This is a genomic window from Paenibacillus sp. MY03 (assembly GCF_002165585.1).
In the GTDB taxonomy this organism is placed as follows: domain Bacteria; phylum Bacillota; class Bacilli; order Paenibacillales; family Paenibacillaceae; genus Pristimantibacillus; species Pristimantibacillus agaridevorans.
This window is the reverse complement of the sequence record NZ_MXQD01000052.1, coordinates 1-57,671: the sequence shown is the minus strand read 5'-3', so window position 1 is coordinate 57,671 and position 57,671 is coordinate 1. Positions and strand designations below refer to the sequence as shown.

The 57,671-nt window shown below is 56.3% G+C and carries 47 protein-coding genes (1 of these 47 running past the window's edge); 2 read left to right on the top strand and 45 right to left on the bottom strand.

Annotated elements, in window-relative coordinates:
- The 45 genes from B1748_RS29890 to B1748_RS29665 form a co-directional block, all read right to left on the bottom strand.
- Nucleotides 1-258, bottom strand: the start of a protein-coding gene (locus tag B1748_RS29890; RefSeq protein ID WP_087571623.1) for a hypothetical protein. It extends 369 nt beyond the left edge of the window; only the first 258 of its 627 coding nucleotides appear in the window; it begins with the start codon at nt 256-258; its stop codon lies beyond the left edge, outside the window.
- A complete protein-coding gene (locus B1748_RS29885; RefSeq protein WP_087571622.1) occupies nt 259-2,130 on the bottom strand; it encodes a polysaccharide biosynthesis protein in 1,872 nt (623 codons plus the stop codon).
- 34 nt (nt 2,131-2,164) lie between these two features.
- Nucleotides 2,165-2,854, bottom strand: a complete 690-nt coding sequence (locus B1748_RS29880) for a CpsD/CapB family tyrosine-protein kinase (RefSeq protein WP_087571621.1) — start codon at nt 2,852-2,854, stop codon at nt 2,165-2,167.
- Nucleotides 2,835-3,605: a YveK family protein gene (locus B1748_RS29875; protein ID WP_087571620.1), complete on the bottom strand. Its 771-nt coding sequence runs from the start codon at nt 3,603-3,605 to the stop codon at nt 2,835-2,837. The genes B1748_RS29880 and B1748_RS29875 overlap by 20 nt, the downstream gene beginning before the upstream one ends.
- Before the next feature lie 211 nt (nt 3,606-3,816).
- Nucleotides 3,817-5,898 carry an S-layer homology domain-containing protein gene (locus B1748_RS29870; RefSeq protein ID WP_087571619.1) on the bottom strand — a complete coding sequence of 694 codons (2,082 nt, stop codon included), beginning with the start codon at nt 5,896-5,898 and terminating at the stop codon, nt 3,817-3,819.
- A gap of 91 nt (nt 5,899-5,989) precedes the next feature.
- Nucleotides 5,990-6,778 carry a tyrosine-protein phosphatase gene (locus tag B1748_RS29865; protein ID WP_087571618.1) on the bottom strand — a complete coding sequence of 263 codons (789 nt, stop codon included), beginning with the start codon at nt 6,776-6,778 and terminating at the stop codon, nt 5,990-5,992.
- A gap of 412 nt (nt 6,779-7,190) precedes the next feature.
- Entirely contained in the window at nt 7,191-8,705 is a 1,515-nt protein-coding gene (gene lysS, locus B1748_RS29860) for a lysine--tRNA ligase (protein ID WP_373271311.1), read from the bottom strand.
- Nucleotides 8,706-8,789: 84 nt separating this feature from the next.
- Nucleotides 8,790-9,266, bottom strand: a complete 477-nt coding sequence (gene greA, locus B1748_RS29855; RefSeq protein WP_087571617.1) for a transcription elongation factor GreA — start codon at nt 9,264-9,266, stop codon at nt 8,790-8,792.
- Between the two features lie 294 nt (nt 9,267-9,560).
- Entirely contained in the window at nt 9,561-10,601 is a 1,041-nt protein-coding gene (gene dusB, locus B1748_RS29850) for a tRNA dihydrouridine synthase DusB (protein WP_087571616.1), read from the bottom strand.
- Between the two features lie 8 nt (nt 10,602-10,609).
- Nucleotides 10,610-10,822 carry a helix-turn-helix domain-containing protein gene (locus B1748_RS29845; RefSeq protein ID WP_087571615.1) on the bottom strand — a complete coding sequence of 71 codons (213 nt, stop codon included), beginning with the start codon at nt 10,820-10,822 and terminating at the stop codon, nt 10,610-10,612.
- Nucleotides 10,774-11,484 (bottom strand): 2-amino-4-hydroxy-6-hydroxymethyldihydropteridine diphosphokinase, encoded by a 711-nt coding sequence (folK, locus tag B1748_RS29840; RefSeq protein ID WP_087571614.1) that lies wholly within the window; start codon nt 11,482-11,484, stop codon nt 10,774-10,776. The genes B1748_RS29845 and folK overlap by 49 nt, the downstream gene beginning before the upstream one ends.
- The gene (gene folB, locus B1748_RS29835; protein WP_373271312.1) at nt 11,462-11,839 is read right to left on the bottom strand and encodes a dihydroneopterin aldolase; all 378 of its coding nucleotides are present in this window, start codon (nt 11,837-11,839) and stop codon (nt 11,462-11,464) included. The genes folK and folB overlap by 23 nt, the downstream gene beginning before the upstream one ends.
- A gap of 981 nt (nt 11,840-12,820) precedes the next feature.
- A complete protein-coding gene (gene folP / locus B1748_RS29830; RefSeq protein ID WP_087571612.1) occupies nt 12,821-13,765 on the bottom strand; it encodes a dihydropteroate synthase in 945 nt (314 codons plus the stop codon).
- Between the two features lie 170 nt (nt 13,766-13,935).
- The gene (locus B1748_RS29825; protein WP_087571611.1) at nt 13,936-14,877 is read right to left on the bottom strand and encodes an aminotransferase class IV; all 942 of its coding nucleotides are present in this window, start codon (nt 14,875-14,877) and stop codon (nt 13,936-13,938) included.
- Entirely contained in the window at nt 14,874-15,458 is a 585-nt protein-coding gene (gene pabA / locus B1748_RS29820; protein ID WP_087571610.1) for an aminodeoxychorismate/anthranilate synthase component II, read from the bottom strand. Before pabA ends, B1748_RS29825 begins: the two co-directional genes overlap by 4 nt.
- Nucleotides 15,459-15,523: 65 nt before the next feature.
- On the bottom strand, nt 15,524-17,095 hold the full coding sequence (locus tag B1748_RS29815; protein ID WP_087571609.1) for an anthranilate synthase component I family protein: 1,572 nt from the start codon (nt 17,093-17,095) through the stop codon (nt 15,524-15,526).
- Between the two features lie 213 nt (nt 17,096-17,308).
- The gene (gene cysK, locus B1748_RS29810) at nt 17,309-18,247 is read right to left on the bottom strand and encodes a cysteine synthase A (protein ID WP_087571608.1); all 939 of its coding nucleotides are present in this window, start codon (nt 18,245-18,247) and stop codon (nt 17,309-17,311) included.
- A gap of 1,051 nt (nt 18,248-19,298) precedes the next feature.
- Nucleotides 19,299-20,255: a peptidylprolyl isomerase gene (locus B1748_RS29805; RefSeq protein ID WP_087571607.1), complete on the bottom strand. Its 957-nt coding sequence runs from the start codon at nt 20,253-20,255 to the stop codon at nt 19,299-19,301.
- 17 nt (nt 20,256-20,272) lie between these two features.
- The gene (gene hslO, locus B1748_RS29800; protein WP_087571606.1) at nt 20,273-21,178 is read right to left on the bottom strand and encodes an Hsp33 family molecular chaperone HslO; all 906 of its coding nucleotides are present in this window, start codon (nt 21,176-21,178) and stop codon (nt 20,273-20,275) included.
- Nucleotides 21,178-21,954 (bottom strand): type III pantothenate kinase, encoded by a 777-nt coding sequence (locus B1748_RS29795; protein ID WP_087571605.1) that lies wholly within the window; start codon nt 21,952-21,954, stop codon nt 21,178-21,180. The genes hslO and B1748_RS29795 overlap by 1 nt, the downstream gene beginning before the upstream one ends.
- Nucleotides 21,951-22,835, bottom strand: a complete 885-nt coding sequence (gene nadC / locus B1748_RS29790) for a carboxylating nicotinate-nucleotide diphosphorylase (protein WP_087571604.1) — start codon at nt 22,833-22,835, stop codon at nt 21,951-21,953. Before nadC ends, B1748_RS29795 begins: the two co-directional genes overlap by 4 nt.
- Nucleotides 22,828-24,441: an L-aspartate oxidase gene (gene nadB / locus B1748_RS29785; RefSeq protein WP_087571603.1), complete on the bottom strand. Its 1,614-nt coding sequence runs from the start codon at nt 24,439-24,441 to the stop codon at nt 22,828-22,830. The genes nadC and nadB overlap by 8 nt, the downstream gene beginning before the upstream one ends.
- A gap of 120 nt (nt 24,442-24,561) precedes the next feature.
- Complete coding sequence (nadA, locus tag B1748_RS29780; RefSeq protein ID WP_087571602.1) at nt 24,562-25,500, bottom strand: quinolinate synthase NadA; 939 nt, start codon at nt 25,498-25,500, stop codon at nt 24,562-24,564.
- Nucleotides 25,501-26,144: 644 nt separating this feature from the next.
- Nucleotides 26,145-26,537, bottom strand: a complete 393-nt coding sequence (locus B1748_RS29775) for a VOC family protein (RefSeq protein ID WP_087571601.1) — start codon at nt 26,535-26,537, stop codon at nt 26,145-26,147.
- A gap of 60 nt (nt 26,538-26,597) precedes the next feature.
- Nucleotides 26,598-27,104, bottom strand: a complete 507-nt coding sequence (locus tag B1748_RS29770; protein ID WP_087571600.1) for an SRPBCC family protein — start codon at nt 27,102-27,104, stop codon at nt 26,598-26,600.
- A gap of 35 nt (nt 27,105-27,139) precedes the next feature.
- Complete coding sequence (locus B1748_RS29765) at nt 27,140-27,487, bottom strand: ArsR/SmtB family transcription factor (protein ID WP_087571599.1); 348 nt, start codon at nt 27,485-27,487, stop codon at nt 27,140-27,142.
- A gap of 175 nt (nt 27,488-27,662) precedes the next feature.
- Nucleotides 27,663-28,616, bottom strand: coding sequence for an ABC transporter permease (locus B1748_RS29760; protein WP_087571598.1), 954 nt, complete (start codon nt 28,614-28,616; stop codon nt 27,663-27,665).
- 1 nt (nt 28,617) lies between these two features.
- On the bottom strand, nt 28,618-29,703 hold the full coding sequence (locus B1748_RS29755; RefSeq protein ID WP_087571597.1) for an ABC transporter permease: 1,086 nt from the start codon (nt 29,701-29,703) through the stop codon (nt 28,618-28,620).
- Between the two features lie 6 nt (nt 29,704-29,709).
- Entirely contained in the window at nt 29,710-31,257 is a 1,548-nt protein-coding gene (locus tag B1748_RS29750) for an ABC transporter ATP-binding protein (RefSeq protein WP_087571596.1), read from the bottom strand.
- 496 nt (nt 31,258-31,753) lie between these two features.
- Entirely contained in the window at nt 31,754-32,806 is a 1,053-nt protein-coding gene (locus B1748_RS29745) for a BMP family lipoprotein (protein WP_087571595.1), read from the bottom strand.
- A gap of 1,093 nt (nt 32,807-33,899) precedes the next feature.
- On the bottom strand, nt 33,900-35,903 hold the full coding sequence (gene ftsH, locus B1748_RS29735) for an ATP-dependent zinc metalloprotease FtsH (protein ID WP_087571593.1): 2,004 nt from the start codon (nt 35,901-35,903) through the stop codon (nt 33,900-33,902).
- Between the two features lie 99 nt (nt 35,904-36,002).
- On the bottom strand, nt 36,003-36,542 hold the full coding sequence (gene hpt / locus B1748_RS29730; RefSeq protein WP_087571592.1) for a hypoxanthine phosphoribosyltransferase: 540 nt from the start codon (nt 36,540-36,542) through the stop codon (nt 36,003-36,005).
- Nucleotides 36,543-36,593: 51 nt separating this feature from the next.
- On the bottom strand, nt 36,594-38,024 hold the full coding sequence (gene tilS, locus B1748_RS29725; RefSeq protein ID WP_087571591.1) for a tRNA lysidine(34) synthetase TilS: 1,431 nt from the start codon (nt 38,022-38,024) through the stop codon (nt 36,594-36,596).
- A gap of 82 nt (nt 38,025-38,106) precedes the next feature.
- Entirely contained in the window at nt 38,107-39,030 is a 924-nt protein-coding gene (locus B1748_RS29720; protein ID WP_087571590.1) for a serine/threonine protein kinase, read from the bottom strand.
- Nucleotides 39,014-39,748, bottom strand: coding sequence for a vWA domain-containing protein (locus B1748_RS29715; RefSeq protein ID WP_087571589.1), 735 nt, complete (start codon nt 39,746-39,748; stop codon nt 39,014-39,016). Before B1748_RS29715 ends, B1748_RS29720 begins: the two co-directional genes overlap by 17 nt.
- A gap of 406 nt (nt 39,749-40,154) precedes the next feature.
- The gene (locus B1748_RS29710) at nt 40,155-41,063 is read right to left on the bottom strand and encodes a family 43 glycosylhydrolase (RefSeq protein WP_256976027.1); all 909 of its coding nucleotides are present in this window, start codon (nt 41,061-41,063) and stop codon (nt 40,155-40,157) included.
- A gap of 24 nt (nt 41,064-41,087) precedes the next feature.
- Nucleotides 41,088-42,719: an extracellular solute-binding protein gene (locus B1748_RS29705; RefSeq protein ID WP_087571588.1), complete on the bottom strand. Its 1,632-nt coding sequence runs from the start codon at nt 42,717-42,719 to the stop codon at nt 41,088-41,090.
- A gap of 29 nt (nt 42,720-42,748) precedes the next feature.
- Complete coding sequence (locus B1748_RS29700) at nt 42,749-43,624, bottom strand: carbohydrate ABC transporter permease (RefSeq protein WP_087571587.1); 876 nt, start codon at nt 43,622-43,624, stop codon at nt 42,749-42,751.
- Nucleotides 43,625-43,636: 12 nt separating this feature from the next.
- A complete protein-coding gene (locus B1748_RS29695) occupies nt 43,637-44,494 on the bottom strand; it encodes an ABC transporter permease (RefSeq protein ID WP_256976032.1) in 858 nt (285 codons plus the stop codon).
- A gap of 306 nt (nt 44,495-44,800) precedes the next feature.
- Nucleotides 44,801-47,032, bottom strand: coding sequence for a helix-turn-helix domain-containing protein (locus B1748_RS29690; protein ID WP_087571586.1), 2,232 nt, complete (start codon nt 47,030-47,032; stop codon nt 44,801-44,803).
- Between the two features lie 206 nt (nt 47,033-47,238).
- Entirely contained in the window at nt 47,239-48,465 is a 1,227-nt protein-coding gene (locus tag B1748_RS29685) for a VWA domain-containing protein (protein WP_087571585.1), read from the bottom strand.
- Between the two features lie 2 nt (nt 48,466-48,467).
- A complete protein-coding gene (locus tag B1748_RS29680) occupies nt 48,468-50,930 on the bottom strand; it encodes a DUF5682 family protein (RefSeq protein ID WP_087571584.1) in 2,463 nt (820 codons plus the stop codon).
- Nucleotides 50,927-52,018 carry an AAA family ATPase gene (locus B1748_RS29675; protein ID WP_087571583.1) on the bottom strand — a complete coding sequence of 364 codons (1,092 nt, stop codon included), beginning with the start codon at nt 52,016-52,018 and terminating at the stop codon, nt 50,927-50,929. The genes B1748_RS29680 and B1748_RS29675 overlap by 4 nt, the downstream gene beginning before the upstream one ends.
- Nucleotides 52,018-53,814 carry a hypothetical protein gene (locus tag B1748_RS29670; protein WP_087571582.1) on the bottom strand — a complete coding sequence of 599 codons (1,797 nt, stop codon included), beginning with the start codon at nt 53,812-53,814 and terminating at the stop codon, nt 52,018-52,020. The genes B1748_RS29675 and B1748_RS29670 overlap by 1 nt, the downstream gene beginning before the upstream one ends.
- Nucleotides 53,815-53,828: 14 nt before the next feature.
- Nucleotides 53,829-55,277 (bottom strand): SWIM zinc finger family protein, encoded by a 1,449-nt coding sequence (locus B1748_RS29665; RefSeq protein WP_087571581.1) that lies wholly within the window; start codon nt 55,275-55,277, stop codon nt 53,829-53,831.
- Nucleotides 55,278-55,537: 260 nt separating this feature from the next.
- On the opposite strand from B1748_RS29665, the gene B1748_RS29660 reads away from it, so the two are divergent.
- Nucleotides 55,538-56,446 carry an ATP-binding protein gene (locus B1748_RS29660; RefSeq protein ID WP_087571643.1) on the top strand — a complete coding sequence of 303 codons (909 nt, stop codon included), beginning with the start codon at nt 55,538-55,540 and terminating at the stop codon, nt 56,444-56,446.
- 75 nt (nt 56,447-56,521) lie between these two features.
- Nucleotides 56,522-57,394 carry a tetratricopeptide repeat protein gene (locus B1748_RS29655; RefSeq protein WP_256976031.1) on the top strand — a complete coding sequence of 291 codons (873 nt, stop codon included), beginning with the start codon at nt 56,522-56,524 and terminating at the stop codon, nt 57,392-57,394.
- The last annotated feature ends 277 nt before the right edge of the window (nt 57,395-57,671 follow it).

Sequence of the window (57,671 nt, the reverse complement as noted above, 5' to 3'; positions counted from 1 at the left end):
CTCTGAACCCTCGCCATCCGGCTCGCTAGTCGCGGGCTGATCTACAGTCCCGTCCCCGCCACCGCTTGGAGCGTCAGTAGGTGTAGTAATGACTTCTTCCAGCAGCTCGTCTTCCAAACTAGCGGAAAGCTGTGCAATCATTTTGTCCATAACATAGTTGGCGGCGAATAGACCACCTATTCCAAGCACCACAATAATGGAGCCTGCCCATATCAGAACCTTTTTCCAAGTTTTCATTTTTGGTTTGCGTTGTCTCATCTAGATCGCCCTCCGATCATGTTGTAACTCAGGCTCAAGGGTAAATGCAACATGTTCCTGTATAAAGAATGGTACTAATTGTTCAATGGCAGCCTTCACAACTTGCGGCTCGGAGCCGATAATGTTCTTAAGATGCAAAAGCTTGAGCTCCAGCTCTTGGCGATCGAGAGATTGAGCCTTGCCTACGAAGATGCGCTCATGCTGGGTTGCCGTAGTCGCTTCGGCTTCGGTCAGCAGCTCCTCGTACAGCTTCTCGCCTTCGCGCAAGCCGCTAAAGCGGATCGGTATGTCGACATCCGGCTCCAGCCCGGACAAACGAATCAGATCCTTGGCCAAATCCAGAATACGGACCGGCTTGCCCATGTCCAGGATAAAGATTTCGCCGCCGCGTGCGAATGCGCCAGCCTGAATGACAAGCTGAACGGCCTCCGGAATCGTCATGAAGTAACGAACCATCTCCGGATGGGTTACCGTCACGGGACCGCCGGCTTCGATCTGCTCCTTAAAGCGAGGGATGACGCTGCCCCTGCTGCCTAGCACGTTGCCGAATCGAACAGCTACGAATTGGGTGCGGCTAGTATTATTGATACTCTGTATGTACATCTCGGCGATTCGTTTCGTCGCGCCCATAATGCTAGTGGGGTTGACTGCCTTGTCGGAGGAGATCATAACGAAACGTGACGCGCCGTGCTTGTCCGCCGCATCTGCGACGTTGCGAGTACCGAACACATTATTTTTGATCGCTTCGGACGGGTTGCGTTCCATGAGAGGAACATGCTTATGCGCAGCCGCGTGGAAGACCACTTGCGGCATGAATTGTCCGAATACTTGATCCATACGCTCTCGATCCTGTATGTCAGCAATAACGGTCTCTATGGCAACCTGGGCGAACCTCGTTCTAAGCTCCATCTCGATGGTGTAGATACTGTTCTCGCCATGCCCCAGAAGCAATAGCTTGCTTGGAGAGAAGGAGGCGATCTGACGGGAAAGCTCCGAACCGATGGAACCGCCCGCGCCCGTAACCAGGACAATCTTGCCCGTTACATAATCCATGACGCCATTTAAATCAATATTGACGGGTTCTCTGCCCAACAAGTCTTCGACCTCGACATTACGCAACGTCTGGATCGCCAGCTTGCCGGTAATAATATCGTCGATTGCCGGTATGATCTTGACCTTGGCGCCTGTCGTCATACATATATTAATAAGGTCGCTAATCTCCGCTCGCTTGGAAGACGGCATGGCAATGACGATGTCATGAACATGATGCATCTTCACAACATCTACAATGTCGCTACGACCGCCGAACACGGGATAACCCATGACCTGCATATAGCGCTTGTAAGGATCGTCATCGATAAAGCCAACAAGCTTGCTTTGGATAAAGCTGCGATTCGTCATTATTTCCTTGGCAATAAGCGCCCCGCAATCGCCTGCTCCCACGACCAATATATTCGTTTTCATCTCATTCTTGGCTGATCGGTTAACCCGGATAAGCCGCCATATAAAGCGCGAGCCTCCCATAAACAACAGCATCGTCTCTAACGTTCTAGTCGTGATCGACAACGGCACTCGATTGCCTGTAATCAAGTAAGTCCATAGATAGGCTAGCACAATACCCGTTATTACTGCTTTCACTAACCCAATTATTTCGCCAATACTGGCATACTGCCACATCCGCCTATACATATCGAAGTAAGCGAACGTTAAGCTGACGGCCAAGGTCGAGGCTGCTGCAAATACAAATAATTGCGAGACATAGCCGGGAGGGATGTCTGCATTGAATCGGAACAAATAAGCAATGACTATTGACGCCCATATGATTAGAAAGTCAACCACCAAAATGATAAAATTCCTTCTCCGTACACTCATCCCATTTCACCTCCGGCTCTCGTATAAATCCCGCTTATTCCTGTGTTCCGTAATAGTAGTAGTAAGCTTCTTCATTGGCCTTGCGCTTCACGTTGTTCAGTACGACACCCAGTATACGCGCATTTACAGCCTGCAGGTTTTGGATCGCCTTTTTGGCGATGTCGCGCTTTACCTTGCCCTGGTCGACGACCAAGATAGCTCCGTCGCACTTGCTTGCTACGATCTGAGCATCCGTAACGGCTAGCAATGGCGGGGTATCGATCAGGATGACGTCGTATTGCGACTTGAGATGTTCAATAATCGCGGACATCCGGTTAGAGCCTAACATCTCCGCCGGATTTGGCGGGATTGTCCCCGACGTCATGACATTCAGATTCGGGATATCCGTCATCTGGACAACCTCTTCGATGGTGCATTGCTTCGAGATAACGGACGATAGTCCCCATCTGTTGGAAACGGAGAAGGTATGATGGGCAGTAGGCTTCCGCAGATCGGCGTCAATCAACAGCGTATTGCGCTCTGACTGTGCGTAAGCGACCGCGAGATTCGCGATCGTCGTCGACTTACCTTCGCCCGGTCCCGCAGAAGAAACCATAATGACCTGCAGCTTCTCGTCGATAGAGGAGAAGTCTATGTTCGTACGCAGGGCCCGGTAGGACTCCGATATCGGAGAACGGGAATTCGTAAGGGTAATCAACTGACGTTTATTTTTCGACCGTGACACGCTCTAATTCCCCCCTGACGTAAGGTTTATTGGCTTTCTTGCGCGATTGATCCTGTCCCGAATCCTCCGCACCCATCTTGGATATCATGGCTAGTGTTGGTTGATCCAGATATTCCAACACATCCGCTTCCGTCTTAATCGTGTCATCGAGGTATTCCAGCAGGAAGACGATACCGACGCCAACCATTAATGAGACGACGAATGCAATGGCGATATTAAGCGGCACGTTTGGCGATACGGGCCCAGGCTCGCGCGTCGGATCCGCCTCATTTAGAATGGACACGTTCTCCACCTTGAAAATATGCTGAATCTCCTCGCGGAACACATTCGACACGGCATTTACGGTCTCCGCCGCTTTACGATATTCCGTATCCTCCACGACCAGCGTCATCACTTGCGTGTTATTAACGGAGCTGACCTTGATCTTTTGCGCCAACTGCTCAGCCGTTAACCCAAGCTCAGGGTAACCTTCTTCGACCTTATCCAGGATAGCCGGCGTCTTGATGATTTCCTTGTATGTATCAATCATGCGAATATTCGTATTTATTTGGTTCAAGTCCAGCTGTCCTGTCGTTAGCTGCGATTGGGTCTGATTAACGATGATCTTCGTCGAGGCTTCATATAGAGGATCCTTAAAGAACAGGCTGAATACGGCCGCAGCCGCGGAGCTGAGAAGAACGAGTATGAGTATGAATGGGAGTCTCTTGCGAATAATAGTCATGTACTGTCGCAAATCTAGTTCGTTTGACACTTAATACTCCTCCATTAGGCACAACACAAATCTCTTTTTCATGCCTTTTGAACTATGAATATCCTAATATTAACCTATGATCCGATATATTACTACAACAATGGCGGTAATCGCGAAAAAATCTTCCTCCCATCCACATGGGAGGAAGATTATTCCATTGAAAACTTCTTGCTGAGTTTATGACTCAGGGCAATGTACGATCAACTTTTAATTAAACCTCAAAGTTGAATGCACGGTAGATGATAACTGCAGCTTGAGCGCGTGTTGCGCTTGCGTTAGGAGCGAACTTGCCTCCGTTGCCTACTACAATGCTATGTTCGGCAGCAAACGCCACGCCTTGCTTCAGCGTTTCGTTAATTTGCTCCGCGTCGGCGAAAGCTTGCAGCGCTTTTTCGACATCTTCAATGTCTGCTGCACCGCTCGTTGCTTTTAGACCGCGTGCAACCATCGTAGCCATCTCCGCGCGTGTAACTTCGGCATGCGGATCGAATCTCGTTGCGGAGCGGCCATAGATAATGCCGTTCTCGGAAGCAGCAGCAATGTAAGGAGCGTACCATGCGTCATCTTCCACGTCCGCGAATTTTTCTTTTGCAGCCTGGTTGTTCAGGTCAAGCGCGCGAACGAGCATTTTCGCGAATTGTGCGCGAGTTACTTTGGCCGATGGGTCGAATTGACCTTCCAGCTTGCCATGAATAACGCCCTTGGATGCAATAACCTCGATTGCGCGGCCAGCCCATGCGTCTACGCTTGCCGTGTCGTCGAAGGAAACCGAGTTCTCTACGACTACATAGGACGAGAAGGAATCGCGGTTCTCGATGATTGTTTTGCCTTTGACGCGGCCGCCGTGGAATTCAAGACCTTCCTCAACAATCTTGGCTAATGTCAGGAGCTCCGTATCCAGGCCTGTTGTATCGCCAAGCGGGAATATAATTTGAACCGGCTTGCTGAAGGTTGTCGTCGGCTTGCCGCCCACAGAGAGATTGAACTCGAATACATCGGATGCCGCTGGCAAACCGCCGGTTACTTCTTCAGTAGCCTCGGATTTGTTGATCTTGAAGTCTACAACATTGGAGAACGTACCGCCAACCGGTAGTTTAACCTCCAAGCCGCTAACTTTCAAAATAATGCCTGTGAGTCCAACCTCAACAGCTTTCTTCATGACAGCGTCGGATAGAGCAACCACAAGGTTATCTTGGGCAACGTTGCCGAAATCGACCGTTACATCCAGGTTTTCGATTGTTTCGCCAGTCGCTTCTTCAAGAGCGGCAACAACTGCGCCAATACCGGCAATGGCAGCCAGCGCCTTGTTCTCGTCCAGTTTCAGCGTTGCAACGTCGCCACTAACTGTTACCAAGTTGGCCAGGTCGGACAGTTTGTCGATCAAAGCTTGCGCCTCTGCAATCGCTTCTGCGATAAGCTCAGCCTTCTCCTCGTCGCTAGCGTTTTCCAGCTTCTCGGCGAGCTCCTCGAATTTCTCTTCCAGCTCTTTGACTTCGGCTGGAATATCGATAGTTGCAGGAGGTACGTAGATGCCGCCGCTCCATGGAGGAGTCGATGGGAATGCGGCCTTGTAGGCTTTGTTAAGGGCGTTATAGGCAGCGATAACTGTTGTATTGCTAACACTGCTGTTTTGCAAGCCAACATAGATATCAGCTAGATCCTCGCCTGTAATATCGGCCTTCGTTGGACCCGCTAATGTTGCAACATTCGTGTTCGAAGCGATAGCATTAGTAGCCGCCGCTTTTAATTGATCTTTAATTGTAAGGATATTATCCAGGTTGATGTCAACCAACAGCGTAGAGAAATTCAGCTGAAGCTGCAAAATAACGGAAGCCAAGTCCTCAACGGACAAAGCTGTCAAACCGTGCGTCGTCCTAATATGCCCTAGCAAACCAGCATACTCACCCGCGTAGTATTCGAATGTATCCTCGGCATCGATAGGAATCAAATTAGAAAGAAGTTCATTAAGCAGACCCTGGAGATCATTCGAAATATCAGAATTCCCTTTTGCGATCTTCGCCACTAGCCCGGACACGATAGTACCATCTGCCAATGCTGTTTGAAGCTGGCCTTTCAGTTGATTCACAGCATTCAGACCTTCTGTGTCTTTGACCAATTCGGCATACAGCTTGTCAGACTTTGTAATCAAGTCAGACAGATTAGTAGCGTAAGCTACATTGTTAAAACCAAGCTTCTCAGACAGCCCCTTGCTGCTGAGAGGAATTCCCGCGAATGCGGACATCGCTACGCTTGCCGCGATTGTCGTTACCGCTAGTTTTCTTTTAAAAGTCACTTTCAATCACCTCTATATTAGAATTAATGCACCCGCCTGTTAGGGCAAGACGCAAATGGAACCTCGTAAAACGGTGTCTTGCGTTTCTTCTCTAGCGCGCAAAGATGGTCGACAACAGCTTCTTGACCTTGCCGCCGGATCTGGTGTGCTCGATGTACGGTTGCTCGCCAAAAGGTCTGTCATGCAGGATGCCGGCCGCGTTGGTCTTGAGGTAGACGACCCACTGTTCTCCCATTGTTCTCTCAATGAACGAATAGGCTTCGCTCATACGAAATCCTCTTCGCTGCACATGATGTGCATCCGAGGATAACAGATGAATGCAGCCCCTTCTCATTAATTCCATGGAAGTTTGTTCGATTCGTCTTCCGAAGCCCCCAAGCAGCGAATGAGTCGTGACCTGCGCGCAAGCGCCGATCTCGATCAGCTCCTCCAGCCGCTCCGGATGTTTGACCACCTCGGCATTGCGTTCCGGATGGGCAATCACCGGTGTCAGTCCCAATAAAACCAGCTCGTGCACAAGCTCCGACATTCCCTTGGGAATACGGGACGAAGGCATCTCCAGCAGGATAAATCTGGAGCCCGCCAGCGTAAGCAGCTCACCGCGATGCCACGCATCCAGCAAATCATCGTGCACGCGAATCTCCTGGCCGGGATACACCCTTAGAGGTATACCCGATTCTTGCCATTGCTCATTGCATTCTTCTACTAGTGTAAGTATTTCTGCAGCTGGGTTGAGATAAGTGCCGTTTGCATGATGAGGCGTTGCAATCAATAATGTAATCCCGTCCTCGCATGCGGCAAGAGCCAGGTCCGCGACATCTTCCGCGTTTGCGGCTCCATCGTCGATTCCGGGCAGAATATGCGTATGTATGTCGATCATGATGGCAACCTCCTTACTACTACTTTATCGGTCGCTGGCTGCTATTTTGAAAGGATATGCGGAAATCGACACTTTTGAATCATCAAATTAGTCAATTCGGCATAAGTAGACAGACTACGACTGGAGGTTCTATCATTAATTACTAGTATATAGCACCTCTTCCGTGCGGGTAAAGGAAGAATCTGTCTATGAAAACGCTTAACAAGCGTTTATGACAACTTTGATGATTAAAATGACTCTTTACTCCTACTTTCGACATGAGTCGACAGGTATAATTTCAGTGCAAAAGATGCATTTTCAGGTGTTTATTTTGATAAACTTTTCCATAATAAAGAAGGATTCAGCCCAACACAACAAAACCGCCCAGCCATACTGGGCGGTCGAATAAATATGTTAGTTGTCGCTGCCGGAATTATTCTCCCGAACGCAGCTCCCGCATATGAGGGAAGAGCAGCACGTCGCGGATGGACGGCGCATCGGTTAGCAGCATGACCAAACGGTCGATGCCGATGCCGAGTCCGCCCGTAGGCGGCATGCCGTACTCCAGCGCGCGGATGAAGTCGTCATCCATCTCATGCGCCTCGTCGTTGCCTTGATCCTTCTCGACGAGCTGCGACTCGAAGCGTTCGCGCTGGTCGATCGGGTCGTTAAGCTCGGTGAACGCGTTGGCATGCTCGCGAGCCACGATAAACAACTCGAAACGATCCGTGAAGCGCGGGTCGGTCTCGCTCTTTTTCGCCAGCGGCGAGATCGCGACGGGATGGCCCATGACGAACGTCGGCTGGATCAGCGTGGACTCGCAGCGTTCTTCAAAGAACGCGTTAAGAATGTGGCCGAACGTCATATGCGGCTCGACCGGAATCTTATGCTCCTTGGCCAGCGCATGCGCTTGTTCGTCGGACATTTCGACTCCGAAGTCGACGCCTGTCACTTCTTTGACGAGATCGACCATGGTTACGCGGCGCCAAGGCGGCGTCAGATCCACTTCCTGGCCCTGATAGTTGATCTTGGTCGTGCCCAGCACCTCTTGCGCGATATGGGCGATCAGGTTCTCTGTCAGCGCCATGATGTCCTTGTAGTCGGCATACGCCTCGTACAATTCGATCATCGTAAACTCCGGATTATGACGCGTGGAGATGCCTTCGTTGCGATAGACGCGGCCGATCTCGTAGACCTTCTCGAGGCCGCCGACGATCAGGCGTTTTAGATGCAGCTCGATGGCGATCCGCATGTACAACTGCATGTCCAGCGCATTGTGATGCGTGATAAACGGACGCGCAGCGGCGCCACCCGCGATGCTGTGCAGCGTCGGCGTCTCGACCTCGAGGTAGCCGAGCGAGTCGAGGTATCTGCGCATCGACTGGATAATGCGGGAACGCGTGATAAACGATTGCTGCACGTCGGGGTTGACGATCAGATCGACGTAACGTTGGCGATAGCGCAGCTCGACGTCCTTAAGACCGTGATGTTTGTCCGGCAGCGGCAGCAGCGACTTGGTCAGTACGTCGACGTCCAGCGCTTTGACGGATACTTCGCCTGTGTTTGTTTTGAACACGGTGCCCTGTACGCCTACAATATCGCCGATGTCGAGCAGATCGAACGCCGCGAACTTGTGCTCGGCTACCGAATCTTTGCGCACATAGATCTGGATCCGTCCGGAGAGGTCCTGGATGTGGGCGAAGCCCGCCTTGCCCATGCCCCGCTTCTGCATGATGCGGCCGGCGATGCTGACTTTAACCGACTTCTCCTCCAGCTCTTCTTTGCTGAGGCCTTCGTACTCGGTCAGAATGTCCTTGGCATGATGCGTGCGCTCGAACTTCCGTCCGAACGGATCTACGCCGAGTCCCCTCAATTCATCCAGCTTGTCTCTGCGAATCTGCAAAAGCTCGCTCAGCTCCTGCTCGTTGTTCAACTCTTGTTCCGACAATGCTTCCATCTCCTTTTGACCACAAGATGCATAAACGTTCAAAAAGCTTCCTGTGAGGAAGCTTTCGAAATCGGCGTTCACGCCTTATTTCTTGATATCGATGATTTTATATTGAATAACTCCCGCTGGCACGTTCACTTCTACGACCGTCCCCTTCTTCTTCCCAAGGATGGCCTTGCCGACAGGGCTTTCATTCGAGATCTTGTTCTGGAGCGGATCGGACTCCGCCGTGCCGACGATCGCGTATTCCATCGTGTCACGGAACTCCAGGTCTTCTACGGTCACGATCGAACCGATGCTTACGGTATCGATGTCGATGTCGTCATTATTAATGATCCGCGCGTTGCGAAGCATCTTCTCAAGGGTAATGATGCGGCCTTCGATAAAGGCTTGCTCATTTTTCGCGTCCTCGTATTCGGAGTTCTCGCTAATGTCACCGTAACCGATGGCAATCTTGATCCGTTCGGCAACTTCACGACGCTTAACCGACTTCAGATTCTCAAGCTCTTCTTCAAGCTTCTTGAGCCCATCTTGAGTCAGAATGATTTGCTTATCGTTCATCTTCCCGATTCTCCTGTCGCGTGACTAATTTTCATACCGTGTATGAATTCACTGTTACTTAATATATTACGTATTGGGTTGTACAGACCAACGCTCTGATAAAGCGCATTCTATATGAAAACTTTGATTATATTGGACGATTATATTGCAACGTACCACGAATGTCAATCGAAGTCAGACTATTCGGTGTAAGCTGCTCCCGCCGGTCTCGCAGCCCATGACGACACAAAGCGGTTACTGTCGACTGATGTCGAATAACCGCTTGTACGACATATGAATGGGAGGCCGCTTCCCTTAGTGAACAATCTCCTCTGCGATAGCGTGGTTCTCGCTTGCGGAAGGCGTTGGAGCTCCTTCGGCTTCATTCTCCAGTGAAGAAATGTAGGTCTCCAGGATGGTCACCATACGGTCGCGGCCCGTCTCTTCCATGATGGCGTCCTTGACGCGAGCGCCGCCCGGCAGTCCCTTGAGGTACCAAGCCAGATGCTTGCGCATCTCGCGTACGGCGACCGCTTCGTTCTTGAGCGCGATCAGGCGGTCCAAGTGGAGTATCGCGACCTCCATCTTCTCGCGTGGCGCGGGATCGCCGAGCAGCTCGCCATTTTGCAAATACTGGATCGTGCGATACAGCATCCACGGGTTGCCCAGCGCGCCGCGCCCGATCATGACGCCGTCGACGCCCGTCGTGTCCAGCATCCGCTGCGCATCCTCGGGCGAGAAGACGTCGCCGTTGCCGATGACTGGAATGTTTACGTTATTTTTGACATCTCTTATGATGTCCCAGTTGGCTTTGCCCGTATACTGCTGCTCCCGAGTCCGTCCGTGCACGCTAACCGCCTTGCCTCCCGCGCGTTCGACCGCCTGGGCATTCTCGACCGCATATACGTGCTCGTCATCCCAGCCGATGCGCATCTTTACGGTAACCGGCTTGTCGACGGCGTCTACGACGGAGGATACCATCTCGTAGATCTTGTTCGGATCCAGCAGCCAGCGTGCGCCCGCGTCGCACTTCGTTACCTTCGGCACCGGACAGCCCATGTTAATATCTATAATATCCGCGTTCGTCTGCTTGTCGACGACCTTGGCGGCTTCCACGAGCGATTCGCGGTCCCCTCCGACGATCTGCAAACTAAGCGGCTTCTCGCGCTCGTCGACGAACAACATTTCCATCGTACGCTTGTTGCCGTGCAGAATGGCCTTGTCGCTCACCATCTCGGCGCACACGAGCCCGGTTCCGAACTCCTTGGCAATTAAGCGAAAAGCAGGGTTGCACACGCCGGCCATCGGCGCCAGTACCACTCTGTTCTTCATCTGGATGTCCCCGATTCTCAGCATGCCGCTCCTTACTCCCCCCTAATTGTCATCAGTTCTTCGTAGCTGATGCCAAGCGTCTTCGCAATATGATGCAGCAGCTTCGGGTCGTTTCTGCGCGTCCCGCGCTCCAGCGATCCAAGCACCGCAACCGACACGCCCAGCTCCTTGGCCAGCTCCTGCTGTGTGTAGCCTTTCAGCTTCCTGAAGGCTCTGACGCGCTGCGCCAATTGATTGTTTTCCATAACGTAATGCCATCCTTTCCTGCCTGAAGCGCACGGGCGGTCGTCGTGGACACCTGCTCATGCAGCGGATGCGAACTCGAGATCACATCATGCAGCGGAACAAGGACGAATGCGCGTTCCATCATGCGCGGATGCGGCAGCGTCAGCTCCTCTTGATCCATTCTGACATTATCGTACAGGAGAAGATCAAGGTCAATGGTTCTCGGTCCCCAACGTTCTTGTCGAATTCGCCCGAGGGCGCTCTCCAGCCGCAGCTGCGTCCGCAGCAGCTCAAGCGGCGCCAGCTCGGTCTTGACGGCAACCGCCATGTTTAGAAAGGCCGGCTGGTCGGTGTAGCCGACAGGATCCGTCTCGTAGATGCCCGACACGGCCGTCACTTCGATGCCGGGCTGGTTGTTAAGCTCTCCAATCGCTCGCATGAGATGCGCCTCGCGGTCGCCCATGTTGGAGCCGAGGGCGATGTAGGCGGCGACAGGCGGCGACAACGGCGAGACAGTTGCCGGCCTAGCGGCCGATTCCGTAGGCGATTGCGATGCGGGTGGCTGCGGGGCCGTGGTCTGGGTGGCTGCCTCAGCGGCTGGCGATGCGTCGGTATGTCCCGCGTTGCCGACTTCCTTGGCGGGGGCCTGTGAGGCCGCCTTATGCTCGGATGATGCCGCCATGGCCGTCCCGCTTTCTCCGCAGCTCGATCGTCACGCCGTCGAAGTGAATGTCGAACGGCGGATGCGGCTTCGTCACGCGCACCGTGACTTCGTTGATCCTAGTATAAGTCTCCAGCAGACGCGATGCAATGCAGCCCGCCAACGCCTCGATCAGCTTGAAGGGCGGCCCCTCCACGATGCTTTTCGTCAATGCATGCAGTTCGGCATAATTGACTGTTGCCTCCAAATCATCCTCTCGCGCCGCTTGATCCAGATCCAGGCTCAGCTCGAGATCCACATAGTATTGCTGCCCCAGCTTGTTCTCCTCCGGGAATACGCCATGATAGCCATAGAAGCGCATACCGATTACCTTCATCAAATCCACTATAGTTGCTCCTTCCTCCTGCATGTGCTTTTCCCTAATGCGAGCCGCTCCCCATACGTGCCGCTTCCGACAAAGTAACCAGAGTTAAAGGTCCTCGGTTGGCGGCATAGACAAGCTGAAGGCGTCACATGTGTACGTTAGTGCGCTTGCCGGGCGGGCAGCTGCGGCCGTGCGCAGTTGCCGGCTCCGCTGCGTGCAGTTGCGGCTTCGCTGCGTGTCGTCGACTCGCTCTAACGTTCGCTTGGCGAAGAATGTCGGCTTCGCGCCCCCGTCCAACCGCACGGATGACCGAAGAATGTCGACTTCACGCCCCCGCTCAACCGCACGAATGATCGAAGAATATCGACTTCACGCCCCCGCTCAACCGCACGCTTGACCGAAGAATGTCGACTTCACACCCCCACTCAACCGCACGCTTGACGAATAAAGGGAATTTGTCCCTCTAAATTCTCCATACCCACCTATCTATCGACATTAACAGGAAATTCGCCCTTTAATATGCCCTCTACAGCCATGCGCTGGGCAAATCGCCTCAATTAGTGGGAGGTTTTCCTTCTGTTTGTGCTGAAATGCGCATACGTTCGCGATTAGTGGGAGGTTTTCCCGCTAAGGGAGCCGACAAACGACGCGGGGCAGGGGAAAGGGAATCTCACGGCTAAATAAGTCGGCCGACGTTTCAAACCGCTAAGTAAGCCGTTCGACGGAAGAGTAAGGTTCCCACCGCTAAGTAAGTCGCCCGACGGAAGAGCGAGGTTTCCAAGGCTAAGTAAGCCGTTCGACGGAAGAGCGAGGTTCCCACCGAGAAGTAAGAACGCCCGACTGACGAGCGAGGTTTCAAACCGCTAACTGAGTCGCGCCTGACTGGACCAGCGAGTTCCCACCGCTATGTAAGTCCCCCGACTGTCGAGCGAGGCTTCTCCGCTAACTGAGTCGCCTGACTGGACGAGCCGGGGGAGAAATGCCCCCTAGTATTTAGTCGCGCAAATAATGGATGGCGTCCGCCATCAGCGCCGTGAGCTTCATCTCGCGCACATCGTGCACGCGCATGATCTGAGCGCCATGAGCGATGCCCAGCGCAACGGTCGCCGCCGTGCCCCAGGCGACCTGATCGACCGGCAGATCCAGCGCCTGCCGGATAAACCGCTTGCGCGAGGTGCCCAGCAATATGGGGCAGCCGAGCGCCGTCAGTTCCCGCAGGCGACCGAGCAGGGCGAGGTTGTCCTCGTAGGTTTTGGCGAAGCCGATGCCTGGGTCTACCCAGATGGCATCCTCGGCGACGCCAGCCGCCAGGGCGAGGCCGATGCTGCCGCGCAGATCGGCGAGCACGTCCGGGACGAAGTCGGTGTAGTCCCGGGCGTGTCTGTTATGGCTGACGATGACGGGGCAGCCGTATTCCGCCGCTACGGCGGCCATGTCGGGTTCGCTCTTGAGACCCCAGATGTCGTTGATGATATGCGCGCCGGCTTCCAGCGCGGCGCGGGCGGTCGATGCCTTATAAGTGTCGATCGACAACGGAATATGCGGCAGCGCAGCGCGCACTGCGGCAATAACCGGCACGACGCGACGAATTTCTTCTTCGGCGCTGACGGTGTCGAAGCCCGGTCTGGTCGATTCGCCGCCGATGTCGAGAATGTCGGCGCCTTGCTCTACCATGCTGCGGGCGTGGGCCACGGCTGCTTCCACGTCCATATAACGTCCGCCGTCCGAAAAGGAGTCCGGCGTCGCATTCAAGATGCCCATGATCAACGTCCGATCTCCCAGCGACAACTGTATGCCGCCGCCCAGGTCGTAGCTCCGTTTACGAAAGTTCGGAGCAAAAGCAACTTCGCTCGCGCCCGTCAATTGGACATCGCGTCGATCCTCTGTATCTTCCCCCCGCAACTCTCGCGTTCCACCAGTCTGATTCCTGCTGTCCATCACTTATCGTCCTCCCTGCTGCTACAGTTACTCTCCGTACTTCTATCGGCCGAATACACCAGTTATCCATTCATGTCCATTAGCCATTGGGCGAGCGCCAGGATCCGATGTGCTAGCGCTGGGGGTAGGCACTCGCATGATCGGCTTGCCGCGTCTGCCGCCACGTATTCTTACAGTGTTGCCGCTTCCGTGTCGGATCGATACATGTCCAGCAGTTCCAGCGTCAGGGCTCCCGCTTCGCCGATGCCGACCTTGCGCTCCAGACCGTCCCAGTCGCTGAGCCTCGTTACCGGCACCAGCTCCTGAATGGAGTTCGTCAGCCACACTTCCTCAGCCTCAAGCAGTTGCTCCCATGTGTACAAGCCTTCCTCGACCTCATAGCCCGTATCACGCGCCAGCTCTATCACACGCGCTCGAGTCACGCCAGGCAAAATCCCCGTCTCAATGCAAGGCGTATAGATCACGCCCTGACGAAGGAAGAACAGATTGCTCACGATACCTTCCGTCAACCAACCGTCCCGGCTCAGCATCAGCCCCTCCGCGCCAGGGGACGGCAACGAAGCTATCTGCACGACCTGTTGCTGTAAATGGAATGACTGCTGCTCCCGCTCCTGCATCAATCCCAGCATCTCCCGCTTGGCAATGATGTTGTTCATATAATGTAGCGACTTGAACCGCACCGTACCTTCGGGGCTGTTCCTCCGCGTGCGAAGCAGTCGCAGCTCCCGGCCGCGGCGCAGCGCGTCCGCTCCGGCAGGCGGCAGCGACTTCGCAAGGATCAGCACCGTTGGGGCATTGTAGTCGCCTGCAGGCAAGCCCAGCTCGCCAACACCGGCACTGACGGTCAGCCGAATGTAACCGTCGGCCAGTTCGTTTGCAGCCAGCAACGATGCAATCTCCCTACGCAGCTCATCCGCCTTCATCGCGAACGGAATACCCAGCTCCCTGCATCCGCCGCACAGCCTGTCCAGGTGCCGTTCCAGCAAGTACGGCTTCCCGCCATAGGTGCGGAACGTCTCGAACAACCCAAGCCCGTACAAAAAGCCGTGATCATATACCGAGATCACGGCTTCTCCCCCATCTACGATGCTACCGTTCAGCCAGATCTTCATCGTTGCAGCGTTCCGGCCGTATGACGCAGGAAGTTGCGAAGCATCGCGTGGCCGTGATCCGTAATGATGGATTCCGGATGGAACTGCACGCCCTCGATCGCATACTCCTTGTGACGAAGCGCCATAATCTCGCCTTCGGCCGTCTCCGCGCTAATCTCGAGGCAATCCGGCAACGTCTCCCGCTTCACGATGAGCGAGTGGTACCGCGTCGCGGTAAATGGAGACTCCATGCCCTCAAAGAGCGTTCGGCCATCATGATGGATCAAGGACGTCTTGCCGTGCATCAGCTTCTCCGCCCGCACCACTTCGCCGCCGAATGCTTGTCCGATGGATTGATGCCCGAGACAGACGCCGAAAATCGGGATAACCCCCTTAAAGCGTTCGATCAGCGCCAGACTAATGCCCGCCTCGTTCGGAGAGCACGGCCCCGGCGAGATCAGGATATGATCCGGACGAAGCGCCTCGATGCCCGCCAGATCAATCTCGTCATTCCGTTTGACCACAATCTCCTCGCCCAGCTCTCCCAGATACTGCACCAGATTGTACGTAAACGAATCATAGTTGTCGATGACCAAAATCATGTTTCGTCTCCCCCTCGTCCTCTTCTCTTCTCATCGTGAATACGACTACTTTGCTTTGCTCTGCTCTACTCCGCCGCGAAACGGCCGCTGTATTCGATTGCCTTCCACAGCGCCTTGGCCTTGCTCAGAGACTCGTAATATTCGCGTTCCGGATCGGAATCGATCACGATGCCCGCTCCGGCTTGAATGTGCACAATCCCGTCCTGCACCGCCATCGTTCTAATAATAATATTAAATTCCATATCTCCGTTATAGTCAATCCATCCCATCGATCCTGTATAAGGACCGCGGCGAACGGGCTCCAGCTCCTCGATGATCTCCATCGTTCGAATTTTCGGCGCTCCCGTGATCGTGCCGCCAGGAAATGTCGCGGCAATGACATCATAAGCATCCTTACCCTCGGCAAGCTCACCATCGACCTGCGAAACGAGATGCATCACGTGAGAATAACGTTCGATGACCATAAGCTCCTTTACCTTTACCGTGCCGTACCTGGAAATACGTCCAAGATCGTTGCGCTCCAGATCGACGAGCATAATATGCTCGGCGATCTCCTTCTCGTTCGTGCGCAGCTCCTCTTCGAAACGCAAATCCTCTTCTTCCGTACGCCCTCGGCGCCTGGTGCCCGCGATGGGACGCGTACCGAGCCGGCCGTCCACGAGCTCGACCAGCAGCTCCGGCGAAGCGGATACCAGCTGAAAATCGGGACAACGCAGAAAGCCCATATAAGGCGATGGATTAAACAATCGCAGCCATTCGTACAGCTCCTCGGGCGCTGCCTCTACCTTGCGGCTCTGCCGCTGGGACAGATTTACCTGGAACACATCCCCTTGCCCGATGTAATCCTGTATCCGGCGAACGGCATCCTGAAACGCATCCTTCGTAAACGGCGAGCTCAGCCCTTGCAGCTCTTCGATATTAATGTGGAGCGAATCATTTTCCAGCAGCGCCTTCCGGCGTTCACGCAAAGCCTGCGCGCGACCTGTCGCCTTCTCTTCCTCGAACCAAGTCAGCCAATAATCGGCCATCCCTTCCGTCCGGGACACGGACCGATCATATACCTCGCGAAGCGCCTCCTCCGAGGTATCGATCTCGACCGGACTATGGACGACGCAATAAACAACGGAACGCTCATGGTCGACAACCCAGATCTCATTCATCCGCATGAACAAGTAGTCCGGAATATTCGTGTCGTCTGCAGCGACCTCAGGCAGCTTCTCGATGGTGCGAACGATGTCGTAACTCCAGAAGCCCGCGCAGCCGCCCAACCACTTCGGCCCCCGATCCAGACGCGGACCCCGGCTGTCGCCCATCCACTGACGAACGATGTCCAGCGGCTTGCCCTTCCAGCGCTTGCGCTGGGCGGCCTGCTCATCGAGCGACAGAAAGGTCATCGACTCGGCTTCCAGCCCTTTGCCCCTAATAACGCCATCGGGATGCGCTCCCAAATAAGTGAAGCTGCCGACCTTGCCGCTCTCCAGTACGAACGCATACGGCGATGCGTCCTGCCACACTTCCTCCCAGGAAGCGATTATATCTCCGCCATGCGGTTGATAAGGCAGCTCCAGTACGCAGGGCAACGTCGTATACTTCCCTTCGGCACGCCACCGAAGCCATTCTTCCCAAGCGGTGACCATCACCTTCGCCCCCCGTCCTTCTTTCTTGTTAGCGCCTAGTATACCGAATCGGCCCGCAAAAGAAAAGCGCCTTCCACTCCGCAGAATGAAAGGCACTTCGGTATATTTCGTTGCGCTGTGTCATGCAAATTCGCCACTCGCCGTCATCGGTCCTTCTCCCTATACCGCCAGGATGCCTCATGATGGGATGCGTGCAGCATGAATCGCGTAGTCTTAGTTCTCGAAGTTGAACAGCGGCGTGCTGAGGTAACGTTCGCCGTTGCTCGGAACGATAGCGACAACGCGCTTGCCTTTACCCAACTCTTTTGCCACTTTCAGCGCCGCGCTGATAGCCGCTCCGGAGGAGATGCCGCAAAGGATGCCTTCTTCTTTCGCCGCGCGACGAGCGTATTCGAACGCTTCTTCGTTCTCGACAGTAAGAACGCCGTCATAGATCTCGCGGTTCAGAATGTCCGGCACGAAGTTGGCGCCGATGCCTTGAATTTTATGCGGACCGGGGGTGCCGCCGGATAAGATCGGGGAAGCCGCAGGCTCTACCGCATAGATCTTGATGCCTTCGAAGTTCTGCTTAAGCACTTCGCCTGCGCCAGAGATCGTGCCGCCCGTGCCAATACCCGCGATAAACGCGTCAAGCTTGCCGTCGAGGGAGTTGATCGCTTCTACGATCTCAGGTCCCGTCGTCTCGCGGTGAATCTTCACGTTCGCCTGGTTCTTGAATTGTTGCGGCAAGAAGTATGTCGCATTCTCCTTCACCAGTTCTTCTGCCTTGCGAACTGCGCCGTTCATGCCTTCCGATCCTGGCGTCAGCACGAGTTCCGCGCCGTATGCGCGAAGCAGGTTGCGACGCTCAAGGCTCATCGTCTCAGGCATAACCAAAATAGCCTTGTAGCCCTTAGCTGCCGCTACCATAGCAAGACCGATACCCGTGTTGCCGGATGTCGGCTCGACGATCGTGTCTCCCGGCTTCAATAAGCCTTCTTGCTCCGCTACTTCGATCATGCTGATCGCGATGCGGTCCTTTACGCTTGCTCCCGGGTTCTGGTACTCCAGCTTCACGTATATTTCTGCGCTATCTTCAGGTACGAGGCGGTTCAGACGAACCAGTGGTGTATCGCCGATAAGTTCTGTAATGCTTTGCACAATTCTTGCCATGAGTGAAAAGCCTCCTTAATCCGACTAAAATAGTTGGTATTATACTTATTCCATCTTAACAATCTCATGCTTCCGTTGTCAATAGCTACTTTGCAGGCGAATTTCCGGTTTGAAACCGCACGAGAATACGGATGACCCTTCATGCTCCGGACTGATGCATACTTCATAGTTACTCTAACTTCCCCAAACCCGCATTCGCCGAATCACACACATGGGAGACAGTGCTGCCAATCCTGCCAGAAGCTGCTTCAACACCAATACTACCGCGTCGCCACCAACTCTCAAACCGCCACCGCACTTGTGCATGAAATTTCTAACTCGACGCATCCAAACTGATGTAGGCTGTGGAAGCCAATTGTAGCGGAGTATTCCGCTATAATGCCTCGATGTTGGCTGCGGCAGCCAATTGTAGCGGAGAAGTCCGCTATAATGCCTCGATGTTGGCTCTGGAAGCCAATTGTAGCGGAGTAATCCGCTATAATACGTCGAAGTTCGCTGTGGCAGCCAATTTTAGCGGAGAAGTCCGCTATAATGCCTCGTTGTTCGCTGTGGAAACCAATTGTAGCGGAGAAGTCCGCTATAATACGTCGATGTTGGCTGTGGCACCCAATTGTAGCGGAGTAATCCGCTATAATGCCTCGATATTTGCTGTGGCAGCCAATTTTAGCGGAGAAGTCCGCTATAATACGTCGATGTTGGCTGTGGCACCCAATTGTAGCGGAGTAATCCGCTATAATACGTCGATGTTGGCTGTGGCACCCAATTATAGCGGAGTAATCCGCTATAATACGTCGATGTTGGCTGTGGCACCCAATTATAGCGGAGAAGTCCGCTATAATGCCTCGATGTTGGCTCTGGAAGCCAATTGTAGCGGAATAATCCGCTATAATACGTCGATGTTCGCTGTGGCAGCCAATTGTAGCGGTGGTTTAAGCAGCAACGAACAACCGGCAGGCATCAGCGAGCTCAACTGCCAAACTGGACCGCCCAACACAGCACGCCTGAAACGACAAAAAGACGCAACCGTCCAGCGGCCGCGCCCTTCGCTACTTCACTTCATCACAACCGCCTCATGCCGGGCGAGCAGCTCCTGCTCCATCTCGGCCATCGGCTTCGCCCGCTCCAGCGCAAGCTGTTTGCGCACCGAGGCGAGCAAGAGCCCGCCTGTGAGCACCTCCGTCGACTTCGCTCCCATGAGCTGAATGACGGCGAAGCCAGACTCCAGCGCGATGGGGCCGGCCGTCTCCCCGATAGAGAGCAGACCGGCTTCGGCGAGCATCGCGCCGTCGTAGAACGGGTCCTCCGCCTCGATAAAGCCGAGATCGCCGCCCGTATCGCGCGTAAACTCGTCCATGGAGTACGCCTTCGCCAGCTCTTCGAACGAATCGCCGTCCGTCAGCTTGTCGACAATATCATTGCTCTGCCGCCGCGTCTCCGTAAGAATCCATCGCAGATGGTACTCCGTCCTGGGTGCAAATCGCTCCGGATGCTCGTCAATAAATTGCCGCGCCTCCTCGTCCGTCACCGTCACCGTAGCCGCAGTAATAGCCTCGAGCAGCAGCCTGTAGCGGATATCCTCCATGACCTGCTCCCTGCGAAGTCCCAGCTGCTCCTCCATAACGGTAAAAAACCGCTCCTCGCTCTCGTACCCTTCGGCCGACAATGCCAGTTCGCGGTCTATCTCCTCTTGCGTTACCTTGATGCCCTTCTTGGCCGCTTCCAACCCCATCGCCTCGCGAAGCATCAGCGTCCGAAGCACGGCATCGCCGTATTGCTTGTACAGCTCCTCGGTCAATTGGCGCCTTGTAATCGGCTTGCCGCCTACCGAGGCGATCGCCTCGTCTCCCGGCAGGACCTCCGGGCCCTCGCCGTCCTCCACGGGGGGAGCAACGTCCGTCCCTCGGCCGAAAGCATTCGGCAACATCTTTACCAGCACGGCCCCCGTCAGCGCAATCAAGCAGATCGCTTGCAGAATGACGACTGCCTTCAGCACTTCTCCTCTTTTCATAGTTTCCTGGCCTCCGGTTATTGAACTGGCTTAGGTTTGGCCTGCTCCAACAACTGCTCCAGCTGCGCTTGTCCAAAAGTAAATGCCTCGTTGCAGAAGTGGCAGACGACTTCCGCTTGGCCGTCTTCGTCGATAATGTTCTGAATTTCCTGCTGCCCCAAACTGATCAACGTCTGCTCCACGCGCTCGGCGGTGCATTGGCACTTAAAGGCAAGATCCATCGTGCTATGAATAACGACATCCTCGCCCACAACCCGCTTAAGCAGCCCTTCGGGCGTCTCGCCTTGCGACAGCAGCGTCGTGACCGGCGGCATAACCCCGATCGCTTGTTCCAGACGCGTAATCTCCGCATCGCTTAGACCCGGCAGCAGTTGTACGATGTAGCCGCCCGCATGAAGCACCGAATTGTCGGTATCCACCAGCACGCCCACGCCAACCGCCGAAGGCGTCTGCTCCGATACCGCAAAATAATAGGTGAAGTCCTCCGCGAGCTCGCCCGAAATAATCGGAACACTGCCGCGATACGGCTCCTTAAGCCCCAGATCCTTCGTAATGTGCACATAACCGCTCGTGCCGACCGCGCCTGCCACGTCGAGCTTGCCATGTTCGTTACTGCCATGATGCGCCTGAGGATTCTCCACATAGCCGCGCACTTCGCCATCCGCATTCGCGTCAACGACGACTTGTCCGATCGGTCCGTCGCCCTTTACTTGAATCGTCAGCTTCTCCTTGCCCTTGAGCATCGCGCCCATCATCGCGCCGACGGATAAAGTCCGGCCCAGCGCGGCCGTAGCCGTCGGGAACGTATCATGTCTGCGGCGAAGCTCTTCCACCAGATTGGTCGTCCGGCAGGCGAACACGCGAATTTTGCCGCCCCAGGCCGTTCCGCGCACCAGAATGTCGTTCAATTGCCCTTGCTCCATTATGATTGCCCCTCCTGATTCCGTTCGTAGATAATGCGAAGACCTTCCAACGTCAGTAGAGGATCCACTTCTTCTATTGTATCCGATTCTGCGGCGATCAGCTCAGCCAATCCGCCCGTCGCGACGACTCTGGGCTTTACGCCGAATTCGGCCTTGATTCTGCCCACAATCCCGTCAACCTGCCCCGCATAGCCAAAAATAATGCCCGCCTGCATCGACGTCACCGGATTGCGTCCAATGACGCTCTTCGGCTTCGCCAGCTCGATGCGCGGCAGCTTCGCGGCGCGCTGATACAGCGCCTCCGTCGAGATCCCGATGCCCGGCACGATCGCGCCGCCGAGGTAATTGCCACCCTCGTCGATGTAGTCGAACGTCGTCGCCGTGCCGAAATCCACCACGATAAGCGGCGTGCCGTACTTCTCGATGCCGGCCACGGAGTTGACGATTCGGTCCGCCCCCACCTCGCGCGGGTTTTCGTACCGAATATTAAGCCCCGTCTTTACGCCGGGACCCACGATAAGCGGCGCCTTGCGCATGTATTTGAGACACAGCTGCTCCAGCATGCGCATAAGCGGCGGAACGACGGAGGAGATAATGACGCCCTCGATCTGATCCGTCTTGATGCCCGCGTAGCCGAACAAATTGTGTATGTTGATGCCATACTCGTCCACGGTGGCAGAGCGGTTGGTGCTGAGACGCCAATGATGAAGCAGCTCCATACCCTTATAGACGCCAATAACGATGTTAGTGTTGCCAACGTCGATGACCAAAATCATTGCGAAGAACCGCCCTTCTTCTCGCCCAGGTCCAGACTGATGTCCAGCGCATTGAACGAGTAGGTGAGTCCGCCGACGGAGATGACGTCAACGCCGCATGCGGCGATGCCATGAATCGTATCCAGATTCACGCCGCCGGAAGCTTCGACGATAACATGCGGGGAGCGGCTTTTGATCAGCTTGACCGCCTCTGTCATTCGTTCGTTGTCCATGTTGTCCAGCATGATGATGTCCGCGCCGCAAGCCAGAGCCTCCTCGACCTGCGCGATCGACTCCGTCTCCACTTCGATCTTCATCGTATGCGGAATGCGGCTCCGCGAAGCCTGTACGGCTGCCGTGATGCCGCCCGCGCCCTTGATATGGTTGTCCTTAATCATGACGGCGTCGTATAGGCCGAACCGATGGTTGGCTCCGCCTCCTACCCGTACCGCGTATTTCTCCAGCAGACGGTGGCCGGGAGTTGTTTTGCGAGTGTCCACGAGACGTGCGGGAAGCCCTTGCAGCTTCTGCACGAAAGCATTCGTCTTGGTGGCGATGCCGGACAGCCGCTGCATCAGGTTAAGCGCCAGACGCTCCCCCGTCAGCAGGCTATGCGTGCTGCCTTCCACCTCTATAATAACCGTACCCTTTGTCACCGAGTCCCCATCCCGGACAAGCGCGGTAAAGACAAGGGAAGGATCGACGACCTCAAATACAAGCTTCGCCACCGGAATGCCCGCGATGATGCCGCTCTCCTTTACGTGGATCACGGCCTTGGACTGCGAATCGGCCGGTATCGTCGTCTCGGTCGTAATATCGCCGTTGCCGATGTCTTCGGCCAGCCAGCTTCTAATCTGGGTCCGCAGCGCTTCGTCGTACCCGCCCGTCGTCCATTCAAACATGTTCTATTCGCTCCTCGGTTATGCCTTGAGTATGATGTAGGATCGTATGCTTGCGCCATACAAGATCGTCCTTCGCCGGGAAGTCCTCCCTGTAATGCGCGCCGCGGCTCTCCTCACGCTGCAGCGCCGCTTCCGTCGTGAGAAGCGCGCAGGTCAGCAAGTTGGCGAACTCGTATTGCTCGCGTTCCGTCAACGTAGCCTGGAAGATCGGCAATTGCCGCTTCAGCTCCTCCAGACCTTTGCGCAGACCGTTTTCATTGCGCCGCAAACCCGCATACCGGACCATGACCTTCTGCAGCTTCAGTCGGCGCTCTACCACGGCTTGCATGGAGACGGAGCTGCGGACAACCTTATTGACGACCTTTGGCTGGACGTCGTTCGGTCCCAGCTCCTCGATACGCTTAATGATGCGGCGCCCGTAGACGATCGCCTCGGAGAGCGAGTTGCTCGCCAGCCGGTTCGCGCCGTGAACGCCCGTCGACGACACTTCGCCGCAGGCGAAGAGCCGCTTGATATTCGTCTCGCCGTTAAGATCCGTCTTTACTCCGCCCATCATATAGTGCATCGCAGGAGCGACGGGAATCCAGTCGGACGTCAGATCGAGGCCGTATGTCAAACAGGTTTGGTAGATCGTAGGGAAGCGATGTTTCACCATCTCCGCCGATTCATGCGTGATATCGATATAGACGAAGGTGGAACGCGTCTCCTCCATCTCGCTGACGATCGCCCGGGCGACGACGTCGCGCGGCGCAAGTTCCAGCTGCTCGTGATATTTGTGCATAAAACGCTCGCCCCTGATATTCCGCAGGACGGCTCCCTCGCCGCGAACGGCTTCCGAGATCAGAAACCTTGGCGCGCCGGGATAGCAGAGCGAAGTGGGATGGAACTGGATAAATTCGGGGTCTCGTATGTAAGCGCCTGCGCGGTAAGCCATAGCTACGCCGTCGCCGGTCGCGACTTCGGGATTCGTCGTGTAGCGGTATAGCTGACCCGCGCCGCCGGAGCATAGAATAGTCGCCTTGCCGCGCACGAACAGCCGCTCTCCGCTGGGCTTTTGCACGATAGCTCCGCAGCAGACGCCATCCTCCGTCACAAGGTCGATAACGAAGTGATCGTCCCATACCTCGATGCCCGGCGTCGACATGGCCGTCTCCGAGAGCGCGCGGACAATCTCATAGCCGGTCGCGTCGCCGTTGGCATGGAGGATGCGGCGCTGGCTGTGAGCGCCTTCCTTGGTCAAGGCGAACTCGCCGTTTTCGAGGTCGAACTGGGTGCCCATTTTGATGAGGCTGCGTACGCCCTTAGGCCCTTCGTGCACCAGCACGTCGACGGCTTCGTCGTCGCATAGGCCGGCTCCGGCGATCAGCGTGTCCTGCCGATGGTAGGCCGGCGAATCGTCCTCGGATATAACGGCCGCGATGCCGCCTTGCGCGTAGCGCGTATTGCTGTCAAGCAATGATTTCTTCGTGATCATCAGCACCGAATGCTGTTCGCTCGAGCGTATAGCGGTAAAAAGACCGGCAATGCCGGCCCCGATGACAATGACATCTTTCTCTACGACCGGCAGCGTATCCAGCTCCACGTCGATGAGGTATCTAGGAATCATGTGTGCTCCTCCTGATTTGGCGTGCATCTAAGCTTCAGGCTTGCTATGTTGCTCTTACGGAGTGCTGCTGCCTAACCTGACCGGACTGTCGCGACTGCCCCAATAAGGGAGCAGCGCATGCTACTTCACCAGCAGCATGCGCTCGAGCGACAGACGGGCTTGTTCCGCTACATGAGGGGGCACGTAGATTTGAGGCTGCATCGTCTCCAGACACTTCACGAGCTTCTTCAAATTGTTAACCTTCATGTTCGGGCAGACCAAATATTTGGATGCAAAATGGAATGTCTTGTTGGGGCTGTCCAGACGCAGCTGGTAGCCGGTGCCGTCTTCCGTGCCGACGATAAACTCCTGGCAATCGGACTCGCGGCAATACTTGATGATCGCCGTCGTGCTGCCGACGAAGTCGCCCAGCTCGACAACCTCTGGACGGCACTCCGGATGCACGACGAATTGCGCGTTCGGATACTTCGCCTTCATCTCTTCGACGTCCTTGACGGTGAGCATATCGTGCGTGTTGCAGTAACCTTCCCAGATGATCATCTTTTTGTCGGTGTTCTGCTGCACGTAGTGGCCGAGGTTCTTGTCCGGTACCCAGATCACCTCGTCGCCTTCCACCGAATTGACGACCTTGACGGCATTAGCCGACGTACAGCAAATATCCGTCTCCGCCTTGATCTCGGCCGACGAGTTGATGTACGTGACGACCTTCGCATTGGGATGCTGAGCCTTTAGCTTGCGCAGTCCGTCGACGTTAACCATATCCGCCATAGGGCAGCCCGCACGTTCGTCGGGAATGATGACCGTCTTGTTCGGCGCCAAAATCTTTGCGCTCTCGCCCATGAAGTGCACGCCGCAGAATACGATGACGTCCGCGTCCGTCTGGGCAGCCTTCTGCGCCAGCAGGAACGAGTCGCCGCGGAAGTCCGCCACCTCCTGAATTTCGTCGCGTTGATAGTAATGAGCAAGAATGATAGCGTTGCGTTCCTTCTTCAATTGCATCAGCTTCTCGCGCAGCTCGCGGTTTTGTTCCGCCTTGCGTTCCAGTGCCAGTGCTTCCACGTTAGATCCTCTCCTCTTATGAGGGATATGGGCTCATCAGCGCTCTTGCATCCGCCCTGCCGCCATGTTCTCGGCATCTGCAGCGAAACTCCTCGTCGCTCGTCCCATTCCGTCCAGTTATATCTTGATGCGGCTGTTCTCGTTCCTTCATGCGGTACTCCACGTCATTTTGTCCGAGTCTTCGCCAACTTTGTGAATTGATGCACAAACTATGGGATTCCATTACCTTTAGTGTGACCCAAAAAGCGGTTTATCATTGTAGACCATGCTTACTCTTCATTCCCGACCCATTGTTTCTCTATATCAAAATGCATCGGGATTCCGCGTCGACCCCCATCGTTCCAGACAGTAGCAGTTACGGTTGTGTAATTAAGATTTAATTTACACTTGACAGAGGGGTATGTCAATGGAGGAATACGCGTTCTGAGCCGCTTGGGAGCCCAATTATCGCCTTCGCGCAGTATTTAATGGATATTAAGCTTTGATTGCTTCCGATTGCTGTCATTCAGGTTGCATTGCTCCTTATGCAAGTCCAAATCAAGCTTCTGCAAATGATCATACGGAAAAAAGCAAAAAGAAGCCAGCCAGCGAGGCGAGCTTCATTGCAGCTAGTGCGTTTGCTTCATTCGGGCATTCCAATAACATTAAGCCAGGTTCAACTGCCAGGTAACGCCAAAACGATCCTTGACCCAAGCAAATTTCTTGCTAAAGCCATACTCCCCTAGCGGCATAAGCGCACTTCCGCCATCAAGCAGCTTGCCGCACAGCGTTTCGATCTCCTCTTCCGATTCGCAGTGGACGTAAAGAGAGATGGCCGGCGTAAACGTGAATCCGTGCTTAACATGGCTGTCGATGCACATATAAGTTTGACCCTTCAGCGCAAACGAAGCATGTATGATCGATCCTTCGCGGCCCGGGCCTTCAGGACCGTACTTGGTCATGCTCAGCACCTCGGAATCCTCGAACAAAGATATGTAGAAGTTCATCGCTTCCTCTGCTTGTCCCTCGAACATCAAGAACGTATTAATTTTCTGCATGTTGCACCTCTCCTTTTTATAATTAAGTACTTACTTGCATGCGTTTTTCCAACTCGAAGACTAACCTTCGTTCTCCTGAGCCATTAGAAGCTGCTGCAATCCTACGAACATCAGGTTCCAGCCATGCTGCGAACCATCGTGGTATTCCTGCATCGCCCTTGCAATCTCGGCCTCTCTCCAGCCTTCCTCATGCGGAACGCGGATGACTTGGGTAAATACCATCTCGCAGCCTTTGCCGAGCGGCTTGATCTTCACCGTCAATGTGTCCACCGAATCGTTGAATTGCGGCATGCGGAACGTAAGCACCAGCTTGTGCGGAGGATCCACCTCCAAGTACTCGCCAATCGCCCTGTACTCAACGCCATCCCGGACATCGACGATTTCCCATGTGCCTCCCACGCGAGGGTCGCATGTCGCCACCTTGTTGGTCGCTTCCATAGTCATCAGCCATTTGCGCATCATCTGCGGGTTGATCCAGGCATCGAATAACCGCTCCGGCTTGACGTCAAACTGGCGAACCATCGTCAACGTCGTATAAGATGCGTGATCCTCCTTTGTTTCGTGCATGATCCCAATTCCCTCCCCTCTGTCTGTAGGTCGACTTAATGTTCCTCGCTTTTCGCCTTGTTGAGCTCCATCTCCAGCGTGTCGAACTGCGCGCTCCAAAACCTCTCGTAGAACTGCAAATACCGCGTCGCCCGCGCCAGCACCCTGGAATCCAGCTTGCAGGTATGCGTGCGTCCATGCACAGTCCGCTGCAGCAGCCCTGCTTGCTCCAAAACCTTGATATGCTTGGACGCCGCGGCCAGCGACATGTCGAACGGAGCAGCAAGCTCCGTCACCGTGCGTTCCTCTTGCGCCAGCATACGCACCATTCCTCTGCGTGTCGGGTCGGACAGCGCATGAAACACTTGATCCAACTGTTCTTCGTTTATCGGATATTCAACCATGTAGTTAAGTATACTTCCTTCGCCTATTTTAGTCAACCATTTGGTTGAATATAAGAGTCGCACCCTGAACGGCACTCTTGCGGCAGCTTCTTCTTAGTTCTTCGCAGCATGCACAGCCTTCAAAATAGAAAAAACCAGACCAAGGGTCAGCTCAGGTCCGGCATGTTTCAAGAAGTCATCGCCTCGCAGGATCATAAGGCTGTCCAAGCGCCGACGGGGCGCTCGAGCGGCCGACCGCGGCAGCGAGCACGATCAAGGTGAGGACATACGGCAGCATGTAGAACACTTCCGTTGGGATGTTCTTCGACCAGTCGAACAGTTGGGCGAAGTTCCGGATCGCTTGCGCGAAGCCGAAGAAGACGGCCGCTCCGGCAAGTCCGAGCGGATTCCACTTGCCGAAGATGAGCGCCGCCAGCGCGATGAAGCCCTGGCCGGAGATCGTGTTGTACGCGAAGCTGCTCGTGGTCGTCAACGTAATCGTTGCGCCGCCGAGTCCGGCCAGCGCGCCGCTCAGCATAACGCCAATGTAGCGATACCTGGATACGTTGATGCCGACCGTGTCAGCGGAGCTGGGATGCTCCCCTACAGCGCGCAGGCGCAGTCCGAACGGCGTCTTAAAGAGTATGAAAAAGCTGACGGCGACCAGTATGGCCACGATATAGGTCGTCGGGTACGCATGGAAAAACCCTTCCCCGAGGATCGGGATGTCTGTCAATAAGGGAATCGACACCTTGGAAAATACGTCGTATAGCTGGGGCGTCTGCACCGATCCATCATACAGACTGCGCGTAAAGTAGATCGCGACGCCAAGCGCCAGGATGTTAATGACGACGCCGACGACCGTCTGATCCGACTTAAATGTAATAGTTGCCACCGCGTGCAGAAGCGAAAACAACACGCCGTAGACAACGGCGGCGATCAATCCGATCCAAGGCGAACCGCTTCCGAAGCCCGCCTCCGATGCCGAATGCGTCGCAACCGCGGCGGCGAACGCGCCGGATACCATCAAACCCTCCAGGCCGATGTTGACAACGCCGGAACGCTCCGAGAACATGCCTCCCAAGGCAGCGAAGATAAGCGCGGTAGAGAACACCAGCGTCGTATTGATAAGTTGACCCCATACCTCCATGTCAAGCCGCCTCCTTCCGCTTGTCCGCCGAGCGCTTCTGCATAAACGGCTTCAGCATATATTTTACGATGCCATGAGCGGCTACAAAGAAAATAACGGAACCGATTACGATCCGGACGATCTCCGAAGGAACGCCGGCGCCAAAGCTCATGCCGGAAGAACCGTAGCTGAGTCCGCCGAACAGAATGGAGGCAAGCAGCACGCCGACTGGCGTATTGCCGCCGAGCAACGCAACCGCGATGCCGTCGAAGCCGTATCCCGGGGATGCTGCCATAATGGTTTGATTTCCGAATACGCCGAGCACCTCGAATACCCCGCCCAGACCTGCGAACACGCCGCTGATCATCATCGATTTGACGATCGTCCGGTTGACGTTCATCCCCGCATACAGCGCCGCGTCGGGATTATGGCCAACCGCGCGCAGCTCGTAGCCTTGTTTCGTACGCCAGAGCAGCAGATAGAACACCGCTACGCCAAGCAAGGCGATCAAGGTGCCCCAGTGCATTCTGGCCCTGTCCATCAGCTCGATCAGCCAGTCGATATGCATAAGCGCGGAGGCGTGGATCGGCCTCGATTTCTGTTGGCCCGGCTCCAGCAAAAATGCAGCAACGATGTAATTGGCAAGGTACAGCGCCGTCCAATTCAACATGATGGACGAGATGACCTCGTTAACGCCCCTCGTCGCCTTAAGGAAGCCGACAATTCCGGCCCATAATCCCCCGAACAAGGCACCCGTCACAATGGCGAGCGGTCCATGAATGTACCACGGCAAATCCAGGAGCACGCCGATCAACGTCGCCCCCGTCATTCCCATAACGAATTGACCCTCTACCCCGATATTGAACAGTCCTGTCCGGAAGGCAAAAGCTACCGCGATGCCAGTAAAGATAAGCGGCGTGATGGCCCGAATCGCCTCGCCCATATGGTAGGGGCTGCCGAACAATCTTTCGAAGAGGGAGGTGTAAGCCAAAATGGGATTGTACCCGCCGGCCAGCATCGCGATCGCTCCAATAATCAGACCCAGTACAATGGAGACCAGCGGGACGAGAAGCGAGGATTTGTTGAATATTTTTTTGGTCGTGTCCATATCCCGCTAGCTCCCCCTTTGTCCCGGAATCCCGGCTGTATCCGTGTTGCCCGACATAAGCAGACCGAGCTCTTCGTCGTTGCGGTTGTCTGCATCCACCTCTCCGACCAGCTTCCCTTCGTACATGACCGCGATTCGGTCAGACAACGCGTACAGCTCATCCAGCTCGAAGGAGACGAGCAGGATGGCCTTGCCGCCATTTCGGGCCTCCACGAGCCGATTATGTACGAATTCGATCGCGCCGATGTCGAGACCGCGCGTCGGCTGTACCGCGATGATCAGGTCGGGGTCCTTGTGCAGCTCCCGCCCGATAATAGCCTTCTGCTGATTGCCGCCGGACAACGCTCTTGCATCCGTATGGATGCCTGACAGCCGAACGTCGTATTCGCCCACGAGATCCGCCGCAAGCTTGTCCATCGCCTTAAAGTCCACGAAACCATAACGGCCGTATTCCGGCTGAAAGTACGTGTTCAGAATCATGTTTTCGCTAACAGAGAAGTCCAGCACCAGCCCATGCTTATGGCGATCCTCCGGGATATGGCCGACGCCCGCCGCGGAGATGTCGCGCGGCGACTTGTTCGTCAGATCGGAGCCGTTAAGAAACACATTGCCTTCTTGTACCTTGCGCATGCCGGTAATGGCATAGATCAGTTCGCTCTGACCGTTGCCGTCTACCCCTGCGATGCCAAAAATTTCGCCCGCCCGCACCTGCAACGTTGTACCGTCCAGCGCCGGCTTGCCTTGATCGCCCTTCATCCGAAGATTCCGAATGTCCAGCACCACCTCGCCAGGCTTCGCCTGCGACTTCTCGACCTCGAACGACACATCGCGGCCGACCATCAGCTCCGCCAGCTGCCGTTCGTTCGTGCCGCTTGTCGGCAGCGTGCGGACGACTTTGCCGCGGCGGATGACCGTCACGGTGTTCGCGAGCGCCATCACTTCCTTGAGCTTGTGCGTGATGATGATGATGGACTTGCCTTCGGCGGCCAGATTCCGAATAATTTGGATTAGCTCCTCGATCTCTTGCACGGTAAGCACGGCCGTCGGTTCGTCAAAGATGACGATTTCCGCGCCGCGATACAATGTTTTCAGAATCTCTACCCGTTGCTGCATGCCTACCGTAATATTTTGAATCCGCACTTGCGGATCTACCTTCAATCCATAACGCCCGGAGATCTCTCGTACCCTCTGATTCGCGAGCTTGTAGTCGATCTTCAAGCCTTTCTTCGGTTCATCGCCGAGAACGATATTCTCCGCTACCGTAAACGGTTGTACCAGCTTGAAATGCTGATGCACCATGCCAATGCCCAGCTCGATCGCCTTGGAAGCCCCGTCAATGACGGTTCGCTCGCCGTTAATCCAGATTTCCCCTTCGTCCGGCTGATATAGGCCGAACAGAATATTCATCAGCGTCGACTTGCCGGCGCCGTTCTCCCCAAGCAAGGCATGGATCTCGCCTTTCTTCAGCTCCAAGTCGATGGAATCGTTCGCCACCAGTCCGGGAAATCGTTTCGTAATTCCCTTTAACTGTACGACTGCCCCGCTCTGACCCATTCCTAATCACTCCCGGGATCCGCATATAATGTCTGCATGCCTGGTATTCCAGTCAAGAGATAAGAAAAACATCTTCCTATACGGGGCGATCATCATTCTTCCTGGATAAGAGGAAAAGCTCCCTCTAATTGCCCCATTCTCGCCATTTTCCAGGTTTTAGAGGGATTTCCTCCCTCTAATTTCGATCGAATCCCTACATTGAGCAAAACCCACAAGATTAGTGGGCACTTTTCCCTTTAAGACAAGCAGAAAGCTCGATTCTTTAAGATTAGGGGGAACTTTTCCCGTTACTTCCGATTAGGCCATACGATTGGTTGGCTTCCTCTTCCCCCATGCCCCAAGAAACCATTCTTTCCTGTATTTCCCGACAATCACGAAAGTGAAAAACTTTTTGAACAGCACTTTAAGCAAACGGCACAAGACCGGCTCTTGCCGGTCTCGCTGCTTCAACAAACGAACGAACAATGTGGTTATGGCTATCGCTGTGGATTTCCGCTTATTTGGTCGGAACGGTAATTTCGCCGCTAACGATCCTGCCCTTGAACTCTTCGACTTGCTTCAATACTTCCTCAGGGACGTTAGCCTTCGAGGTCTCCGGCAACCCAACCGCGTCGTCCTTCAGACCAAGCTCCTGCACCGAGCCGCCTTGCCAGTTGCCAGCGATCAGATCTCTCGACACCTTGTGCACAGCCGTCTCTACGCCTTTCATCATGGATGTCAGCGTAACGTCGTCGCCGAATTCCAGCGACTGGTCCTTGTCTACCCCGATTACCCATACATCCTTGCCGTTTTTCTTACGGTCCTTGGCTTCGTTAAATACGCCATTGCCCGTACCGCCGGACGCGTGGAAAATGATGTCGATGCCGCTATTGTACATCGTAGCCGCGGCGCTCTTGCCAAGATCCGGCTTATCGAACGCGCCCGTGTATACCACGTTGACTTTAATGTCAGGCTTCACGGCTTTTACGCCGGCCAGAAAGCCGGCTTCGAAACGTTTGATAACGGGAATTTCAAGTCCGCCCACGAAGCCGATCTTGTCCGTCTTCGTCATCAAGCCCGCCACAACGCCCACCAGGAACGAACCTTCATGTTCGGCAAAAGTGATGGACGTCACGTTCGGCGCATCAACGACCGTATCGATAACGGCCAGCTTCGCATCCGGGTTCTCCTTGGCTACTTTCGCGACCGCGTCCGTAAACAAAAAACCGATTCCCCAAGTTAGATCAAAGCCTTCCCGTACGAAGTTGTTAAGGTTCGGCTCCATGTCGGCCTCGCCCTTGGACTCCAGGAACTTCGTCTGAGCGCTGGTCTCTGCAGTTACTCGTTTCAGAGCTTCCCAAGCGCTCTGGTTGAAGGACTTATCGTTAACGCCGCCTACGTCCGTTACCATGCCGATCCGGAAGTCCTTGCCTGTTTCGTCGGACTCCACTTTATTTCCGCCGGTGCCCGCTCCCGGGTTGGCGGTGTTATTCTTGCCCGCCCCGCAGCCGGACAGTACCAGCGTAATTGCGAGTAGCAGCGAAAACATCATGCTGTACGTTTTTTTCATTGCCGCAATCTCCCCTTTTTGTACAATGTACAAGTGATGTGATATGGTGTGGCAGCTCGTATGTAGTATTGCTAATTCCTGCCGCTATTATTTCAATGTGTTTGCAAAACATTTACTCCCCTTACCCTCCATAAGCTCCGTACCTGTGCGTCGAACACCGCCAATGGCTTGGACCCCGCTCCACCTATATCCGACTGCTAACGTAACCGCGCAGCGATGGCTAAAGGAATTAGCATGTGCGGCCCGGGCGATACGGCGATACTGATCGTGCACAGACCGTGTTGGTGCGATATCGTGGATTTTTCAGCTACATTCCCTCTCCTCTGCCTGCATCGAGGCATTATAGTGGATTTCTCCTCTACATTTGCTCACCTCTGCCTTCAGCGACGCAATATAGCGGATTTGTCCGCTACATTTGCTCACCTCTGCCTACATCGACGCCATATAGTGGATTTCTCCACTATATTTGCTCGTCTTTGCCTGCTTCGAGGCACTATGGTGGATTTCTCCACTATATTTGCTCGTCTTTGCCTGCTTCGAGGCACTATAGTGGATTTCTCCGCTACATTTGCTCACCTCTGCCTTCAGCGACGCAATATAGTGGATTTCTCCGCTACATTCGCCCTCCTCTGCCTGCATCGACGCAATATAGCGGATTTTTCCACCATATTCGGTCACCAACCGTTTGCAGCATCGCATACAAGAACAAGCCACCTTAACGGGTGACTTGGAATGATGAGATCCCTATTGAGCGCTATCTTAGGCAAGTTCATTTGCCAAGGTGAACGGCTGTGCAGTCTTCTGGTGGGGCAGAGTGTTTCATTCCGAGCAATATAGAAAAATATTGCGAATTACTTTCCAATATTTCAAAAATTAGGCTGTTTCATCCCCAAGTCGCTCCGCGGCTCGCTCTAACCCGATTTTCCTCGGGTTGCAGCCGCGGCGCAGCGCGCTCATTCCGAGAAATATAGAAACAGTAAGTCGAAATCATATGCCTGCCTGTATTTTTGCAAAAAACAAAAAAACGTCCCGCCCTCTCCAGAGAGAGGGACGGGACGTCCGTACTTGCTATGGGTATAGCTAACATTAAGCTTTAAGCTTTGTTGTTCGGATCGCCTTCGGAAGAAGAACCTCCGCCTTCCGGCGTCTCCGGCTTCGGATCGACATCCTCGCGAGGCTGGATGCGCACCTTCACGTCGCCGATCTCGTCGATAATCGGCTCCGCCGTGGACGCTTCGGACGGCGTACCGCCGCCTTCTCCGCCTGTCGGCATCGTGCCTTTCTCGATAAGGGACTTGATCTGATCCATCTCCAGCGTCTCTTCCGTCAGAAGCGTGTTCGCGATCAGATGCATCTCTTCGCTCTTCTCGTTCAACAACTTTCTGGCACGGTCGTAACAATCGTTGATGATGGTCTGCATCTCTTGGTCGATCTCGTATGCAATCGCATCCGAGTAATTCTGTTCGTGGCCAATGTCGCGGCCCAGGAATACTTGACCTTGAGTGCTGCCGAATTGCATAGGGCCGAGTCTGTCGCTCATGCCGTATTCCATGATCATGCTGCGTACGATGCCTGTTGCGGACTTGAAGTCGCTGTAAGCGCCTGTACCGATCTCGCCGATAAAGATCTCCTCGGCGACGCGGCCAGCAAGGAGACCTGTCACTTTGTCCAGGAGCTCCTGCTTCGTCACCAGCATGCGGTCTTCCTTAGGCAGCATGATGACGTAGCCTCCCGCGCGTCCGCGCGGAATAATGGTAACCTTATGAACCTGATCCGCATGTTCCAGGAAGAAGCCGGCAATGGTGTGACCAGCCTCGTGATAAGCCACGATCCGCTTCTCGCGGTCGCTGATGACGCGGCTCTTTTTCTCTGTGCCGACAATGACGCGATCGATCGCGTCGTCGATGTCGACCATGTTGATCTCTTTTTTGTTGCGGCGGGCTGCCAGAAGCGCAGCTTCGTTAAGCAAGTTCTCCAGATCCGCGCCGCTGAAGCCCGTCGTGCGCCTCGCGATCACGTCCAGCTTTACTTCGCCCGTAAGCGGCTTGTTGCGAGCATGAACCTTCAGTACAGCTTCACGGCCCTTAACGTCTGGACGGTCAACCGTAATCTGACGGTCGAAACGGCCTGGACGCAACAGCGCCGGGTCAAGAATATCCGCGCGGTTCGTCGCGGCGATAATAATGATGCCTTCGTTGGAGCCGAAGCCGTCCATCTCGACCAGCATCTGGTTGAGCGTCTGCTCGCGCTCGTCGTGACCGCCGCCAAGTCCGGCGCCGCGCTGGCGGCCGACCGCGTCGATCTCGTCGATGAAGATAATACAAGGCGCGTTCTTCTTGGCGTTCTCGAACAGGTCCCGTACGCGGGATGCGCCGACGCCGACGAACATCTCCACGAAGTCGGAGCCCGAGATGCTGAAGAACGGTACGCCCGCTTCGCCCGCTACCGCGCGCGCAAGCAAGGTTTTACCGGTACCCGGAGGACCTACGAGCAGTACGCCCTTCGGTATGCGCGCGCCGACGAGATTGAACTTGCGGGGATCCTTCAGGAAGTCGACGACCTCCACCAGCTCCTGCTTCTCCTCATCCGCTCCGGCCACGTCCTCGAACGTGACGCGCTTCTTCTCTTCGTTGTAGAGCTTCGCGCGGCTCTTGCCGAAGTTCATGACCTTGCCGCCGCCGCCCTGTGCCTGGTTCATCAGGAAGAAGAACAGGACAAAGAGCAGGATGAACGGGATGATGGATGTCAGGAACGTGACCCAGAAGCTCGGCGTGTCCATCTCCTTGTTCGTCAGCTCGAAGCCGAATTGCTCCGACCACTCCGCGATCTTAGCCTCTGCGCTGTTGCCGACGCGGGAGGTGAAGTTCTCGCTCTCCACACCCTCGGGGGTGTTTTTATATTTGCCCGTTATGAAGTAGGACTGATTGTCGAACTTCACGGTCAGCTCCGACACGTTGCCAGCCTCAATCTGAGACCGCAGCTCGTCATATCTTAACGGCTTGGTGTTGTCCCCCTGGCCGCTAATATATTGGAAAATGCCAACGGTAACCAAAAAGATGATCAAATAAAAACCAGTATTTCGGATGATCCGATTCATCCCCTACCTCCTCTCAGACGCTTTAGATATTTTACCATAGCATGACTTTCCATCACAATAGAGCCGGAATCAGTCCTCCTGCCAGGTATAAAGCGCGATTTATTTCTCGTACACTTCCGGCTTCAAAATGCCGATGTAAGGAAGGTTGCGGTACTTCTCCGCGAAATCGAGGCCGTAACCTACGACGAACTCGTCCGGGAGGGTGAAGCCCTTGTAATGCGGCTGCAAGTCCACAGCGCGGCGGGCCGGCTTGTCGAACAAAGTGACGACCGTCACCGATTTCGAACCGCGGTGCTCCAGTACGTCAATCAGGTAACTTAGCGTCAGACCGCTGTCGATGATATCCTCGACGATCAGAACGTCGCGCCCTTCTACGGCTACATCCAGATCCTTGATAATCTTTACGACGCCCGACGACTTGGTCGACGCGCCATAGCTGGATACGGCCATAAAATCGATCTCGAGCGGCACCGAGATAACCTTGACGAGGTCGGACATGAAAATAAACGCACCCTTTAGAACGCAAATAACGAGCGGATTGCGCCCCTCGAAGTCCGCGCTCAGCCGTGCGCCGAGTTCTGATACCTTTGCTTGAATCTGCTCTTCGCTGTATAGTACTTCCTTAATGTCATTCTGCAAAGTGATAATCCCCCTACGCTATACCTATGTTTATGAATAGACCCTTGCTTCTTATTCGCCAGTCGATGCTGTAATATGAAGCAGCTTGCGACTGCCTTCCCCCGCGAGGGCATGGGACGATCTTCGAATGCCCGGAATCCACAGCAGCCTCCCCTCCGAATCGCATAACAGCGGATAGGTTGCCCTGCCGGATGGAGGGATCTTCTCGTCAACGAACATATCTTGCACTTTTTTCGACCCATTTAATCCTAAAACATGAATTCTGTCGCCTGGAAGGCGATTGCGAATCATCAGCGGGAAACGGAGCTCCGACGCGTCGAATATCGCTTCGCTTCGCGAGGCCGGTCTCGGCCTCCCGGAAGATGCCGCGTCCAGCCATTGCAGCCGGAACGTCCAGCCGGCGGATACTGCGTGTATGTACGCCATCCCCTCCCGTATCTCATAAACATAACGGCCGGGTTCCAGGCCTCCTCCTTCCGGAGGGATCTTTATCCATCGCATGGTGTCGTATTCCCTTAAACAGCGAACTCCGCTGCCCGCGTCATGACGCCAAGTCGACGGCGCTTCCGTAGCGGCGGCGAAGCGCATTCGCTCAATGCCGCTCCAGGATATGTTTTCAGTATCTTGCGAAAGATAACTTAATATTAGTTTAATCAATCTCCTTTGTAAAGCGATGTGCAGACCCTGCAAATCGCAGCAGGAAACGGCGTATTCCCCGTCTTCTACCCGCACGACCGTCTCGAACGCCGAGGCCGCTTGGCTTGCCATAAAGTCATCCTCCTCGCCCGCCACTTCGGCGAGCCTCTGCAGCGACAGCGGCAGCTGGGGATTGAACTGTGACAAGTAAGGAAGAATGTCGAGCCGCACCGTGTTGCGGAAGTAATGCCGCTCCAGATTGCTGCTGTCCGTGCTGTAGGGGATATCTCCCTCCTCGCAGTATGCCAGAAGGTCTGACTTGTTCATACGCAATAGCGGGCGGATGAGTTCCACATTATTTTCGCTCCGTTTGGCAGGAATGCCGGACAAGCCGGACAGTCCCGCGCCGCGTATGACCCGCATCAGCACGGTCTCGGCCTGATCGTCGCCGTGGTGAGCCAAGGCAATGCGCGACGCTCCATATCGCTTCGCGACCTCGTGCAGGAACGCATACCGCTTCTCGCGCGCCGCGGCCTGGAGATTCAATGCATTTTCTTCTATATAAGTAGTCAGCGCAAGCGTCGTCGTCTCGCATGGCACGCCAAGCTTCTCCGCATACCGCTTCACCAGCTCCAGCTCGGCTGCCGATTCCTCGCCGCGAAAGCCGTGATTGACATGGGCGGCAATCGTTCGCAGCCGTCTCGGCACCGCAAGCATATGGAGCATATGAAGCAGCGCCATGGAGTCGGGTCCTCCAGAGACGGCTACGATGATCGTATCGCCGTCCTGCCATAGACCGCGTTCCGCCGCCTCCTTCTCCACCGCTTTCAGCACATTCGCATTCATCGTGTATGTATGCCTCCGTTCGTCCCGTCCCCGTATCCTCATATTCTCGTGTCCTCGGTGTCCTCGTGTCCGCTCGTGTCCGCTACATCATGTTGCGAAGAAGCCAGTAGATCGAGATGGCGAGCAGCACGCTCGTCGTAGCAGCCAACCCCTTGAGCCAGCCCGGCGTTGCGGAGGATCTCCGCGTATCTCGCCGGTGCATAAGCAGCCGCCATGCTTCGGCGCCCTCCGCCGCGTCCGCGAAGCCGCCCTCCAGCGCCTGCTTCAACCAGCCCGCGACGGGCTTCAGGTCGGGGCTGCTCGTCAGCAGGCCCGACAGCTCCAGCGTGGAGCGGTTCTGCGGCAGCAGTTCCTTCGTCAGCGCGTGCAGACGCTTCGGCTCATGGAGCTGGATGCAGAGCACCGCGAATGAGAACAGATCATATTTAGGATCCGCCGTGCGGGAACCGCAGTTCCAGTAGCCGCGGTCGTAGATCTCCGTGAATTGGCGGATGCTTTTGCCGATCGCCGTGACGCCGCCGAAGTCAACGAGGTCGACATGCCCGTAGTCCGCGACCATGACGTTCTCCACCTTCAGGTCGCCAAACGCCCAGCCGGACTTATGCAGTCTGGCCAGCTTCCCGAGCAGATTCAGTCCCACGAGCGGAAACCACTGCGCGCCCTGCTGCTTTAAGTAGGCATCCAGCGTCGTGCCCCTTACGTAACGCATTATATAGAAGGGATACTCCTTCCCGTTCGGCGCGTAAAGATCGTCAACGTCGAACAAGAAGGGCTCTATTCCCGGGCCCTTCTGCTTCGCAAGCGTTCCCAGCACGTTAATCTCGGATTGCAGATCCACGGCATCCGCGCCTACCTTAAGCGCGTACCAGTCCCGATCCTTCTGCACGAGGTAGACCTTGCCGTTCGCCCCTTCTCCCAGGAGGCGCTCCACCCGGTAGCGGCCTCCCTTCCACTTGCCGACGACGATCGTCCCCCGTCTAAGCTCCAACTTAAACGACGTAGTCACCCATCATCCCATCCGTTCCATATCTGCTTTTCCGGCCCGTATCCCCGTCCTGGCCCCGCAAGTAGTAGTCGACGACCTGCATAATCGCCGGCCCCGTCGGCGTCGTGCCTCCCATCTGCAGCTTGGGGAAGATGGAGTGCATGCCGTTAAGATGCTCCGTCCAGGCCATATCCAACACGCAATCGTCGCCATGCCGCGAGCCCGGGAAGTGAAATACCGCGATCTGGCTCTTGCCCTGCCTGGCCTGCAGGCTTAACATCAGGTCGTGAATCGCCTCTTCTACCGCGGCCAGCTTGGGTTTCATGCTGGCGCTGGCGTCGATCAGCAGCGCAACCTGCAGCCCCGACGTCTCGCCGAGCTCGTCGATGACCCGCACGACCTCGCCGCGTTTCTCGGGCGGCAACGCCTCGATGGAGCCATTGCCCAGCACCTGCTTAAGCTCCTTCTGCACGGCAAGCTGAATCGTCTGCACGACCGTCTTGCGCGTCATCATCTGCACCGTCTGGGAGAGCTGACGCGTGTTGACCAGCCGGCTGAGACCGCCGCCCGCTCTCGCAATCTCGTCGATCTCCGAAGCGCCCAGCTCGCCTACATCGCCATGATCCAGCACGCCGACGACGTTTACCGCGATGCCCTCCGACTTCGCGTGCGCCGCGGCGACGACCGGACTCATCCCAACATTGGAGCAGCCATCCGTTACCAACAATATTTGCTTCATCCCTAATCCCTCCATACCGCCGGAGCGGTTTTCCAGTAAAAGCCTGTTCTATCAGCTTTGCCTATTTTGGAAGAGATAAACTCGCTAGACTCGCAAAAAGTGGGATAATTGCCTGACGAACGCTACCCTAAAGCTTGGCTTTGCGCCTGATAGCGGGTGTTTCAAAAAGTTCGGTTTCCAGCACAGTTGCGTATGCTTCCGATGCTGCGCTTTATGTACCTACCCTATTTATGGGGATTATAATCATTCTGATTGGTCTCTATTATACCATGTGGATTGCTTGGACTGCATAGGCTGCAGCACCTAAGCACCACTCCCTCTCTCTGATTCATCGACTGCCGCTGCCCGATTGTGTAGACATGCGCCGAATAAGAATAAGAGCCGGTCATCGCGACCGGCCCTCCGCTTACTTATGAATGATAAAAGGCAATCCGTCCCGCCATCCGATCTCCGTCATGGACAGATACCAGGAGCGGCCCATATCGTCGTTGCCTTGATAGAACAAATACGTTCGTCCGTCCGCGTCCTTAAATAGGAAGGGATGGCCGGACTCGCTGGAGTTCCAGCTTCCCGGCTCTCCGTTTGGCAGCAGCGGCTCGTCGAACAGCCGCTTCCAGCGTATGCCGTCGTCGCTGACCGCGCAGCCGATCTGCTGCGGCCGGTTGTTGTACGCGCCCGCATAGAACATATACAATCGGCCCTCGCGCTCGCAAAGAGCCGCTGCCTCTATGCATGCTTCTTCCCAAGGCAGCTCGGGCTTCAGTATCGACTCGTCGCATGCTTGCGTCCATGCATCGCGGCCGAAGCCGGAGTCCAGCTCCGCCGTCGCCACGCCTTGCATCTGGATTTCGCCGAGCGGATCGCGAGTGGCGAAGTACAGCAGCAGCTTGCCGCCGAACGGGATGGCATCCGCATCGATCGCCCTGCCGTTATTCCATTCGCCCGTCGGACGGAATACCGGGTTGGAGTCGTTTTTGCGAAAGCCGACGCCGTCCTCCGAGACGGCATGGCAGATCGCATCCTTCGGACCGTTGCCGTACGTCTGGTAGAACAGATGGATGCGGCCGTCCAGCACGACGGCTCCCGGCGCGCATATGCCGTTACGCTCGCACTCCTGTTCCTGCGGCACTTCCCCGATTTTCTGCCACTCCACGAGGTCGTAACTGCGGGCGATGCCGATTCCCCAGCCGGAATCCAACTCCTTGTTCACATGGGGGGCCATCGAATAATACATGTAATACGAATCGCCATAACGGACGACGGCAGGGTCTTTGGCCATTGGTCTGCCTCTATCGATATCCGTGAACATCATCATGGTCTCCGCCTCCATCGTTGCATGCTATTCTTTCTTGGCGAACTGCCACATATCTTTCGCAAAGAAAGCCGTATCCTTGCTCGTCTCATACCAATCCGCGTAGACGGCCGCAAGCTCCCCGCCGCCTGACTTGTTCCACAGATCGAGAGCTTCGGCATAGGCCTGCTCAATGGTGTAGGAGGCTCCGGCCACAATCGCCTTGTTGTAGAAGTCGCTGATCTTCGACACATTCGTCTGGATTACGCTGAGGTTGTCGGACAGCGTCGGCATATGCTCGCCATGCGTGATAGAAGCATACTCGACGCCTTCTCCCAGATTCGCCTCGTTATTCTGCTTCACCAGCTCCAGGAATTCCTTCTCCAGCGGCTTTTCGGGATCCAGCTGGCTCAAGATGCCGGCGCATGGCTCCAGCTCGATCTGGGACATCAAAAGCTGGAAGTCGATATTCCACGATACTTCCTTGCTGAACAGAGCGGCATCCTGCGGCTTAAGACAGCCGTTCGCGCCTTTCACCGAATGAGTGCCCTCCACTCCGTAACGCAGCATCTCGCCTGCTTCCTTAGATGCCATGAAGTCTATATATTTCATGGCGGCTTCCGGATTTTTTGCATTGGCATTAATCACTGTCGTCATCTGCACCGGATTGTTTACGCCGATGGCGAATTGGCCATATTCGGACGCCGGGAGCTTGATAGCGATGACTTCGGCATCCGGCACGTTGTTCTTCAGCGGCTCGTAATACTGCGTCACGTTGACGGGATCGACGGTGCGTCCGACGAAGATGCCGATCTTTCCGCTGTTCCAGTCCTGCTGCGCCTTCTGGCCGTTCTTGTCCGCGAGGAAATCCTTATCGACAAGACCGGCGTCGTACAGCCGCTTCTTGAATTCGTTCGCCTTATTTTTCTGCTCCCAGCCGCGTACCAGCTTGCCATCCTCCAGCACCCAGTCCACGTCGCGGAACATGGTGTTGATGGCGGAGCCCGTCTCGCCGCTCAGCGCGATGCCGAACGTATCCTTCCGGCCGTTGCCGTCGGGATCGTTTTCCGTAAACGCCTTGGCCACCTCAAACAGCTCCTCCGGCGTCTCCGGCACCTTTAGATCCAGCTTCTTCAGCCAATCGTTCCGGATAAACAGCGCCTGAAAGCCTACCAGCTGCTGAACCCGGCCGAACTCGTACATTTTGCCGTCCGGCTTCGCGGCCGCTTTCTTAAGCTCCGGATATTTTTCCATCAAAGCCTTATAACTGACGCTATGCTCTGCTATCAGATCGTCAACCGCCATAATTTGCTTCTGTTGATATAGCTGGTCGCGGAAGCTCGTGGCGAAGTCGGAGACCACATCCGGCGCGTCGCCCGACGCGAACAGAAGGTTCAGCTTCTGGACCGATTCGCCGCGAGGTATCGGTACGTATTGCGCTTCTACCGGTCCGTTCTCGTTAATCCACTTCGTCCACTGGTTATTGTCGATCGTCCCCATCTCCTGAGGTACGTTGCCGCGCTCATAGATGGACACCGTAATCTTCGACTTGCCTTGCGAGCCGGCGCCTTGCGACTTGTCGCCCTGTTCCCCGCCATCGTTCGAGCATGCCGCAAAGATCGCCGTTCCGGCAAGCAAGCAGGCGATTGCCGCCCATTTCTTTTTGGTCGCATTTCGCATATACACTATCCCCTTTTTCTCGATTGTCGTTATCCTTTGACGGCGCCGATCATGACGCCTTTGACGAAGTGCTTTTGCAAGAACGGGTATACCGCCATCATTGGCAATACCATAACAATAATAGCCGCCGCGTTGACCATCTCCGGAGACAATACGATCTGCTCCGAGGAGCCGGAAGCGTTCATCTGCGAGAGCAGCATCTGACTCTGAATCAATTGTTGAACGAGAACCGCCAGATTGAACTTCCCCGAATCGTTAATGAACATCAATACGTTAAAGAAGGAATTCCAATAGCCAACTCCGTAGAACAGTCCCAGCGTCGCCAGCACCGGCGTGGACAGCGGCAGTACGATCTGCAGCAGATAACGCCATTCGCCGCAGCCGTCGATGCGGGATGCCTCGTCGACCTCGTTCGGTATATTCTCGATAAAGGTCCTCAGCACGAGCAGATTAAAGACGCTTACGAGACCGGGCAGCCAGAGCGCCCAATACGTATTGATCAGCTCCAGGCTTCGGATCGTCAGGTAGGTGGGAATAAGTCCGCCTCCGAACAGCATCGTGAACACGATGCCGAACGTATACGTTCTTCGGCCGAAGAAGTACGACCGCGTCAGCGGGTATGCCGCCAGTATGGTAAAGACCATGCTGAACAGGACGCCGAATACCGTAATCCATATGCTGTTCATAAAGGACTTCATAATCGGCGTGCCTTCGAATAGCTGCTTATAGGCATCGAACGATAGGCCGACCGGATAGATCGTCACATGGCCGGAAGCTACCGCCTGCATGGAGCTGATGGACAAAGATGCGATATGCACGAGCGGAAGCAAGCATAGCAAGCCTGCAATCGACAGCACGATATACACCGCGATGGAATAAATGCGTTCACCTCTAGACGGTTTCATGTGTTCCTCCCGTTACCATAGTCCATTGCCATACCTTCTGGCGATGGCGTTGGCGATCAGGACAAGAATAAGGCTGACCATCGATTCGAATAACCCCATGGCAGCGGTCAAGCTGAATTGGGAGCCCATTAGTCCGATTTTGTAAATATAAGTGCTTATGACCTCTGATATATTGGATACGGTCGAGTTCTGAAGCATGTAAACCTGATCGAACCCAACCTCCATGACTCTGCCCATCGCCAGGATGAGCATCAATACGATCGTGATCCGCAGTCCCGGTAGCGTCACATGCCAGATCTGCTTCCATCTGGAGGCTCCGTCCATGCTCGCCGCCTCATACAGAGTCGGGTCGATGCTCGAGAGAGCTGCAAGATAAATGATAGCGCTAAAGCCCGCTTCCTTCCAAATGCCGGAGCCGACGAAGATCGCGAGCCACGAGCCTTCCCGGTACAGAAACGGATACGTATGGCCGGTTACGCTCTCCCATATGCCGCTGATAAGGCCGTTTTGCTGGGAGAATACCGTCACCACAATGCCGCTGACAATAATCCAGGAGAAGAAGTGCGGCAAGTAAACGAGCGTCTGCACGATCCGCTTGAACCACATCCTGCGAACCTCGTTCAGCATGATAGCCAGCATGATGGGGAACGGGAACGAGACGAAGATGGACAAAAGGCTGATCACGAGCGTATTGCGGATAATCTGCAGCGTCGTCGGCGTGCTGAACAGCAGCTTGAAGTTATCCAGTCCGACCCATGGGCTGTGCAAGATGCCGTCCGCGAAGTTGTACTTCTTGAAGGCAATGATCGCTCCGAACATGGGCACGTATTTGAAGATGATGAAGAACAAGATGATAGGCACGAACATCATGTAGAGCGGGATGTTGCGTCTCCAAATCCGGTGAATAGGATCACCCCCCCTGTCTTTGGCGCAGTTTCGGTCTTCGGTATCCTGCAGGAATTGTCCGAACACAACTCGACTATAGGGCATGGGGCGGACTTCGTTCAATTTCCAATTCTCCCGCGATTAACAATTAGGTAGAGCGGGGGTTTGCCGTCTATGCAAAAAGGCCGTCCCTTCCTTGCGAAAGGACGGCCGGCCGCTTGGCTTCCACGCCGCCCAGGGCGTCCGTGGATTAACATTTTTCCTCGATAATCATTTCGGTAAAAGCTGTTGTTACGGGGATTCTCCGGCATGCAGCTTGCGGTATTCGCCCGGCGTCGTCCCCTCGCTCTTTTTGAAGGTGCGGATAAACGAGATGACCTGGGTGTAGCCCACCTGTTCGCCGATGCTCTGAACGGGGAGATCGGTCGAAGTCAGCAGACGTTTTGCCTCCGTCATCCGCAGATTCATCACATAGTCCACGAACCGCTCTCCGGTGCTTGCCTTAAACAGCTTGCTGACCACTCGCGGGGCAAGCCCGAACATGTCGCTGAGATGATCCAGGGAGATGTCGGGGCTCGAATAATGATCCTGCAAATACGCAACGATCTGCTCCACGGGCGTGAACTGCGGCTGACGCTCCCGCCAGGACTGAAGCGACTCCACAAGGCGATGCAGCAGCTCGCTCATCCCGCTCTGAATTTCGGCGATCAGTTCCTTGGCCAATATGGAGGACGGCGTATACTGCCTGAGCGGCTCCACCCAGACCGCCACCAGTTCCTCGGGCATGTCGTTCATCTCTTTCTCCAGCGAAAAGAACATATAATTGACGACCTCGGCCGTCTGCTCGCGCGAGAGCCTGTCCTTCCTGATGTCGCCGAACAGCCGGTCCAGCTGGCCGATCCACGTCGGATCCGCGCAGCGGACCAGCTTAATAATCCCCTTTGCCGTATGCAGATGCGCGTACAAGTCGCCCTGCACGTTCAGCTTCCAGTCGGAAGCGGCATAGATGCGGTTGTAGCCGTGCAGCGCCCGATATTGTCCGGCTTGCATCGCTTCCCGGTACGAGCCGCGTATATCGTCTACCTCGCTCGCGGTCGTGCCGATGTACAGCGACACCGTGAACTGGAGATTGGCGGCCACCCACTCCTTGAGCTGGTCGGCAATGTCCAGCATCCTCGCTTCGTTGTTCGGCTCCCCGAAGTAGACGATGGCGCACAGCTGGTCCGCTTCCTTCCACTCCGACCATACTTCGACCCCGTGATTGCGGCAGATTTCCTCCAGCACGCCCTGCACGACGAATTTAAACAGGGTCTGGTCGCGCTGGTTGTAGTCGCCGCTAAATTGCTCGCGATTGTCCAGCACGGTCACGAGAACGACGGTTGATGCAAAGGACTGCGGAATGCCAAGCTCGGCCGCCTCGCTCTCCCACTCCTCGTTCGACAGCGGAAAGCCGCCCGCGATCAACTCGTTGAACCAGTATCTGCGGCGAATGATCAGATCGTCCTTATGCTTCGCTTCGTATTCGTTGGACTTCTCCATCAGATTGTCGAGCGCGGTGGAGATGAATTGAAATTCGTTATGCTTGTTGCCCTTTCCCAGCTGCAGGCTTCGCTTGAGCGCATATCGATCGATGCGGATCATAATTTCTTCGATCGGCTTATAGTTGCGATGCGTGACATAGGTCAGCACGAGGATGCTTAGCAAAATCGTAATCAGCGCCGGCAGCGTCCAGCCGTCCAGAAAGACCGACATCAGCTTCTGCTCGGATTCCGGGATGCCGACGGAGAGGCTCCATCCGGTGTAAGAGGAGCGGACCGTACTGATTCCCCACTCCGATTGCGGCGGCGTATGCTCGCGGAACATGGCGGAGCCGTCCGCATCAGCCAGGAGCAGATAGCCGGACGCATCCGTGTTGACCGTCAGCAAGGCGCGTTGAATCGAGGGCAGCTGCACGTTAACGACAACGTAGCCCTTGGGCACGGCAGACGTAATCGGCAGCGGCTTTACCAGCGAGAGCACGTCGGCAGACGGATCGGCCTGATAGAGCTGGTACGCTCTAGGCGACGACCAGCGCGCTGCTCCTCCGCTTTCGATCGCCGCGGTCAGGAACGCGTTATCGGCGAACGTATCCCCCAGCTTGAGCAAGCCGTTGTTGGAGATCACTTCGCTGCTCGACAGCTTGTGAATATATACATCGCCCGCCAGCGGGAACATCGTTCGGATGTCCGCGAGACGCTCCGTCAGCTCGAACATGGCGTAAGGGGGAATCGGGGCGGTGCCGTTTAAATATTCGGTTATCTTCTCATCCGTCAGCATCTGCTGCAGCACGAATTCCTCAATCGACTTCATGGACGAATCCAGTACGCTGACCACATGCGACGCAAAGAGGTCGTTCGTGTTCTGAATGCGCACCTTCGTCTCCGTCGTCCATTTTACATAGAAGAAGAGAATGAGGACGAGCACAAGGAACAGCAGAATCGGCGAATAGGACAGCAGCATGCGGTAGAACCACTTCTTTTTCATACGGCCCCTCTTTCGAGTTCTGAGTTACAAGTAGATTCGACATCTGTTGTCGATTCCCTTCACGGTGACGGGGATAGGGCAGAGTCGCCGCTTTTAAGCGGATGGATACTTATAAACTCTATATAATACAAAAAAACCTTCCTTGCCCGGCCGATGTCCGCATCGGCGGGGCAAGCGAAGGTTTGGTTTCGCATCCTTGCTGCTCGTTACTTATTCCCGCCCGTCAGCTTCTCGGCCAGGGCAGGGAGATCATGGCCCTTAAGCGCTCCCTCCACGAGGGCGGGCAGCATGGACGGCGTGCAGGCGAAGGAAGGAGTGCCGTCCTGGGCGAGTTTCTTCGCCACGGTTTCGTCGTAATAAGGCTTGCCTTGATCCGACAAGGCCAGCAGGCAGATCGTGCGCACTCCCGCCTCGCGCATCTCGCGCATGCGGCGGATGAGTCCGGCCTGATTGCCGCCTTCGAACAAGTCGGAGATGAGGATGAATAGCGTCTTCTTAGGCTCCGTGACGAACTGCTCGCAATACTGCACCGACTTGTGAATGTCCGTTCCTCCGCCCAGTTGGATGCCGAACAGCATGTCGACGGGATCGTTGCCGCATTGCTCCGTCAGGTCGACGACCTCCGTATCGAAAGCCACGACCCGGGTGTCGAGCGCCGGCATGCTGGCAAAGATCGATCCGACGACGGATGCCCAGATGACGGAATCCGCCATGGACCCGCTCTGGTCGATATCGACGATAATCGTCCATTCCTTGCTGCGGCGGGCGCGGTCGAAGTAATAGAACTTCTCCGGAATGATCTGCCTTCGCTCCCCGCTGTAATGCTTCAGGTTGCGCTGGATGGTCCGCTTCCAGTCGATGCCGGACAACGAGGGCAGCGGGGAATGCTGCCGGCGATTGAGCGCGCCCGTCACCGCCTGCCTGATCTCGGTCTCCATGCGTTTCTTCAGGTCGTCGACCACGGCTTGCACGAGCTGGCGCGCGGTATCCTTCGTCTTCTCGGGAATCTTCCCCCGCAGCGACATCAACGTGCCGACCAGCCCGATGTCCGGCTTGACCGTCGCCAGAAGCTCCGGCTCGAACAGCAGCTGCTTCCAGCCCTTGCGCTCCATGGCGTCGTTCTGAATGATCGACACGACATCCTCGGGGAACAAGCTTCGGACGTCGCCCAGCCACTTCGCGAGACGCGGAGCGGACTTGCCGGAGCCAGCACCGCCGCGCCCTCCGGCGTTCCCGCCGCTTCCGCCGACGCCCTCGCCGTTGCCGCCCGTATCGTCATAGATCGCCGCCAGCGCTTCGTCCATGATTCTCTCGTCCTCCGAAAGCTCTAGCCCACCGCTGCCTCCGCCGCTCTCGACGAGCTGCTTCTCGGCTTCCTTGCCGAGCACAAGGCGCCAACGCGACCACAGTTCTTGCCGGAGTTCAGCGCTCATAATCAGAAGTCCTCAAAGTCAAAATCATTCAGCTCCTCGATTTGCTTACTTTCCTTCTCGCTCAGCTCGGCTCCGAGCAGCTCGGCGGCTTGCTCCGGCTGGACGCCCCACAGCTCGCCGAGCACCTCGGCCACCATGACCTTCTCCCTCGCGGAGAACACGCTGAAGGCGCGCCGCAGGAACACGAGCGCTCTCGCGAACTGCTCCTTGTCGAGACCGGCCATATAGTCGTTCAATTGCTCCCATAAGCTCATCCGGGATACGAGCGCATAGCGGTTGCGCTGGGCCAGCCCCTCGAACCAGCCGGACCCAAGCTCCGCCGGCACGCCGGGCGATAAGCGGCGGGATACCTCCTGCTCGCAATCCGCCGCGGACAGCACGCCCCGCTCCATGAGGATGGCGCAGGCGAAGCCCGACAGGCGCGGATTGAGGTCGTCCCGCGCCGACAGCTCCTCCAGCTGGCGCACCCACAGCGCCTCGTCTACGGCTTCGGCATGCTCTTGGGCAACGCCGTTCAAGCCGTTAATCGCCGCGACCATCTCCGTGGCGGCCTCGTCGTTGCAGGCGCTCGCCTCCAGCAAGAACAGGCTGGACCGCAGAAACAGCTTCTCCAGCATGGGGATCAGCGGCGCCGTATCCATCCGTCTCACATCGCCGTACGAGATGATGACGGACAATTGCCGGACGGCCTCGGCCAGCTGCACGACGTCGCGGCTGTCCGCCGCCAGCCCTTCAAGAGCCGCCGTGCCCGCCTCCAGCTGGGAAGCCATGCCGCACAGGCAGGCCGTTCTGATCAAGGAGGAGGCTTCGGCAATGCTCGCGCAAGCGGCCAGCTTCTGCGCCAGCGTATAACCGGCCGCGACCTCGATCGTCTCGCCGAGCAGCGTCGCCTCCACCGTCTGGATCTCCGCTTCCGGCGTCCATTGCAGCACCCAATGCTCCGCCCAGTTGGCCCCTTGCTGGCTGCTGGGCATCTTCTTCGCCAGCGAGATGCCCAGCAGTTCCAGCCGGTGCAGCAGATAGGAACGGCGCAGATCCAGGAACGCGGCCTCCTCCGACTTGACGCGGCGATTCTCGCGCAGGTCGAGCGACAGGTCCTGCGCCACCCCCGTCCGGTATTTCTCCAGCTTCAGCTGCTTCAGCAGGCGGTTCAGGTCGTCTTGCACCGGCGTCTGGCTGACGCCTTCGGCGAGCGACCCGATGCCGGTGCCAACGTCGAGTCCGGCCAATGCTTCGGCCACGATGCCGAGATCGCCTCTGCCGAGCAGCGTCCGAGCCGCGTCGTGCAGGTCGAGCAGCGTCGGCTGCCCACCGTCGTGCAGGGCGGCCAGCGACTCCGCCATCCGGACCGCCTCGATGACTTCGGCGGTAGAGCGGTGCGTACCCGAATTCCGCAATTTCCGCGCAATGGAAGACATATAGTAGTGAGGCAGCTCGGACATCCGGTTATCCTCCATGCATCTCCACATCAGCTCATAGTACCCGGGCGCCTTGTTTCCCGCCCCATAGCCGGACAGGGAAGACAGCCGGTAATAGGAATAAGGCATCATCGTGCGCCGGGCGCCTACGGAAGGCAATCCGGCGATCTCCTCGTCGGTCATCGCCCCGTCCAGGTTCTCCAGCGCGGAAGCATGGTAAGCGCCGCATACCACGACGATGCGTTCCGGCTCATGTCCGTCCGCAATGGCGTCCGCGATGCGGCGTTTCATGTAGCTCTCCCGCACGGCATTGTACGCGAACTCGCCCGCGGCCCGCACCCGCTCCTCGCCGATGGACATCTCCCGCATGGATGCGGAGAACGCCAGTATCGCCTCGCGATAAGCCTGCGGCGATAAATTATGTTCGTAATGGCGCTCCCAATACGTATCGTAATCGGGTTCGCCCGCAATGGCCGCAATGCGTTCGTAGAGCGACTCGCGCTCTTCCGACGGTAAAGAATCCGAAGCAGAGTCGTCCGAACGTCCTCTTCCTCTGTTCGTCGACGGTTCGGGCGCCAACGGCGATGACGAATCAACAGGCGGACTACCCCCGGCACTCCCTCCGACGCTCTCCAAACCCTGCTCCTCCCTAACGTCGCCAGCCGCCGGGGATTCGGGCCCCGAGGCCGACGACCTCCCCCGCCGCTCCTGCAGCGCCAGTACGACGCGCGACGGCAGATCGATGAAGGAGGCATGCGCCCCGTGCTCCGACGCCCAGCGCAGCGCCTCGTATTCCGGCGAGTAGGAAGCCAGCGGCCACATGACCGTCCGAACGGGCAGCTCCTCCGTATAGGCGAGGATCGCGATCGGCGGTTTCGTCGCCTTGTGCACGATGTGGCGCAGCTCGTCGGCGGCATCGGACGGCCCTTCGATCAGGACGGCCGTCGGCCGTATCTCGTCCAGAAACCGCCGCAAGTGCCAGGCTCCTGCCGGAGAGAGATGCCGCACGCCGAATAGCCGCACGCCGGCCGCCGAAGCTCCGCTCATGAATTAAGCTCCTTGCACGCCGTATACAGTCCCCGCCACTCTTCGCCGCGCTTCTTCATGACGTTGTCGAGATATTCCTTCCATACGAGTCTGTCCTTGTCGTCGTCTTTCACGACCGCGCCCTGGAGGCCGGCCGCCAGATCCGCGTCGCGCAGCTCCCCGTCGCCGAAGCTGGCCGCCAGCGCCATGCTGCCCGTGAGCAGCGAGATGGCTTCCGCGGTCGAGATCGCGCCGCCGGGCGACTTGATCTTCTCCTTCCGGTCCAGCGACATGCCGCTGCGCAGCTCCCGAAAGATCGTGACGACCTTGATAAGCGCCTCGTCCGCCGGCGCGGCCGCCCCGAGCTCGTATTGCGCGGCGATCTCGCCGACCCGCTTGCGCACGATCTCCACCTCCGTCTCCAGATCCGGCGGGGCAGGCAGCACGATAATATTGAAGCGGCGCTTCAAGGCGGCGGACATTTCGTTAACGCCGCGGTCCCTCGTATTCGCGGTCGCGATTATCGAGAAACCTTTGCGCGCGTTCATCTCCTTGCCCAGCTCCGCGACGGAGATCGTCTTCTCCGACAGGATGGAGATGAGCGCATCTTGCACCTCCGACGCGCAGCGCGATATTTCCTCGAAGCGAGCAATGCCGCCCGCCTCCATCGCTCTCATGATGGGGCTCTGCACCAGCGCCTCCGGCGTCGGCCCGTTCGCGAGCAGCATCGCGTAGTTCCAGGAGTAGCGCACCTGCTCCTCCGTCGTGCCGGCCGTTCCCTGCACGACGAGGCCGGAGTTGCCGTAGATGGCGGCCGTCAGATTTTCCGACAGCCAGGACTTGGCCGTTCCGGGCTCGCCGATCAGCAGCAGCGCGCGATCGGTGACGAGCGTCGCGATCGCCATCTCCACGAGCCTCTTGTTGCCGATATACTTCGGCGTAATGATTCGACCGCCGGCCTCGCCGCCCGTAATGAACGTAAGCACGGACCGGGGAGACAGCTGCCAGCCAGCCGGCACCTTGCCGGTATCCGCCGCCTTCAAGGCGTCCAGCTCCTCCTTAAACAATCGTTCCGCCGGAAGGCGTAGCACATCCTGCAATGCTTCCATTATGATTGCACCTCGCTTATCGAATCGATAATATAGTCAAGCTGTTTAGCCGCGTCATAACGATAGCGGTTCTTCAACGCAGCAAGCCGATCCCGGTAAGAGGGCGGGAGCAAGGTCAACTGACGGAACATCTCGTAATCGAACCTGTAAAGTCCGCGTTGCTTGCCCTCCAAGGCCGCGACGATGGCTTCGCGCCGTTCTTCTTCGCCTACGCCCGCCCGATTCAGCCCCTCCCATAACACAAGGAAGCTCTCTTCGCTCTCCGCCATCATTCCGGCGAATTTGTTCTTCAGATAAATCGTAGCCGTTTGATGTCCAGGCTCGGACAGCACCGCGGCCACCAGCGCGGCATCGCGCGAAATGGCCCACTCCAGCCAACGCCGGTCGAAGCGGTCCGCCAGCTCTTTTGGAGAAGGAATGCGCACTTCCCTGCCGTACTCCTCGCCAGAGCCCCATACTCTTGGATACATGCGGGAGGTCGAGCTGTACAACACGCGCTCCAGTTCTTGGACCAGCGTATCCTTGAACGCGCCTTTGGTATACGCCGAATAGTGCTCAAACACCTCAGCGGGCTTGCGCATGCGAAGCGACAGCCGGAAAGCGTACGACAAGTAGCTGGCATGGCTGAGCTCCAGCTTCAGCAGCAGCGCAAGCGTTCGATCGCCGCCCTGATTGCTTGCATACCGGGCGGCATCATGCAGCATTCGCGTCCAGCCCAGACCATGGTAGAACGCCCCTTCCTCCAGCACCTCTTCGTAAAACGCGTTCAGCTCCGGAACGGACTTGCCCCTGAACGAGTCCAAATACGCCTCCAATCGGGTCCATATGCTCGGCAGCTTCACCTTCGCTTCGGCATGCTTCCGGGCTTCTTCCAGCTCCTTGCGCGCGTCGCTTACGAGCTGCGCCGTCAGCGGGCTGTGCTCCCGCCGCGACAGCACATCGGCCGCCAGATCGCGATCCTTGCCCGAGAACGCTTGGTACAGCCGCTGTTGGGCGCTTTCGGTCCCGCTCTCCGCTAGTGCGGCGTAAGCCGCGGCCCGAATCGTCTTCTTGCCGTCGGCCGACCATTCCAACAGATCGCCTACGTAAGCGTCGCAGCCCGCCAAATAGCCTATCGCCGAGATACGCACCGGCTCCGAGCCTTCGGCGGCCGCTTGGCGGATGAAGTCGTGCTCCCCCTCGCCGCCGATTTTCCCGATGACCTCCACCGCCCGCGCGTCGGAACGTCCGCCCGCGATATTCAACCAACCTTTTAGCAAAGGGATGATCTGCGGACCGTAGTCGGGCAGCACATGGTCCTTCACATAATCGGCAAGCTCGGCGTAAGGATCGTTAAGAGCCCCCATGGCCGGAATCAATAAGCGCAAGTCTTGGAATAATCCGTCCTTGTACGCCTGCGTAATGATCTCATAGCGTCCGCCGCCCGTGCTTTCAAGCGCGTCCTGCACCTCGGTGAGCCTGCGGGAGGAGTAGGCCGTGGGCAGATCCATCGGCAGCGCGTCCAGCTCCCGCGTCTCGGAGGAGGGAGCCGTCTCCCCTTGCGTATGCAGCACGGAGCTCAGCAGCAGCGTAAGCTCCTGCAATTGGACGGCCGTTGGCTTTTCAATGCCCGGCGCGGTCTCGATAAGCGTCCCCACGCCTTCGCCCAGCCGCTTGAACACCGGCGCCCGCTCGCCGAGCTGAAGCAACTGCGGCACGAGCCGTTTTAGCCGAAAATCGCCGACAGCGAGATCGCTGCCCGCTATATAGAGTCTCGTGAGCTCTCCGTAGAGCTCACGCAATAAGGTTGTGCTCATTGTAGGCGTGCCTCCTAATACCAGAGTCGAATGATTCCGGCGTCATGAATAATGGATAAAGGCTGGGCGATAAGCCGCCCGGATTCCGGCAGATGGGCGAACAGCAGCAACACGGCCGCCCCCTCCATCTTTTCCTTCGGCAATAAACGCAGCAGCTCCGTTGTCCCCCGGCCGTATTTGGGCACATCGCCCAACTGCAGCATGCCGCCCGAACGATCGACGATGACGATTTCGCCATTTTCCGTCTCCCGCAAGCTCTCCACTGCTGCCAGAAGGACCGGCTGCTTGTTGCCAAGCGGGTTCTTCAGCTCGTTCTTGACGCGTTTCACCGCATCGGACAGCAGGGGCTCCGCCGTTTCGCGAGCCTTCGCGAGATGACTCTCCAAGGCCGGAGCCGACGTAACACCGTCGAAGCGGACACGCCGATTGACGGTGCCGGGATACACGTAAAGCTGCCCGACCGTCGCGACTTCGAAGAAGCTGTCCTCTTCCTTCATATGTTTAGCCGCTTTGTACGGCCTGTAGTTCATCGTCCGGTGGATCGCTCCGCCCTCCAGCTCCAGCCAGTATCCAGCGTCCACGAACTCCTGCCGCGCCGCATCGTCGTAGCTGATGAACGAGAGCTGGATGAGCTCGGTCCCCGTCTGAACAAGGCCATGCTCCTGCAGCTCCGCGAGCTGCCAGGCATGACCCAGCCACTCCTCGATGGCGGACTCCGTGTCCGGCTTCAAGTCGGGGTCGGCTTGCTTTGCCGCGAGATAAGGCCGTCCCTTGCGAATGAGCGCATGGATCAGCGCAAGCTGCTCCACGGCCTCGCCGAACGACGCCTCCCGGCCTTCGGCTTCCTCCAGCAGCAGGGCGAGCTTGCGCAGCTCCGTCTGCGCCCCCGGCAAATAGTGGTTGCCGAGCGCGGTGACCTGCTCGCGAATATGTTTGATTCCCTTCTTATCTACGGTGGCAAGTCCGCTTCGAATCAAAGCGTTAACCAGCTTCTCGAGCAGGTCCAGCCCTTCGAGCTGAGCCGCGATCTTCTTCGCCAGCGCCGACTTGTTCACCTTCCTCGGCTTGGCTGCTTCGCCGCTTGCTCCCTCCGCTTCGGCCTTGGCCTTCTGGACTTGGCGCTGCTCCGCCTTCTCTCGCTTGGCCTCCAGCTCCGCCGGCACTTCCGCTTCGGCGAACTCCCGCCCGCCGGTATAGGCGTACAACAGCCCTAATCCATGCTTGCACGGAAATTGCCTGCTAGGGCAATTGCAGCGGAATACCGGCTTGTCGGCGACGACGAAGTCGGCCGAGCATTGATAACCCGAGCTGCCGCTCCCCGCGCAATCGCCGAACAACAGCACGCCGTCGGCGGAACGGCGCAGGTTCGACAGCTTGTTTTTTTTCACCAGATCGCGTCCGTTCTTGGCCGCAGCCAGATTGGGCGCCAGCGAATCTACAAATGCTTCCGTCAATGCAATCATCTCATGCGTCCTCCCTGGTCAAGTATGTACCAAAATCGAAATCTACTATATACGCCTAGACCCCATCTTATACCAAATTTTTGGCTGAACCAATGATGCTATATTCATAATTTTTTGATTATGGCGGTTCGTGCGAAGCCATTCTCTGCGAAATTTGGTATGATAGAGCCAGAAGCTTACGCAGAGAGGGTGCATTCGACTTGTCCGATTACAATGATCAAGACGAGCTGGCCGCGCGCAGGCGCAATAAATTGAAATTGATGTCTTTCGATAGCGACGGCAAGAGCTTTGTGGAGTCCGAGAAGCCCAAGGAGACGTTCGAAGACGTCGCCGGGCTCGAAGAGGTCAAGAAGAAGATCAGGCTGAACTTCATTCTCCCGCTCCAGCAGCCGGAGCTATTTAAGGCATACGGCCGCGAGGCGGGCGGCAGCCTGCTGCTGTTCGGACCTCCGGGCTGCGGCAAGACCTTCCTCGCCCGGGCCGTCGCCGGGGAGATCGATGCCAGCTTCGTTCATATCGAGCTGCAAGCGATTTTGTCCATGTGGTCCGGCCAGAGCGAAAACAATCTGCATGATATATTCGAGAAGGCGCGCGAGAACAAGCCGTGCATCATCTTTATCGACGAGCTGGACGCGATGGGCGGCAGCCGCAACCAAATGCGGCAGCATCACGACAGGATGCTCGTTAACCAACTGCTGCTGGAGCTCGACGGCATTCGCGAGCAAAACGAGCAGGTTTTTGTCATTGGCGCGACCAATACCCCGTGGTATCTGGATTCCGCGCTGCGCCGCCCTGGGCGCTTCAACCATCTCGTTTTCGTTCCGCCTCCGGAGGAGACTGAGCGGGAGACGATGTTAAAGCTCAAGCTGGAGGGCAAGCCGGTCCATTCGCTGGAGCTCGCCCGCATTGCGCGCGAGACGAAACACTTCTCCGGCGCCGATCTGGAGCAGATCGTAAAGGATGCCGTGGAAGCCGCGATGGAGCGCATGTTGAACTCCGGCAACCTGGAGCCCATCACGCAGGATGATCTCAAGCGAGCCGCCAAGAACCGCAAGGCGACCACGCTGGAGTGGTTCTCCACCGCAAAAAATTACGCGACGTTCAGCGACGCCAATCAGGACTACCGAATCGTGCTCGACTATATGAAGGCGACCGGGCTTAAGCTCTAGACAGCTCTAGCTAAAGCTCTAGACAGCTCTGGCTTTACGCCCGCGCGCCGCAAGGAAGGGATAGATGTGTCCTCCATGACCAACGCCGAAGCCATTGACGTCAGGTATAGCAGGATCAGCCATCTAATTGGCTTGAAGAGATACAAGGAAGCAACGGAGGAAGCGGAGGCTCTGCTGAGGGACGAACCCGAGGACGACCAAGCGTATGCCTTGCTCGCGCTTATTTATGTTCATACAGAGCAATACGATGCCGCCCTGCATTGGTCCAGCGAATCGCTAAAGCGCGATCCCGAGAACAGGCTCGCCTGGCTGGTCCGCACCAACGCTTACCATGACAGCGATAAGCTCGACAAAGCGTTGGACGCCGCCACCGAGGGCATGCGCGTGGATCCTTACGAGCCTCATTATTATTTTATCCGGGCCAATATTTACTTGAAGCGAGGCAGGTACGCGGAGGCAAAGTCGTACATCGAGACCGCGCTGGACATCCGGCCTAACAATGCGGCTTACATGGCCAGCCTCTCCTATGCCGAGGCGCTCCTCGGCAACCACGCGGCTTCCCGCCAGCATGCGAGAGAAGCGCTCAATCTGAGCGTGGAATCCGATACGACCTTCCTTATCCTGGCCTGGTCCGCGGAGCAGCGCGGCGACTACGAGGAGAACCTGAACATGCTGAAGGAAGCCATCCGGCTGGATCCTAACGACAAGCAGATCCGGGAAGCCTACATGGAAGGTTTGCAGAAGAGCTACAAGATGTACCGCATTCTGCTCGCCCCGTTTACGCTGTTCAAGCGGATGAAGCCTTGGCAGGTGCTGGTCATTTGGCTGGGGGCCGCCATTATCTTCCGTCCGTTGCTCCTCATCTTCATCATCGTCTACGTGCTGACCCACTGGCTCACCAAACTGCTCGTCCACGTCAAGCTGTTCGGCTGGTCGTTCAAGAGGTAGCTCTTGTCCACGTCAAACTGTTCGGCTGGTCGTTCAAGAGATAGCTCTCGTCCACGTCTAGCCGTTTGGCTGGTCGTTCAAGAGGTAGCTCTCGTCCACGTCTAGCCGTTTGGCTGGTCGTTCAAGAGGTAGCTCTCGTCCCGCGCACGCTGTCTCTTCTCATCGATTTTCGTTCTACGGATGCGAATTGCCCTTACTGATGCTCCTCCATCACATTTTGCGAGAGTTCCCACGTAACGGACATGAAGAGGCTGTCTATTCATTGTGAAAAACTGAA

Excerpts from the sequence above, each read along its gene's own strand:
- cysK (WP_087571608.1), bottom strand. The coding sequence starts at position 18,247 with ATGGCAAGAATTGTGCAAAGCATTACAGAACTTATCGGCGATACACCA.
- B1748_RS29700 (WP_087571587.1), bottom strand. The coding sequence starts at position 43,624 with ATGAAACCGTCTAGAGGTGAACGCATTTATTCCATCGCGGTGTATATC.
- B1748_RS29660 (WP_087571643.1), top strand. The coding sequence starts at position 55,538 with ATGTCTTTCGATAGCGACGGCAAGAGCTTTGTGGAGTCCGAGAAGCCC.
- B1748_RS29765 (WP_087571599.1), bottom strand. The coding sequence starts at position 27,487 with ATGGTTGAATATCCGATAAACGAAGAACAGTTGGATCAAGTGTTTCAT.
- nadB (WP_087571603.1), bottom strand. The coding sequence starts at position 24,441 with ATGATTCCTAGATACCTCATCGACGTGGAGCTGGATACGCTGCCGGTC.
- B1748_RS29690 (WP_087571586.1), bottom strand. The coding sequence starts at position 47,032 with ATGAAAAAGAAGTGGTTCTACCGCATGCTGCTGTCCTATTCGCCGATT.
- pabA (WP_087571610.1), bottom strand. The coding sequence starts at position 15,458 with ATGATTTTGGTCATCGACAACTATGATTCGTTTACGTACAATCTGGTG.
- B1748_RS29675 (WP_087571583.1), bottom strand. The coding sequence starts at position 52,018 with ATGGAAGCATTGCAGGATGTGCTACGCCTTCCGGCGGAACGATTGTTT.
- folK (WP_087571614.1), bottom strand. The coding sequence starts at position 11,484 with ATGGCGGCATCATCCGAGCATAAGGCGGCCTCACAGGCCCCCGCCAAG.
- B1748_RS29770 (WP_087571600.1), bottom strand. The coding sequence starts at position 27,104 with ATGCACGAAACAAAGGAGGATCACGCATCTTATACGACGTTGACGATG.
- folB (WP_373271312.1), bottom strand. The coding sequence starts at position 11,839 with ATGAAGGTAATCGGTATGCGCTTCTATGGCTATCATGGCGTATTCCCG.
- B1748_RS29670 (WP_087571582.1), bottom strand. The coding sequence starts at position 53,814 with ATGAGCACAACCTTATTGCGTGAGCTCTACGGAGAGCTCACGAGACTC.
- B1748_RS29745 (WP_087571595.1), bottom strand. The coding sequence starts at position 32,806 with ATGAAAAAAACGTACAGCATGATGTTTTCGCTGCTACTCGCAATTACG.
- B1748_RS29755 (WP_087571597.1), bottom strand. The coding sequence starts at position 29,703 with ATGGACACGACCAAAAAAATATTCAACAAATCCTCGCTTCTCGTCCCG.
- B1748_RS29685 (WP_087571585.1), bottom strand. The coding sequence starts at position 48,465 with ATGAGCGCTGAACTCCGGCAAGAACTGTGGTCGCGTTGGCGCCTTGTG.
- B1748_RS29815 (WP_087571609.1), bottom strand. The coding sequence starts at position 17,095 with ATGGTCACCGCTTGGGAAGAATGGCTTCGGTGGCGTGCCGAAGGGAAG.
- B1748_RS29655 (WP_256976031.1), top strand. The coding sequence starts at position 56,522 with ATGACCAACGCCGAAGCCATTGACGTCAGGTATAGCAGGATCAGCCAT.
- B1748_RS29705 (WP_087571588.1), bottom strand. The coding sequence starts at position 42,719 with ATGCGAAATGCGACCAAAAAGAAATGGGCGGCAATCGCCTGCTTGCTT.
- nadC (WP_087571604.1), bottom strand. The coding sequence starts at position 22,835 with ATGTTTGAATGGACGACGGGCGGGTACGACGAAGCGCTGCGGACCCAG.
- greA (WP_087571617.1), bottom strand. The coding sequence starts at position 9,266 with ATGAACGATAAGCAAATCATTCTGACTCAAGATGGGCTCAAGAAGCTT.
- B1748_RS29845 (WP_087571615.1), bottom strand. The coding sequence starts at position 10,822 with ATGGAAAACAATCAATTGGCGCAGCGCGTCAGAGCCTTCAGGAAGCTG.
- B1748_RS29680 (WP_087571584.1), bottom strand. The coding sequence starts at position 50,930 with ATGAGCGGAGCTTCGGCGGCCGGCGTGCGGCTATTCGGCGTGCGGCAT.
- B1748_RS29885 (WP_087571622.1), bottom strand. The coding sequence starts at position 2,130 with ATGAGTGTACGGAGAAGGAATTTTATCATTTTGGTGGTTGACTTTCTA.
- ftsH (WP_087571593.1), bottom strand. The coding sequence starts at position 35,903 with ATGAATCGGATCATCCGAAATACTGGTTTTTATTTGATCATCTTTTTG.
- B1748_RS29760 (WP_087571598.1), bottom strand. The coding sequence starts at position 28,616 with ATGGAGGTATGGGGTCAACTTATCAATACGACGCTGGTGTTCTCTACC.
- B1748_RS29750 (WP_087571596.1), bottom strand. The coding sequence starts at position 31,257 with ATGGGTCAGAGCGGGGCAGTCGTACAGTTAAAGGGAATTACGAAACGA.
- B1748_RS29795 (WP_087571605.1), bottom strand. The coding sequence starts at position 21,954 with ATGATTTTGGTCATCGACGTTGGCAACACTAACATCGTTATTGGCGTC.
- B1748_RS29775 (WP_087571601.1), bottom strand. The coding sequence starts at position 26,537 with ATGCAGAAAATTAATACGTTCTTGATGTTCGAGGGACAAGCAGAGGAA.
- B1748_RS29710 (WP_256976027.1), bottom strand. The coding sequence starts at position 41,063 with ATGATGATGTTCACGGATATCGATAGAGGCAGACCAATGGCCAAAGAC.
- hslO (WP_087571606.1), bottom strand. The coding sequence starts at position 21,178 with ATGGAGCAAGGGCAATTGAACGACATTCTGGTGCGCGGAACGGCCTGG.
- B1748_RS29715 (WP_087571589.1), bottom strand. The coding sequence starts at position 39,748 with ATGAAGCAAATATTGTTGGTAACGGATGGCTGCTCCAATGTTGGGATG.
- folP (WP_087571612.1), bottom strand. The coding sequence starts at position 13,765 with ATGGACAGCAGGAATCAGACTGGTGGAACGCGAGAGTTGCGGGGGGAA.
- B1748_RS29825 (WP_087571611.1), bottom strand. The coding sequence starts at position 14,877 with ATGAAGATCTGGCTGAACGGTAGCATCGTAGATGGGGGAGAAGCCGTG.
- tilS (WP_087571591.1), bottom strand. The coding sequence starts at position 38,024 with ATGAATGCGAATGTGCTGAAAGCGGTGGAGAAGGAGGCGGCGGAACGC.
- B1748_RS29865 (WP_087571618.1), bottom strand. The coding sequence starts at position 6,778 with ATGATCGACATACATACGCATATTCTGCCCGGAATCGACGATGGAGCC.
- B1748_RS29665 (WP_087571581.1), bottom strand. The coding sequence starts at position 55,277 with ATGATTGCATTGACGGAAGCATTTGTAGATTCGCTGGCGCCCAATCTG.
- B1748_RS29695 (WP_256976032.1), bottom strand. The coding sequence starts at position 44,494 with ATGATGTTCGTGCCTATCATCTTGTTCTTCATCATCTTCAAATACGTG.
- B1748_RS29805 (WP_087571607.1), bottom strand. The coding sequence starts at position 20,255 with ATGAAAAGAGGAGAAGTGCTGAAGGCAGTCGTCATTCTGCAAGCGATC.
- dusB (WP_087571616.1), bottom strand. The coding sequence starts at position 10,601 with ATGCTGAGAATCGGGGACATCCAGATGAAGAACAGAGTGGTACTGGCG.